43 protein-coding genes are annotated in these 44,306 nt (G+C 48.4%); 25 read left to right on the top strand and 18 right to left on the bottom strand.

The window, feature by feature from the left end; all coding sequences use genetic code 11:
- The 3 genes from parC to ACJAYR_RS13320 form a co-directional block, all read left to right on the top strand.
- Positions 1 to 1,933 (top strand): DNA topoisomerase IV subunit A (gene parC / locus ACJAYR_RS13330; RefSeq protein WP_415237057.1); only part of this gene is annotated, 1,933 nt, incomplete at its 5' end.
- Positions 1,934 to 1,942: 9 nt separating this feature from the next.
- Entirely contained in the window at positions 1,943 to 3,556 is a 1,614-nt protein-coding gene (locus tag ACJAYR_RS13325; RefSeq protein ID WP_415237056.1) for an AMP-binding protein, read from the top strand.
- A 42-nt stretch (positions 3,557 to 3,598) separates the two neighbouring features.
- Positions 3,599 to 4,213, top strand: coding sequence for a biotin transporter BioY (locus tag ACJAYR_RS13320; protein ID WP_415237055.1), 615 nt, complete (start codon positions 3,599 to 3,601; stop codon positions 4,211 to 4,213).
- 26 nt (positions 4,214 to 4,239) lie between these two features.
- On the opposite strand, the gene ACJAYR_RS13315 is transcribed toward ACJAYR_RS13320, so the two are convergent.
- The 5 genes from ACJAYR_RS13315 to ACJAYR_RS13295 form a co-directional block, all read right to left on the bottom strand.
- Positions 4,240 to 6,342 carry a TRAP transporter large permease gene (locus tag ACJAYR_RS13315; protein WP_415237054.1) on the bottom strand — a complete coding sequence of 701 codons (2,103 nt, stop codon included), beginning with the start codon at positions 6,340 to 6,342 and terminating at the stop codon, positions 4,240 to 4,242.
- A 21-nt stretch (positions 6,343 to 6,363) separates the two neighbouring features.
- The gene (locus tag ACJAYR_RS13310; RefSeq protein ID WP_415237053.1) at positions 6,364 to 7,284 is read right to left on the bottom strand and encodes a TRAP transporter small permease subunit; all 921 of its coding nucleotides are present in this window, start codon (positions 7,282 to 7,284) and stop codon (positions 6,364 to 6,366) included.
- A 272-nt stretch (positions 7,285 to 7,556) separates the two neighbouring features.
- Positions 7,557 to 8,639: a TRAP transporter substrate-binding protein gene (locus ACJAYR_RS13305; protein ID WP_415237052.1), complete on the bottom strand. Its 1,083-nt coding sequence runs from the start codon at positions 8,637 to 8,639 to the stop codon at positions 7,557 to 7,559.
- Between the two features lie 248 nt (positions 8,640 to 8,887).
- A complete protein-coding gene (locus tag ACJAYR_RS13300; protein WP_415237051.1) occupies positions 8,888 to 9,607 on the bottom strand; it encodes an arginyltransferase in 720 nt (239 codons plus the stop codon).
- A gap of 88 nt (positions 9,608 to 9,695) precedes the next feature.
- On the bottom strand, positions 9,696 to 11,546 hold the full coding sequence (locus ACJAYR_RS13295) for an SLC13 family permease (RefSeq protein ID WP_415237050.1): 1,851 nt from the start codon (positions 11,544 to 11,546) through the stop codon (positions 9,696 to 9,698).
- 235 nt (positions 11,547 to 11,781) lie between these two features.
- On the opposite strand from ACJAYR_RS13295, the gene ACJAYR_RS13290 reads away from it, so the two are divergent.
- Entirely contained in the window at positions 11,782 to 12,978 is a 1,197-nt protein-coding gene (locus ACJAYR_RS13290; RefSeq protein ID WP_415237049.1) for an NAD(P)/FAD-dependent oxidoreductase, read from the top strand.
- 8 nt (positions 12,979 to 12,986) lie between these two features.
- Here the strand turns inward: ACJAYR_RS13290 and ACJAYR_RS13285 are convergent, their stop codons facing one another.
- Positions 12,987 to 13,481 carry an RDD family protein gene (locus tag ACJAYR_RS13285; protein ID WP_415237048.1) on the bottom strand — a complete coding sequence of 165 codons (495 nt, stop codon included), beginning with the start codon at positions 13,479 to 13,481 and terminating at the stop codon, positions 12,987 to 12,989.
- Between the two features lie 134 nt (positions 13,482 to 13,615).
- Here ACJAYR_RS13285 and ACJAYR_RS13280 point away from each other — a divergent pair, with 134 nt between their 5' ends.
- Positions 13,616 to 14,392 (top strand): class I SAM-dependent methyltransferase, encoded by a 777-nt coding sequence (locus tag ACJAYR_RS13280; protein WP_415237047.1) that lies wholly within the window; start codon positions 13,616 to 13,618, stop codon positions 14,390 to 14,392.
- 10 nt (positions 14,393 to 14,402) lie between these two features.
- Here ACJAYR_RS13280 and ACJAYR_RS13275 read toward each other — a convergent pair whose 3' ends face one another.
- Both ACJAYR_RS13275 and motA read right to left on the bottom strand, forming a co-directional pair.
- Positions 14,403 to 15,293 (bottom strand): flagellar motor protein MotB, encoded by an 891-nt coding sequence (locus tag ACJAYR_RS13275; RefSeq protein ID WP_415237046.1) that lies wholly within the window; start codon positions 15,291 to 15,293, stop codon positions 14,403 to 14,405.
- Positions 15,294 to 15,323: 30 nt separating this feature from the next.
- Positions 15,324 to 16,181 (bottom strand): flagellar motor stator protein MotA, encoded by an 858-nt coding sequence (gene motA, locus ACJAYR_RS13270; protein ID WP_415237045.1) that lies wholly within the window; start codon positions 16,179 to 16,181, stop codon positions 15,324 to 15,326.
- A gap of 311 nt (positions 16,182 to 16,492) precedes the next feature.
- On the opposite strand from motA, the gene ACJAYR_RS13265 reads away from it, so the two are divergent.
- Positions 16,493 to 16,966, top strand: coding sequence for a flavin reductase family protein (locus tag ACJAYR_RS13265; RefSeq protein ID WP_415237044.1), 474 nt, complete (start codon positions 16,493 to 16,495; stop codon positions 16,964 to 16,966).
- A 10-nt stretch (positions 16,967 to 16,976) separates the two neighbouring features.
- Here ACJAYR_RS13265 and ACJAYR_RS13260 read toward each other — a convergent pair whose 3' ends face one another.
- Positions 16,977 to 19,370, bottom strand: a complete 2,394-nt coding sequence (locus tag ACJAYR_RS13260; RefSeq protein WP_415237043.1) for a penicillin acylase family protein — start codon at positions 19,368 to 19,370, stop codon at positions 16,977 to 16,979.
- A 155-nt stretch (positions 19,371 to 19,525) separates the two neighbouring features.
- On the opposite strand from ACJAYR_RS13260, the gene ACJAYR_RS13255 reads away from it, so the two are divergent.
- Positions 19,526 to 20,404, top strand: a complete 879-nt coding sequence (locus tag ACJAYR_RS13255) for an NAD(P)-dependent oxidoreductase (protein ID WP_415237042.1) — start codon at positions 19,526 to 19,528, stop codon at positions 20,402 to 20,404.
- On the opposite strand, the gene ACJAYR_RS13250 is transcribed toward ACJAYR_RS13255, so the two are convergent.
- Entirely contained in the window at positions 20,401 to 20,937 is a 537-nt protein-coding gene (locus tag ACJAYR_RS13250; protein ID WP_415237041.1) for a CAP domain-containing protein, read from the bottom strand. The genes ACJAYR_RS13255 and ACJAYR_RS13250 overlap by 4 nt on opposite strands.
- 87 nt (positions 20,938 to 21,024) lie before the next feature.
- Here ACJAYR_RS13250 and ACJAYR_RS13245 point away from each other — a divergent pair, with 87 nt between their 5' ends.
- Both ACJAYR_RS13245 and ACJAYR_RS13240 read left to right on the top strand, forming a co-directional pair.
- On the top strand, positions 21,025 to 22,176 hold the full coding sequence (locus ACJAYR_RS13245; RefSeq protein ID WP_415237040.1) for a trans-sulfuration enzyme family protein: 1,152 nt from the start codon (positions 21,025 to 21,027) through the stop codon (positions 22,174 to 22,176).
- Positions 22,173 to 22,919 (top strand): SDR family oxidoreductase, encoded by a 747-nt coding sequence (locus tag ACJAYR_RS13240; protein ID WP_415237039.1) that lies wholly within the window; start codon positions 22,173 to 22,175, stop codon positions 22,917 to 22,919. The genes ACJAYR_RS13245 and ACJAYR_RS13240 overlap by 4 nt, the downstream gene beginning before the upstream one ends.
- Before the next feature lie 10 nt (positions 22,920 to 22,929).
- On the opposite strand, the gene hemB is transcribed toward ACJAYR_RS13240, so the two are convergent.
- Positions 22,930 to 23,931 (bottom strand): porphobilinogen synthase, encoded by a 1,002-nt coding sequence (gene hemB, locus ACJAYR_RS13235; RefSeq protein WP_415237038.1) that lies wholly within the window; start codon positions 23,929 to 23,931, stop codon positions 22,930 to 22,932.
- A 196-nt stretch (positions 23,932 to 24,127) separates the two neighbouring features.
- On the opposite strand from hemB, the gene ACJAYR_RS13230 reads away from it, so the two are divergent.
- Both ACJAYR_RS13230 and ACJAYR_RS13225 read left to right on the top strand, forming a co-directional pair.
- Positions 24,128 to 25,279 carry an acyl-CoA dehydrogenase family protein gene (locus ACJAYR_RS13230; RefSeq protein WP_415237037.1) on the top strand — a complete coding sequence of 384 codons (1,152 nt, stop codon included), beginning with the start codon at positions 24,128 to 24,130 and terminating at the stop codon, positions 25,277 to 25,279.
- A gap of 1 nt (position 25,280) precedes the next feature.
- The gene (locus ACJAYR_RS13225; protein ID WP_415237036.1) at positions 25,281 to 26,345 is read left to right on the top strand and encodes an enoyl-CoA hydratase/isomerase family protein; all 1,065 of its coding nucleotides are present in this window, start codon (positions 25,281 to 25,283) and stop codon (positions 26,343 to 26,345) included.
- A 22-nt stretch (positions 26,346 to 26,367) separates the two neighbouring features.
- On the opposite strand, the gene ACJAYR_RS13220 is transcribed toward ACJAYR_RS13225, so the two are convergent.
- Positions 26,368 to 26,664 (bottom strand): DUF1330 domain-containing protein, encoded by a 297-nt coding sequence (locus ACJAYR_RS13220; protein ID WP_415237035.1) that lies wholly within the window; start codon positions 26,662 to 26,664, stop codon positions 26,368 to 26,370.
- 70 nt (positions 26,665 to 26,734) lie between these two features.
- Here ACJAYR_RS13220 and ACJAYR_RS13215 point away from each other — a divergent pair, with 70 nt between their 5' ends.
- Positions 26,735 to 27,529, top strand: a complete 795-nt coding sequence (locus ACJAYR_RS13215; protein WP_415237034.1) for an enoyl-CoA hydratase/isomerase family protein — start codon at positions 26,735 to 26,737, stop codon at positions 27,527 to 27,529.
- A gap of 42 nt (positions 27,530 to 27,571) precedes the next feature.
- Here ACJAYR_RS13215 and ACJAYR_RS13210 read toward each other — a convergent pair whose 3' ends face one another.
- From ACJAYR_RS13210 to ACJAYR_RS13200, 3 genes are all read right to left on the bottom strand, one after another.
- Positions 27,572 to 28,174 (bottom strand): DUF2238 domain-containing protein, encoded by a 603-nt coding sequence (locus ACJAYR_RS13210; RefSeq protein WP_415237033.1) that lies wholly within the window; start codon positions 28,172 to 28,174, stop codon positions 27,572 to 27,574.
- A gap of 26 nt (positions 28,175 to 28,200) precedes the next feature.
- Entirely contained in the window at positions 28,201 to 28,974 is a 774-nt protein-coding gene (locus ACJAYR_RS13205) for an SDR family oxidoreductase (RefSeq protein WP_415237032.1), read from the bottom strand.
- Between the two features lie 169 nt (positions 28,975 to 29,143).
- Positions 29,144 to 30,343, bottom strand: coding sequence for an acyl-CoA dehydrogenase (locus ACJAYR_RS13200; protein ID WP_415237031.1), 1,200 nt, complete (start codon positions 30,341 to 30,343; stop codon positions 29,144 to 29,146).
- 150 nt (positions 30,344 to 30,493) lie between these two features.
- Between ACJAYR_RS13200 and ACJAYR_RS13195 the strand changes: the two genes are divergently transcribed.
- Positions 30,494 to 30,742, top strand: coding sequence for a DUF6898 family protein (locus ACJAYR_RS13195; RefSeq protein ID WP_181017901.1), 249 nt, complete (start codon positions 30,494 to 30,496; stop codon positions 30,740 to 30,742).
- A 12-nt stretch (positions 30,743 to 30,754) separates the two neighbouring features.
- Here the strand turns inward: ACJAYR_RS13195 and ACJAYR_RS13190 are convergent, their stop codons facing one another.
- Positions 30,755 to 31,222: an aminoacyl-tRNA deacylase gene (locus ACJAYR_RS13190; RefSeq protein WP_169544863.1), complete on the bottom strand. Its 468-nt coding sequence runs from the start codon at positions 31,220 to 31,222 to the stop codon at positions 30,755 to 30,757.
- Positions 31,223 to 31,596: 374 nt separating this feature from the next.
- On the opposite strand from ACJAYR_RS13190, the gene glyA reads away from it, so the two are divergent.
- The 11 genes from glyA (at position 31,597) to ACJAYR_RS13135 (ending at position 40,663) form a co-directional block, all read left to right on the top strand.
- Positions 31,597 to 32,925: a serine hydroxymethyltransferase gene (gene glyA, locus ACJAYR_RS13185; RefSeq protein ID WP_415237030.1), complete on the top strand. Its 1,329-nt coding sequence runs from the start codon at positions 31,597 to 31,599 to the stop codon at positions 32,923 to 32,925.
- A 59-nt stretch (positions 32,926 to 32,984) separates the two neighbouring features.
- Positions 32,985 to 33,446, top strand: coding sequence for a transcriptional regulator NrdR (gene nrdR / locus ACJAYR_RS13180; protein ID WP_169544865.1), 462 nt, complete (start codon positions 32,985 to 32,987; stop codon positions 33,444 to 33,446).
- Positions 33,433 to 34,548 (top strand): bifunctional diaminohydroxyphosphoribosylaminopyrimidine deaminase/5-amino-6-(5-phosphoribosylamino)uracil reductase RibD, encoded by a 1,116-nt coding sequence (gene ribD, locus ACJAYR_RS13175; RefSeq protein ID WP_415237029.1) that lies wholly within the window; start codon positions 33,433 to 33,435, stop codon positions 34,546 to 34,548. The genes nrdR and ribD overlap by 14 nt, the downstream gene beginning before the upstream one ends.
- A gap of 6 nt (positions 34,549 to 34,554) precedes the next feature.
- On the top strand, positions 34,555 to 35,154 hold the full coding sequence (locus ACJAYR_RS13170) for a riboflavin synthase (protein WP_415237028.1): 600 nt from the start codon (positions 34,555 to 34,557) through the stop codon (positions 35,152 to 35,154).
- Positions 35,147 to 36,259, top strand: coding sequence for a 3,4-dihydroxy-2-butanone-4-phosphate synthase (gene ribB / locus ACJAYR_RS13165; protein ID WP_415237027.1), 1,113 nt, complete (start codon positions 35,147 to 35,149; stop codon positions 36,257 to 36,259). The genes ACJAYR_RS13170 and ribB overlap by 8 nt, the downstream gene beginning before the upstream one ends.
- Positions 36,260 to 36,264: 5 nt before the next feature.
- Positions 36,265 to 36,729: a 6,7-dimethyl-8-ribityllumazine synthase gene (locus ACJAYR_RS13160; RefSeq protein ID WP_169544869.1), complete on the top strand. Its 465-nt coding sequence runs from the start codon at positions 36,265 to 36,267 to the stop codon at positions 36,727 to 36,729.
- Complete coding sequence (nusB, locus tag ACJAYR_RS13155; protein ID WP_169544870.1) at positions 36,726 to 37,205, top strand: transcription antitermination factor NusB; 480 nt, start codon at positions 36,726 to 36,728, stop codon at positions 37,203 to 37,205. Before ACJAYR_RS13160 ends, nusB begins: the two co-directional genes overlap by 4 nt.
- The gene (gene thiL, locus ACJAYR_RS13150; RefSeq protein ID WP_415237026.1) at positions 37,206 to 38,198 is read left to right on the top strand and encodes a thiamine-phosphate kinase; all 993 of its coding nucleotides are present in this window, start codon (positions 37,206 to 37,208) and stop codon (positions 38,196 to 38,198) included.
- 114 nt (positions 38,199 to 38,312) lie between these two features.
- On the top strand, positions 38,313 to 38,873 hold the full coding sequence (locus ACJAYR_RS13145) for a DUF4865 family protein (protein WP_415237025.1): 561 nt from the start codon (positions 38,313 to 38,315) through the stop codon (positions 38,871 to 38,873).
- Between the two features lie 125 nt (positions 38,874 to 38,998).
- Entirely contained in the window at positions 38,999 to 39,421 is a 423-nt protein-coding gene (locus tag ACJAYR_RS13140) for a flagellar basal body-associated FliL family protein (RefSeq protein ID WP_415237024.1), read from the top strand.
- Between the two features lie 45 nt (positions 39,422 to 39,466).
- Positions 39,467 to 40,663 carry an MFS transporter gene (locus ACJAYR_RS13135; RefSeq protein WP_415237023.1) on the top strand — a complete coding sequence of 399 codons (1,197 nt, stop codon included), beginning with the start codon at positions 39,467 to 39,469 and terminating at the stop codon, positions 40,661 to 40,663.
- 56 nt (positions 40,664 to 40,719) lie between these two features.
- Here the strand turns inward: ACJAYR_RS13135 and ppa are convergent, their stop codons facing one another.
- Positions 40,720 to 41,253, bottom strand: a complete 534-nt coding sequence (gene ppa, locus ACJAYR_RS13130) for an inorganic diphosphatase (protein ID WP_169544875.1) — start codon at positions 41,251 to 41,253, stop codon at positions 40,720 to 40,722.
- Between the two features lie 489 nt (positions 41,254 to 41,742).
- Here ppa and ACJAYR_RS13125 point away from each other — a divergent pair, with 489 nt between their 5' ends.
- Complete coding sequence (locus ACJAYR_RS13125) at positions 41,743 to 43,848, top strand: sodium-translocating pyrophosphatase (RefSeq protein ID WP_415237022.1); 2,106 nt, start codon at positions 41,743 to 41,745, stop codon at positions 43,846 to 43,848.
- Positions 43,849 to 43,921: 73 nt separating this feature from the next.
- On the opposite strand, the gene ACJAYR_RS13120 is transcribed toward ACJAYR_RS13125, so the two are convergent.
- Positions 43,922 to 44,306: outer membrane protein assembly factor BamE (locus ACJAYR_RS13120; protein ID WP_415237021.1), on the bottom strand; the 385-nt coding region annotated here is incomplete at its 5' end.

Genomic DNA, 44,306 nt, shown 5'->3' with positions numbered 1-44,306 from the left:
TTTTGCCCAACGATACACGCTCGTAGATGGGCAGGGAAACTTCGGGAATATTGATGGCGATAATGCCGCTGCCATGCGTTACACCGAAGCCCGGATGACGGTTTTTGCTGAATTGCTTCTCAGGGATCTGGATCAGGATACAGTCGATTTTCGGGATACGTATGACGGGGAAGAAAAAGAACCCGTTGTGCTGCCCGCGGCTTTTCCAAATCTGCTGGCAAATGGATCGTCGGGTATTGCTGTGGGAATGGCGACGTCTATTCCCCCTCATAATGCAACGGAACTTTGTAACGCCTTGCTGCATCTTGTGAAATATCCTGGTGCCGGTATTGATAAGCTAATGGAATTTATCCCGGGACCGGATTTTCCAACAGGCGGCGAACTGGTTGAAAAAACTGAAAGCATTCGCGAAGCGTATGAAACAGGGCGCGGTGGTTTTCGTCAACGCGCTACTTGGGAGAAAGAGGATACTGGCCGGGGGACATACCAGATTGTTGTCACGGAAATTCCCTATCAGGTTCAAAAAGGGAAACTGATTGAGCGTATTGCGGAACTCATTCAAGCAAAAAAATTGCCGTTCTTAGCGGATGTGAGAGACGAGTCTGCGGAAGATATTCGTTTGGTTCTGGAGCCAAAAAGTAAGAATATTGACCCGGAAATGCTGATGCAGGGCCTGTTCCGTTTGACGGATCTGGAAAATCGATTTTCTTTGAACATGAACGTTCTGGATGCCACGCAAACACCGCGGGTCATGAGCCTGCGGGATGTTTTGCAGTCTTTTCTGGATCATCGATTTGTCGTTTTGGTACGCCGTTCGAAATACCGCCTTGGTAAAATTGAAAACCGGTTGGAAGTGCTGAACGGCTATTTGATTGTTTTCCTTAATCTGGATGAAGTTATTCGTATTATCCGAGAAGATGATCATCCAAAGCAGTCATTGATGGAAACCTTCAAGCTGACTGAGGTTCAGGCAGAAGCTATTCTGAATATGCGACTTCGGTCTTTACGGCGACTTGAAGAGATGGAGCTTCGCACCGAGCATGAGAAGCTGACAGCAGAAAAAGCGACACTTATTGCGTTGCTGGACAGCGAAGATCTGCAAAAAGAAGCGATCTCAGCTGAGCTAAAAGACCTGAAAAAGACGTTGAAAGAGCATCCTGATGTTGCGCTGCGCCGGACGCGGGTCGGTGAAGCCATCGATCTGCCTGATATTCCGCTTGAAGCGATGATCGAGAAAGAACCTATTACGGTTATTTGTTCGGAAAAAGGCTGGGTTCGGGCATTAAAGGGACATGTTGCCCAAACGGGGGATGAAAAATACAAGGACGGTGACAAGGAGCGTTTCTGGATTACTGCGGAAACCACGGATCGGTTAGTCCTGTTTGGAACGAATGGCCGTTTCTATACGATTGGCTGCGATAAATTACCAAGAGGACGCGGGCATGGTGAGCCGGTTCGGTTAATGGTTGATCTTGGGAATGATCAGGATATCGTCGCCCTGTTTGTTCATAAACCAGGACGGAAATTATTGGTGGCATCAACCGATGGCCGTGGTTTCGTTGTTGATGAAAATAGCATTATTGCGCAGACTCGAAATGGTAAGCAGACCTTGAATGTCTCGGGGGATGTTGAGGCAGCGTTTTGCATCGAAGCAATAGGGGATTCTGTTGCTGTGGTTGGTGATAACCGCAAACTGAACTGTTTCGCCCTGGACGAAATTTCCGAGATGACGCGGGGCCGGGGAGTAACATTGCAACGCTATAAAGATGGCGGTTTGTCTGACATCAGAACCTTTGTTCGCGAAGAAGGTTTGAGCTGGAAATCCGGTGAACGAACACGGACAGAGCATGACCTGACCGGCTGGTTTACAAGACGGGGAAATGCCGGTCGACTTGCGCCTAGAGGGTTTAGTCGTAACAACAAATTCAGTTAAGCCGGAGACATGATGCAAACGGTCTATGAGGCGTTTTGTCGATCAGTTGAACTTTACCCACAGAACGCTTTTTTGTGTGTGCCACCGCTGAAGGGGCGCGACTACAGTCCTGAGGGGGCTGAGATCAGCTATGCCGAAGCGGCTGTGGCGGTTGACGAAATCCGGGCGACATATACCCGGTCAGGATATACCGTTGGGCACCGGGTTGCTTTCCTTTTGGAAAACCGTCCTGACTATATTCTTCATTTGTTGGCCCTGAATTCACTTGGCGTTTCCTGCGTACCGATCAATCCGGATTATCGCCATGCCGAGATGCTGTATCAAATGGATCATTCCGATGCGGATCTTGTCATCTGTATCGATACGCGTTTTGCAGACCTTGAAAAAGTGGCTGCAGAACGGGGGAATCTTCCAGTGATTGGCATTGGAGCTTTTTCCGACGGGGTTCCGGAACCTCAGCGGGAAGCGGTCGGTGGGCAACCGGGACTGCAAACGGAAGCGAGCCTTCTTTACACCTCTGGTACGACGGGCCGGCCTAAGGGTTGCATCCTGACCAATGACTATCATCTGACGGCAGGGAAATGGTATTCTGAACTCGGTGGTTTGGTTGATATTCGTCCCGGTAAAGAACGATTATTTAATCCTCTGCCTCTTTTTCATATGAATTCGGCTGTTGTCTCGTTGGGTTGTATGATCTTGACGGGGGGATGTTTGATTATTCCCGATCGTTTCCACCCTCGAAGTTGGTGGCGGGAAGTCTGCGATACGCGCGCGACTATTATCCATTATTTAGGCGTTGTACCGCCGATGCTGCTTAACCAGCCGGTATCAGAATGGGAAACCGCCCATTCGGTCCGGTTTGGTATTGGGGCGGGTGTCGAACCGGAATTGCATGCAGTTTTCGAAAACCGGTATGGCTTCGCGCTTCTTGAAATTTGGGGAATGACTGAAACGGGGCGGATTTTTGCGGTCAACAGCGAGCCCAGAAAAATTGATACACGCGCCTTCGGACGCCCGCTCCCTGGCTTCGAGGCTAAAATTATAGATGATACCGGAGCTGAATGCCCTCGGGGTGTTGCGGGTGAGCTTGTCGTCAGAAATTCGGAAGAAACACCGAGAAAGGGCTTTTTCTCCGGCTACTTAAAAAACGAACAGGCGACAGAAGAAGCTTGGACCGATGGCTGGTTCCATACAGGCGATACGGTCGTTCAGGATGAAACCGATATGCTTTATTTTGTTGACCGGAAAAAGAATATTATTCGGCGGTCAGGCGAAAATATAGCCGCAGCGGAGGTTGAAGCCGTCCTGCAATCTCATGAAGCGGTGGCGCAGGTCGCGGTCATCGCCGTTAAAGATGAAGTTCGCGAGGAAGAGGTTCTTGCTTGTATCGTTCTGATGGAGGATGCTGAAGCATCAGAGACACTGGCGAAAGAGCTTTTTGATTTCTCGGCTGAACGGTTGGCGTACTATAAACCGCCAGGATGGATCCTGTTTTTGGAGCAGCTGCCGACAACCGGCACGCAGAAAATTCAAAAAACTCAGATCTTTGGTCCAGACGAAGACCCAAGGACTATGGATGGCATAATGGATTTTAGAGTGTTCAAAAAGAAAATGGGGCATTAGCATCAAGTCTCTATTCTATTGACCGCGCGGAAGGGGCTGATAATGAGTTCACCTGAAACGAATGGCCTGTTAATCGATGCACTTTGGCCCCGAACCTTTGAAACTGGTCAATTTGAAAAAACACTGCGATTGACGAGTATTGTCTCTGTTGGTGTAGGATTGTTATTTGTTGGGGGGTGGACCGTGGTTCCCACCTTCACAATACCGACCTCGTTACAGGCAGTCGCCTCTGTTTTGGTCGGGGGCGCCTTCGGCTGGCGTCTTGGTAGCTTCGCATATCTGATTTACGTTGTTTTTGGTTTCTTTGGCCTTCCTTTTTTTATTAGTGAAGGATCATTCCTTGCACTAGATGGGCGGACATACGGGTACGCCTTCGGTATCTGGGTGACAATTTTGCTTTCCAGTTATTTTGCGTCGCGTGGATGGTACCGGCATCTGGGCTTGGGGATCCTAGCGGCAAATATTTCTGTATTGGCTACGCTTTTGATCGGAATGGTTTTTTTGAGTTTCCGCAGCGGCATAGACGAAGCTTTTCGACTGGGCTTCCTGCCTTATGTTTTTAACAATGTCGTTAAAGGAATAATTGTTGCGGTGATCCTTTGGGCATGCTGGAAATGGGTCGACTATCTAAACTCCAAGAAAAAAGCCGCTGAATAAATCAGCGGCTTTTTTTGTTTTTTCCGTCAATTTGCCGGTAAGGCATCAGGCAGGAATGTAATGATTTCCGGGAAATTCCAAAGTAACAACAGGCCAATCACCTGAATAATTACAAACGGAATAACACCTCTATAGATGTCCATAGTCGAGACATTTGGCGGTGCAACACCTCGCAGGTAGAACAATGCAAAGCCAAAGGGCGGCGTAATGAAGGAGGTCTGCAGGTTTACCGCAATCAGGATCGTAATCCAGGTTGGGGGCATCAACGCAGGATCTGCTGCATAAATCACCGGCCCAACGATCGGAATAACAATGAAGATGATTTCAATGAAATCCAGCACAAATCCGAGAAGGAAAAGCACGATCATCACCACAATCAAAAGTGTGCGGGGATCTTCAAAAGACTGCAAAAACTCTTGGATATAGTGCTCGCCACCAAAAGATCGGATTGTCAAACTCAGGAAGAGGGAGGCAATCAGGATCACAAAAACCATCGATGTGACCTTGGTCGTTTCATTAATGATGCCCGACATGATTTTGTCGCGCACCAAAATCCAGCATGAATATAGCAGGCCAAAAACGGCAACATGATAGGAAATCAATGAAACAGCAATCGCAACCTTGTTGTCGAAGTCAATATTTTCCATACTCATCCGCAGGTCGAAGTTACCACGGGTGAGAAGCAGAATAATAATCGCAAGCGAGGCCCAGATCACGGGTTTGGTTGATTGGTTCTTGTCTTTCAGTTTCCGGTTTGCTGCAAGCATGATTGCGCCAGCTGCACCCAATGACGCCGCCGCTGTCGGGTTTGTCACGCCTCCCAAAATAGAACCAAGCACTGCGACGATCAAAATAACGGGAGGGGAAACCACACGAAGGGTTTCAATTTCCATTAGTCTGACAGACGCGTGTTTCAGGCCATAGATAAGAAGAAGGCCGGGTAGGAAATAGTATGTAAATTTGGTTCCGCCTGTCGCGTCGCCACCGACTAAGAACCAGTCTGCGAAGAATAACAGGACAACCCCGACCAATCCGGACACGATCGGTGCCAGCGAGTAACTTGGACGCAGTGCCCAGGCCAAAGTCAGTAAGAAACTAACGATAACCAGAATGGCAAGGTTGCCGCTTGACATAGGTGCATGAACCACGACATTTTCGACAACTTCAGAACCCGTCAGTCCGGCATTTACAAGTATAATCCAGAACACCACCATGGCAATCAAGGGTCCAAAGACAGCGCCGAGCAAAAACCAAGGATTATTTTTATAATAAGATAACAGGCGATAGGGATCCGGCTCTCCCAACTGAACAGGGGGGGCTTTGTCTTTGTTAAGCAAAGCAAAACCCATTGCATAAGTTGCATAGAGCAGGGCAAGGAATACACCAGGAATAAACGCGGCTTTAAAGAGGGTTCCCGTGGAAAGAACAGCCGGCTCGCCCAACATTTCCAGAACGGTTACGCCTAGCTCATTGGCTCTGTTTTCTTGACCAATGGCATACATGTCGCCAACGATTGATCCCAAAAGGACGATCACGATCGATGGCGGGATAATCTGACCGAGGGTACCAGATGTCGCGATGACACCCGTCGCCAACGATTTTGAATATCCATTTTTGAGCATGGTCGGCAAGGCAATCAAGCCCATTGTTACCACAGTCGCACCAACAACGCCTGTTGACGCTGCAAGCAGGGTACCCACCAAAACAACCGCAATCGCAAGTCCGCCCGGAATGGTACCGAATAACTTTGCCATTGTGCTGAGAAGGTCTTCAGCAATGTTTGAGCGTTCCAGGGCGATGCCCATTAGAACAAAGAGAGGGACTGCCAACAGAGTTTCAACATTACCGCCAAAGGCACGGGAGAAAACCCCCTGTGCCCAGGTCGACTCGGTTGAAAGCATCGCTTTTTGCCAACCCCCTTCAAAGACAGGGACCTGCTCCATAACACCGTCGATTTCTTGTAAGGTGTAAAGCAGTCCGGCTTCGTTCAGGATTGCAATCACAGCAAAACTGACAAAAGCAGAGCCAGAAATAGCATAGGCTACTGGATATCCCGATAGAATACCCCCGAAAAGGGATATTCCCACAATCATCAGCGAAATTTCAACGCCGGTGAAACCAAATAACATGGGTCAAAGCTCCGAGATAAATTAAAGTGGATGGGCAGGCTGGTCGCGCTTGCCCGTGTTGGCTTCATCGCTGAGGGATTCAATGCCAATGCCACCGATTGGGTCTCCATCAAACGAAACATGCGTTGGAATGTCTTTGTCCTTTTCAAGAAGCGCAAGGATATTCCGAAGCAAAAATGAAACCGCACAAATAAACATCAACCCAGCAAAAATCAGGACGAGCAGTTTAAAGCCCCAAACCCAAGAAAATTCGGCTGTCCCTGATGTCTCAAGCCGGACGGAGCGCCACCGAGTGGAGGTTGTCCAGATGTTCATTGGTTTTTGTGCGAAGATAGCGTTCATGGCAATTGGCCAGGAAAACCACCAAAGTAAAAGCGTTGACGGAATGAAAAAGAAGAGGGTTCCGAAAAAATCGATCCAATGTTTGGTTCTTTTTTTACAGGACGCATAAACCAGATCGACGCGAACGTGACCGCCTTCAATAAAGGTATAGGCCGAAGCCATTGCGATCAGGATCGCATTGTAGAATTTCAATTGACCAGACAGCCACTGCAATTCTTCGCTGACAATTGTCATCCCTAAAGGCGCCAGAATAATTTCGTTCCCACGGAAAATCTGCCCAACTGCGATAATTATGACCTGTTGGATCATCATTAGCAGAGCAAACCAGGCGGCTGCTTTACCGATTTTCGCGTTGAAATTTTCCAGTGTGTTGACGGTTCCGTATAGAAAACGACGTTTATATATACCGATACCGATTAGAAGGATGACGATCGCGATGACGACGAAAAAGAATTCAATCGACATACCGACTTGCGTCAGCACATTCATTTTCTTTTTCAGAGTATCCAGCGTTAGCCAATTATAAATATGCCAAGGGAGAATAAGTAGGTTTACGAATCCCATGGCAAAATTCAAAAAGAAACTTCCAAGCGCTTCCATGTTGGTTCTTCCCGTTCAGTCCCGCGGATCAATTCTGTGCAGTGATATATATCAGGCAACGTAGGTTAGCAAAAGTTATTGCGTATCTGCCTCGTCCCGTTTTATGCGGGTTTTTCGAGAATTCTCTTCTGGAATTCTTGATAGCCTCAAAGATATCAGTGATTTTAAAAGAGGCTGGGTACATGCACGTATGATTATGCGAACAGTCCGTATAAAAAATGCAGAACCGGACCAAAAGGTCCGGTTCTTTGACTACTCAATACGATTAGGAATTATCCTAGAACTCGTGAGCGTTGAGCGCCGTACACGCCAGAAGAGAGACGGTCCCAAGCAGCAGATGCTTTCATGGATTTCTCAACTGATTCACGGATTTTCTTGAAGAGTGGATCTTCCATGTTGCTGTCGAGAACTTCCAGAGAAGCCTTACCGAATGCATCCCAAACGTCATCTGGGAATTCCAGAGTCTTAACGCCAGCTGCCTGCAAGCGAGTCAGTGCTTCAGAGTTGTTGGCAAGATACTGATGGAGGTTCCAAAGGTTTGCTTCGCCAGCAGCAACTTCGATCATTTTCTGATGCGCTTTGCTCAGGCCGTTAAAGCGGTCTTTGTTGATACCAACAGCAAGACCAGCACCTGGCTCATGGAAGCCGGAAGTGTAATAGAATTTAGTGATTTCCTGGAAACCTGCTTTTTCGTCTGCCCATGGGCCGATCCATTCAGTTCCGTCAATCGCGCCAGACGCCAATGCTTGATACACTTCTGAACCAGGCAATGTCTGAACAGACGCACCAAGTTTACCGAGTGCTTTACCACCAAGGCCAGGCATACGGAATTTCAGTCCGTTAAAGTCAGCAGCTGACTTGATTTCTTTACGGAACCAACCACCCGCCTGGGGGCCAGTGTTACCGCACAAGAATGAATGCAAACCAAATTCTTCACCCAGTTCAAGGTGGAATTTGTGGCCATCCTGATGGTAGTACCAGTTATGCAGTTCATTTGGTGTCATACCAAATGGAACAGCGGTGAAATATGCAAAAGCAGGATGCTGACCAACATAGTAATAATCGGCGGCGTGATACATATCAGCCTGACCGGATGTTACTGAGTCAAAAACAGCGGAAAGACCGGAAACCAGCTCACCATTTGCTTTTACGTCGATTTCAAGTGTGCCGTCTGACATGGCATTGACAGAGTCAGCGAAGTGAACAGCAGCGTCAAAAACGCCTGCGAGGCCACGGCCCCAAGCTGTAACCATTGTGAGTTTTTCACGGCCTTTTGCGATTGCAGGAGCAGCCATTGCTGCTGTGCCTACAGTACCCGCAACACCCACACTTTTTATGAACTTACGACGATCCATTTACTAGTCTCCCTATTGACGTCATTTCTCCCAAACATGCGAGTTCTCCCTTCGCATGATTGGGGCCGAAGATAGCGGCAGTTTTCGATCAGGTCTAGCGATAAAGAAAATGAGATGTGAAAAATTTGACTGAATACGAACAATTTTTAATCATTTCGCACAAAATAAATGCTGTTTTTGAACAAAAATCAGTCGTTTAAGGGAAAAATTGATTTGTTTGACCGGCGATGGCCAAAATCCAAAAAAAATCAGGAAAACAGAACCTGCCAACCTTCTTTTGTTAAAATTTCAACGGGGCGGAATTTCTTTTTATAGGCCATTTTGGGGCTTTCCGCGATCCAGTATCCTAAATAGACATAGGGCATCGCCAGATAGCGCGCCTGTAAAATATGCCAAAGGATAATAAAGCTTCCGGGGCTGTTTTTTTCTTCTTCCGGATCATAGAAACTATACACAAGTGATAGGCCATCATCCATCAGATCCGTCAGACAAACCGCATATAAGGTACCGTCTTCCCGCCGAAATTCTGTGAGCTGTGACTGAACCGGGCTGTCTTCGACCATTGCCTGATAGTCGCAGAACGCCATATCAGCCATGCCACCTTCCGCATGGCGCGCCAGCAAATATTTTTTAAAGAGAGTAAAATGTTCGTCTGTTGCGATTGCGGGCCGTTCAATAGCTTTCAGCAGGCGGTTTTTAGACCACACCCTGCGTTGTGATTTGCTGGCTGAAAACGCTTTGGTTTGGACACGTATCGGAATACAGGCATTGCATCCCTCGCAGGCGGGACGGTATGCCAGATCCTGACTACGCCGAAATCCGGCAAGGCTTAAGGCATTGTGTAAATGATCTGGATCTTCTCCTGCAAGCAGCGTTACGATTTTCCGCTCCATCTTGTCTTCCAGATAGGGGCAGGGGGCGGGTGGTGTCGAAAAGAAGAACCGTGATGGAATTTCGACTCGTTTCATCGTGTGCCTGTAACCAAAATAATCATATTTATGAGGGTAACGCGTTTCGTCAGTATAGCAAATACTACACTAAAATTTCCTAACAAACTTATAGCAAGCCGTAATAAAGAGGCGCGAAAATGGAAAAAACCAGCCATAAAAGGATGACGAGGGGGGCACCGGCTTTAAAATAGTCCATGAACTTGTAGTGGCCGGGTCCCATCACCAACAGATTCGTTTGATATCCCATAGGGGTGGCAAAGGAACAATTGGCAGCAAAAATAACAGCGAAAACAAAAATCATTGGATCAACGCCTAATTCGGTTCCAATGCTGATTGCGACGGGCGTGAACAGAACGGCCGTGGCATTGTTGCTGAGAACATTGGTGAACAGGGCGACCAATAAGAAGAAGATGGATAATACAACCGCAGGCCCTGCACCATCCAGAAGACTAAGCGCTTGATGCGCAAGGTAGGACGCGCCCCCGGTAGCCTGCATGGCTGCGCCCAGACCCAATGCGGCCCATATCAATAGGAATATTCGGCGATCGATTGAGCGGCTGGCCTGATGAATATTCAAGCAACCAGAGACAACCATCGCCGTTGCACCCGCTACCGCAGCGACGACAATCGGAACAAAACCAGTGGCTGCACTCAAAATAACGGCTCCAAAAATCAACCGCGCCCTTAAAGAAAGGGCAAGCGCAGGAAGCTCGCGGGTTGACCATTCCAGCAACAAAACATCAGGGTTATTGCGAAGCTCCATAATTTCCTGGCGTTTGCCCAGAAGAAGCAACACATCTCCGGCCTCAAGCCGAATGTCGGTCATTCTGCTTGTGCGGATCATTCGAGAACGTCGCTGAATGCCCAACACCACGCAGCCGGTCTGATAGTGAAAGCTGATTTGGTGAAGTGCACGACCAATCATACGGGATGCAGGCGCAACAACAACTTCTGCCAGCGTCTGGTCCCGGGTATTCTGCTTGTCGTTAGGCTCACTGTCTGATTGATCGTCATTTTCAAGGAAGTCGTGGAGGATCTCAGGATTATCTGCGAAAGCATCTGTCAAAGACTTGCGGGTTCCCGCAAAGACAACAGAATCGCAAGGCCGTAAAACAAGATCATCAAACGGTGGCAATAGTAGCTTTTCTTCTCGTTGAATGAAGCGGATGGTAATATTGCGTAAACTCGGGAATTGCCCGGCAACGGCCCGTTCACCAACGAGGGGGCTGTCTGGCGAAATCTCGATCTGTACAATGAATTGTTTTCCAGAAATTGGCGCAGATCCATCCGTAACAGCGTCCCTGTTAGGCAGCAATCTTGGCACAACAAGCATGGCATAAAGCAAGCCTGCGACGGCCAGCACAATTCCGGGAACGGAAAAATCAAAAAATCCGATGGGCGCGTGTCCGGCCTGCGTCGCTGACGCAGAGACAAGCAGATTGGTGGAAGAGCCAATCAATGTTGTCATCCCGCCCAGAATAGATGCGTAACTCAGCGGGATCATCAATGTCGACGTGGATCGGTGCATGCGTTCTGCAAGCGCAGTCATTAGCGGGATGAAAATGACAACAACAGGTGTGTTGTTCATAAACGCGCTGATGACCATAACAATCGTAAGGACAAGTGCAATCGCCATAATTGGATGATGGCGGCGAAGGGTCACCAGTTGGCGGATTGGTTTCTCCAGCGCGCCTGTTCGCACGATCCCCTGACCAACAACCAGAAGAGACAGGACAGTGATAAGGGCAGGGTCTGCCAGTCCGGCCAGTATATCGCGGGCGGACAGTAAATCGTTGCCTTGTTTATCGACAAGGGGATAAAAGTAGAAAAGCAGTAATAGGCCGGCGATAACAGCAACAGCTGAAATTTCCAGTTCAATTCTGTCGCTGGCAAACGCATACATGGCAACCGCGATAAACCCGAATACCAGCCACATATGAAGTTGAGTTTCAATCATGTTTGTTTAAAAACCACACTGTTGTTACTGAGCCCGTTTTCAGAAAAGTTCCAAGGGATGCTTATTCTTTTATCACCAACTTCTTCTCATCATCAGGATTGTCCGCAATCTTGCAAGGGGGAGTTCATATGAACACAGTTATATTTTATCAGCGGATCCCGTCTTGAATACACCAATGAACTATTATCAGGCTACAAGAAATTCCTTCGAGGCCTTACCTGTTTTACAGGAGGAGGTGCAGGCTGATATTTGCGTGGTCGGCGCTGGATTTACCGGTCTTGGTGTTGCGTTAGAGCTGTTAAGCAAGGGCTACAGCGTCATCGTGCTGGAAGCGCAAACAGTTGGGTTTGGTGCTTCGGGTCGTAGTGGCGGACAGATTGCATCCGGATTTTCCCCTGGTATGGTGGCCGTTGATAAAATGCTCGGGGCATCTGTAGCAAAAAGCCTGTGGGCATTTTCCGAAAATTCAAAAGAGATTCTGAATTCACGAATCCAGACATATGGGATTGAATGCGATTTGCGAGAGGGTGAGCTTTATGTCGCGCCCAAGCTATCCCATTCAGAATGGCTGCAACAGGAAAAAAAATATTGTGAAGATCACTTTGGATACGAAGGGTATTCTTGGATCAATAAGGATGAATTGCGCGGTTTAATGGCAAGTACGCGATACATCGCTGGACTTCACGACAGGGAAGGCGGTCATCTTCATCCTTTAAATTACACGCTGGGACTGGCTAAAGCGGTCTTGGCCGCTGGGGGAACTATCTTTGAGAACTCTGCGGCACTTTCTGTCGATAAAGGAAAACAAGTCAGGGTTTCCACGAAAGAAGGAACTGTTCAAGCGTCCGCACTGGTGTTGGCAGGAAACGCATATCTTGACGCTTTTGATCTGGGGCAGCGAAAAAATATCCTTTGTGTTGGTAGCGGTATTCTGGCGACGGAACCGCTTGGTGAAGAGCGGGCCAAAAAGCTGATATCAACGACGGCTTGTATTTGTGACACTTATTTTGACCTCGATTATTTCAAGATAACGCCGGATACGCGGTTGGTATTTGGTGGTCAGGATATGGCTCTTTTTCCATTTTCAGAGGGCCGGGATCGAATAAAAAGGAATATGCTTCGGACATTTCCAAGTCTGGGGGGCGTAAAAATCGACTATTGCTGGACAGGAAAAATCGCCGCGACCAGAAAACTGCTGCCAGAAATCAAACGGCTTGAGCCAAATGTCTATGTCGTTCACGGTTATTCCGGTCAGGGCGTTGTGTTGTCTGCGGTTGCAAGCCAGATCGTTGCAGAGGCCATTGATGGCGATCTCGCACGTCTTGACGTCTTCGAAAACATTCATCACGCAGCGATACCGCAGAATAAAATGTTAATAAAACCAATAATTTACACGAAATTATTATGGGAAAAAATCAACGACGCTCTGTGAAGCCGTTGTCATGACGGCTTGTTGTGGACAGAGCTATGGGTCAGGTAGTCGTGCAATAATTTCCCTTCTGAATTAAAAAGAGAAACCAGCAGGATCAATGCCGACGTGATGGCCATTGTGAAATAGAATAATGCTGAATGGATAAACGCGGTGAAGTAATCCAGGCTTCTGCCATCGGCCAGACTGACCTCAAGATTGAATAAGCGCATGCCAAGGGTTGCGTTCCAGGAACTCCCGATCGTCATCGTATGATAGGCAAGCGGAATAGCGGCCAGCAACATTGCAAGAAGTGGGGAGAGCATACCCAGCGTGACAATGCCAAGGATTGCAGCAACGGTACTCGCGGCGATACCAATAAAAAAGATGACGACAACATCAACGATGTACGCCAAAATCCTGTTTATTCTTACGCCAGAATAATCAAACGATTTTTGTGAACCTTTTGTAGCATGAGAGTCTGAGTTCATGCTTAGATCGATAATTGGTCCCGTATTTTTTGACAATGCAATCCCCTAACGCATTTTGTGGCAAGACGGAATAATTCCTTGTATCGTTACCCTTGAAATGAGGGTCGCGGTCATCTATTTCAAGTTATTTCCTTGCCAGATACGTGTTAACTGATTGAAAAATATATCGAATGTTCTTAAAAAAAATTCATTCATTACCCCCTGTTCTGGCCGCCGCTTTTATCCAGCTTGTTGTTTTCGGCACCCTTTCCGTCCTGCTTCCGCAGCTACAGGTCCATTTGACTTTTTCGGTGCCTCTCTTTTGGCAACTCGTTCTGCAGGGTGGATTTGCGGCGGCCATCAGTTTTGCATTGGGGCAGTCCTATTGGTGGGTAATTATTCAATTCTTTGGTCCACCGTTGCTCATCATTGGGTTGATCGTGAATGTGCCGATCTGGGTTTATCCCGTTGTACTGGTTTTGCTGCTGGCGACCTTCTGGAATGTTGCTGTTAATCGAGTTCCCCTTTACCTCACGAATGATCTGACAGCACAGAAAATTGAAACACTCCTTCCCAAAAGGGATGGGTTGCAGGTTATCGATCTGGGCAGTGGCCTCGGAGGAACCATGCGTCAGATCGGAAAAAACCAACCGGGGCACTTTTTCTTTGGTGCGGAAAGCGCACCAGCGCCTTTTATTGTGTCGGTGATCCTGAACAAGGTTTCGGGGGCAAAAAATGTTCGGTTTCTCTTTGGCAGTTTCTGGAAGCTGGATCTAGAACAGTTTGACGTGGTTTACTGCTTTTTGTCGCCTGTTCCCATGAGCGCCCTGTTTGAGAAGGCGAAATCTGAAATGAAGCCGGGAAGCCTGTTTATCAGTAATAGCTTTCAGGTACCCGGACATAAACCAGATCGGACGGTGACCGTAAAGGATGGCCGAAAAACGAAGTTACTAATCTGGAAGATATAACGAAGCCCGGTTATTTCAGGTTTGCCGGTAGAACAGGCGTTTCCCTCAGCAGAATTATACTAATTCGCCGGTTTGTCGGGTTCGACGGATCGTCTTCAATCATCGGTTCGGTATCCGCTTTTCCGGATACCCGTTTTATGCGATCAGGGTCCAATCCGGTTTCCAGAAGGGCCCGCCTGCTGGAATTCGCCCGGTCAGAGGAGAGTTCCCAGTTTGTATAATCGTCACCCGAAAAGCCAGAGCTATCTGTATGACCGCTGATCGATAGCCCGTTGGGTAGGTTTTCGATGGCCTTCGCTATTTTTCCCAGCAGACGCTTCACTCGGGGAACAATTGTTGTTCCCCCTGCGGGGAACATACTTTCGTCAAACTGATCAACGATTTGAATTCGCAACCCTTCAGGTGTCATATCGATGACAATATTATCGGCCAATCCTGCAAGATTTGGATCATCCGCAATGGCCTGCTTAATTTGATCCCGGGCATCTTCAAAGCTTTGTTCTTCCAATGCTGCGAGACGCGCTAGAAATTCTGCTTCATCAACTTCGCTTTGGCCATCGCCGTCAGCATCGTCTTTTTTGCCTTGTTCAGGCGGGGAAATACTGGAAATAACGGAAGGCACACCTGTGTTGGAAACCATGGCACCTTCTGTTTGCATGCTGGTACCCCCAAGTACGCCGCCTGAGCCAGATTCGCTGCTGCTTGCAACGGTTGGTGCAAAATAGTCAGAAATCCCCTGTTTTTGAACAGAGTCGGTTACATTCAACAACCACAGCAACAAAAAAAACGCCATCATTGCCGTTACAAAGTCAGCATAAGCCACCTTCCACGCACCACCATGGTGCCCGTGTCCAGCTTTTTTAATTTTCTTGACGATTATCGGTGCGACTTCATCGGCCATTCTTTTTATCCCGCTCCTTGAGGTGTCAACTTACACGCTCGGTGCGTTGTTACAGGCTTCTTCAACCTCTGAGAAGGTTGGCCGTTCGTGGCTATACAGTGTTTTCCGGGCAAACTCGACAGAAACCGCTGGGGCATAGCCTTGTAAATGAGCCAGCAGACCTGTTTTCATACAGTCGTAATATTTGGCATCCGCATCAAAATATTGTTGAATATTTGTTCCCATTGGCGAGAAAAGGCCATACGCGACCAAAATACCAAAGAATGTACCCACAAGGGCCGCAGCAATCAAACCACCCAGAACTTCTGGCGGCTCGGAGATGGAGCCCATTGTCACAATCACACCAAGCACCGCAGCAACGATACCAAAGGCGGGGAGAGCTTCACCCATCTGAGTGATCGCAGAGGAATAAGCATGATGTTCTGCATGGTGGGTTTCAAGATCCACATCCATCAGGTTTTCTACCTCATGTGGATTTTCCGTTCCCATGGTCATCAGGCGAAGATAGTCGCACATGAAGTCCATGGCGTGATGGTTCTTTGTAAAACTGGTGAAGTTCTGGAAGAGGGCGCTGTCATGCGGATTTTCAATATGAGGCTCCAAAGCGATCATGCCTTTGGTTTTCGCTAATTTGAAGATTGCATACATGAGTGTCAGAAGTTCTTCGTAGGTTTTCTTGTCATAAGGCGCGCTCTTCATAAGTTTGCCCAAATTGCCAAGCGTCCCGAAAATAACCCATTTGGGGTTACCTTGCAGGAAGGCACCAGCTGCAGCACCCAGGATGATCCAGAACTCCAGCGGTTGCCAAAGGACGCCAAAATCACCGTGCACACTGTACCCGCCGGCGACACAACCAAACGTAATAACGATCCCTAAAATCCAAAACATGCGAGAAGCAGCCTTTATCTCAATCAAAATTTCTATCTTCGGAATATTGCTCTGATATTGGTTAATAAAGGGTGAGTAATTTATCGAAGTTTTTAACTAATTTTCTCATAAGGGCGTTCTGGCGGGTTTTTAGGGCGCGATCAGCCCACCCTTAAAATGGTTTTCAATCAGCCCTTTACTGGGAAGGTATGGGGTGTTTTAAAGCAACTGTTAAAAAAAAGAGTGATTTTAAAGTGCAGCTGTGGAATGGTTTCTCCCGTTGATTCAAATCAACCATTTGCTATTAGACTGTTAAGATAAATCGTAAAATTATGACTTTTGATGCACTAGAATTTCGTTCCGCTTTAGGGTGCTTTGCCACTGGAATTACTGTGGTTACATCCATGAAAGATGGACGAAGCCCACTGGGTATTACTGTGAATTCGTTCAGTTCGGTGTCCCTTGACCCGCCGCTTGTGCTGTTCAGCCTTGGCCATCAGGGAAATCACTGTCAGGAATTCAAGGATTCTGGGGTCTTTGCGATTAACATTCTGAGCAGCGAACAAAAATATCTATGTGATCGCTTCGCGTCGCCCTTGGATGATCGTTTCAACGGCATCGAACATAAAATTGGAGAGAACGGAAGTCCGGTTTTCGAAGAGAGCCTTGCCGTGTTTGAATGTCAAACCCACGAAACTGTTGAGGCCGGCGATCATCTGATCTTTATTTGCCGGGTAACCAATGTGACATCCCACCCGGAAAAATCAGCGCTGCTGTTTAATAAAGGAGCCTTTCCGGTTCTTTAAGGGCACGGGTTCAAGGTTTCAAGATAAGCGTGCCAATGGCATTCTTCGTGTAGTCAGCGGGGTCCGTTGACATTTTGCGGTATTTTACTGCCGCCCATTCGTCCGCCATATCACTATAATATTTTGAGACGATATTCCCAGACTGGCCGGTAGACTGGATATACATAGAATTGTTGAGGTTGGATAAATCGTAGATGGCCCGTAAGGATGCTGCATGGGTATTCGCAAAGGGCTGACTTTCGTCAGAATATTTATTGCGTCCTACATTGATCGTATAGGTCCCACCTGCCGAAGGAACTGAGATGTCGAAGATATTCTTCAGCAGGCTAACTTTGGAAAAAGGAAGGTGGTCACTATGGGCAAAATGTGCGGTTCCCCATTCCCAATGATCCAGATTATCGCCATACCGTTTCTGTAAGTCTTCTAAGGTTAACGCTAGTGAGGTTTGCAGGATTTCGTTACAGGTTTCTGTCTTTTCAGTGTTTCGGTTATCGCACCATCTGGACTGGCCGTTAACATTCAGCAACACATTCCGGATGAAGGTCGGACGATGACGCCAATAGCGCGGGAACAGATCCTGAAGCTCATCTGCATAAATTGCTTTGTTCAGTTCTCTGATCCACCCGTTGAAAATAAGAGGAGCATTTTGATCGATGGTCATGCGCCCATCCCAGATGCTGAGCGCAGTAAGAGCCTTGCGGGATAGATCGTTTGCGGGTTTTGTTGTCAACAGAATATCCATGATTTCGAGAGCCATTAAAGACCTCACGTCGGTATGCATATCTGAAAAGGTTTGAAATGTATGTTTCTCTTCTTGCTCCAGTCGTTCTTGAATGCGTTTGGCTCTATAGGGTTTTGCCCAGTCACTTGTTATAAAATGGGGATAGTCTTCGGGAACAATTTTCTCATTTGCTGAATACAGAAATCCTTTGGTCGGATTATAACTTTGCGGCAAATCTTCAAACGGTATAAATCCCTCCCAGTCATATGTTTTCAGCCAACCCGGTACAGGCAGACGTCCCATCGCAAGATTATCTTTATTGCGAACAGGTATATTTGCAGGCGCATAATATCCAATATTCCCGTCAATATCGGCGTAAACCATATTCTGCTGCGGGCTTGTAAATAATTGAATGGCTTTTTTAAATTCTTCCCAATTTTGGGCGGTCATCATTCTACTTGATGCCATCATGGACCCATCTGTTTCCATCAGGCTGGTCCAGCCTAATGCCAGAACATGGTTTTCAGGGATGTCTTTTTTGACAGCCTTGTATATGTCTGAAAGAACAGGCCCGTGTCGGGTGATGCGGACAGTAAGTGTTACGTCAGGCTGATCCTTGATCCGAATTATTTCCTGCCTTGTTTTAAACTCCTGCCAACCATCAGGGGTTTTGTATTGATGCGGATTATCCAGATTTATTTTTTCAACATATAAATCCTGCGTATCAGGTCCCGTGTTGGTGAAGCCCCAGGCAATCCTGTCATTTCGGCCTAGAATAATTCCAGGAACGCCTGGTAGCGTTGCGCCGATTGCATTGAGACCTGGAGCTTCTAAATGGGCGAAATACCAGAGGGACGGCGCAGACAAGCCCAAATGAGGGTCATTTGCCAGTAAGGGGCGGCCACTTTGGGTTTTGTCACCGGAGACAACCCAGTTATTTGAACCGGCACCGGTCGGCAGGATGGCGGGGGCTGCGGTCAAGAGCTTTTGAAGTTCCAGATTGGCCAGTTGATATTCATTTTCGAAATCCGGCAGCGGCACTATTTTTTCACCGGGGTAGGGCGGAAAGAATTCGTTGACCTCTGATAATGACATAATGTTGGAGAGTTGAAGGCGAGCGACTTCATTGGACCAGTTTTTACCAAGATCCCAGGCCATCATTTTTGTCCACACGACTGAATCAATCGGGGTCCATTTTTCAGGTTTCACGCCAAGGATCAGAAACTCTGGAGGGAGGGCGCCGGTCTGTTGATCAAGAAACGCATTCACACCCTTGGTATAACTCTTGATAAGCTTTTTCGTCTGACCGTCAAATTTGGCATAAGAAGCTTTTGCCGCTTGATAAAACCCAACGGTGCGAAGGAATTTGTCAGTCTCAAGTGTCGCATTTCCCAACACTTCTGATAATCTGCCCGCCCCGGTTCGACGGTTCATTTCCATTTGCCAAAGTCGGTCCTGCGCGTGAACAAAACCCAATCCAAACATAACATCTTGGAAATTCTGCCCTTTAATATGGGGCACGCCGGATGCGTCCCGAAGAATAGAGACGGGTTGGGTTATTCCTGCGATCTGTATCTCGCCCTCTGTTTTCGGAAGAGAGGTGCGTAAATAAAGATATCCACCGGCGACCAACAAGATGAACAAAAGTGCCAGAGCAATCAGTCCAGTTGTGAAAAATTTCATTTTCTTCTCCCCTATTGCTGCACATTGTTGCTCTGATTAAGATGAAAAACAAGGTGAGGCTGGACCGAAACTCAACAGTTTGTGCTTTGAACGAACGGTGCATGCATTTAAAAGAATGAGGCGCGCAGTCTAACAGGACGCAGGAGGTTCTATAAATGAGTAAAAAAGCTGCCTTTATTGGCTTAGGTGTTATGGGCTATCCCATGGCAGGATATTTGCAAAAAGCCGGTTATGACGTGACTGTTTACAACCGTACAGCGTCGAAAGCGGAAAAGTGGTCTGCGGAATATGGTGGAAATTTTGCAGTAACACCCCGCGAGGCTGCTGTGGATGCAGACATCGTTATGGCTTGTGTTGGCAACGATGATGACTTGCGCAGCGTTGTTCTGGGAGAAGATGGTGCATTTGCAGGTATGGCAAGCGGCACTTTGTTCGTTGATCATACAACGGCCTCTGCGGAGGTTGCGACCGAACTGGCTCAAATCGGCAAGGAAGCGGGTGTCGGATTTGTTGATGCCCCTGTATCCGGTGGACAAGCCGGTGCAGAAAATGGCGTATTGACGGTGATGTGCGGCGGGGAACAATCAGATTTCGACCGTGCCGCAGTTGCTATCGACGCGTATTCTCAAGCCTGTATGCGGATGGGAGAAGTTGGCGCCGGGCAGCTTGCCAAGATGGTCAATCAGATTTGTATCGCGGGTGTCGTGCAGGGTCTGTCTGAAGGGATCCATTTTGCCCAAAAAGCAGGTCTGGATGCTGAAAAGGTTATTGAAGTCATTTCCAAGGGAGCCGCACAAAGCTGGCAGATGGAAAACCGCTATAAGTCAATGATCAAAGGGGATTTTGACTTCGGATTTGCCGTGGACTGGATGCGCAAAGACCTAGGTATTTGCCTTAGCACCGCGAACCAGATCGGGGCAAGCCTTCCAAATACAGCCGTCGTTGACCAATATTACGGGGACGTCCAGCAGATGGGAGGCGGGCGAATGGATACCTCCAGCCTTATCACACGTCTCCGTAAGCTGAGTGATTAATTTTTTGCAGGCTGCTCGATCTTTGGATCAGGATTGATAGGCGATACCGCTTCAGGAGAAGCCGGATGACGCGCTGGTTCTTCAGCGTTTGGCAAAGAGGAAGGTTGCGGACCTTTCTCTTTGTCTTCTGGTGGTACCGATTGGATAAATGACGCCGACCAGAAAGCAAGTCCAGCAGTATTGCGCGCGATTGGCGATATCGCCAGAGCAACCCCGACATGAGAATATTTGGGATCAAGCAAAGTCGCCCGGTGGGGTTCGCTTTCGCTCCAAAGTGTCAGGACTTCTGAAGCCTCTGGTTTACCAAGGGCCACGTTCTCAGCGGCTGTTAAATACTGGACACCCTCAGCCGTAAGCCGGTCTGTGAAGCTGCTGTCATTCTCTCCAACATGCGACAGGGTATTATTTTGCTGCATGAAAAAGGCATGTTTGGCCGCGGCAGTATCTAAACTTGCATCTTGCGTAAGGGACGGGATATTCTCCGTTTCCCGAAATATATTGATTAACTTGACGAGTTCCGTATCCAAATCCATCAATTTTCCCTTATGCCGTTTTCTGGGTGAGTGAAAAAGTAACGATGGGATAACGTTTGCTGAATTTATTTGTGAATGAGGTTTCCCGTGAATAATAACAAAACAACCCTGACTGTAGAAACAATTTTGGCGCAAGGTCTGGGTTGGATGGATGACGCGAATAACGGTTTGATCCCCGGTATCTTTCCAGGAACAACATTTGAACGGGAAGCAGATAACAGCTATCCCAATGGCCGGGTGTATACACGTGACCAAAACCCAAATTATGATCAGCCAGAAGCTGTTCTTGCCGCGTTGGAAGCCGGCGAGGATGCGCTTTTGTTTTCATCCGGGATGTCGGCAGCTGTCAGTGTATTTCAAGCCTTGAAACCCGGCGACCATATTGTGGCACCAGAGGTCATGTATTGGGCGTTACGTAACTGGTTGCTGACACTGGGCCGCGATTGGGGACTGAAGGTAACGTTTGTGCCCAATGGTGACATCGGTGCGTTAAAGCAGGCGGTTATTCCTGGTGAAACGGTTCTGCTGTGGATGGAGACACCTGCAAATCCGACATGGGTTGTTGATGATATTGCTGCCTGGGCTGAGGTCGCGCAATCGGTTGGGGCTCTGTTAGCGGTCGACAATACAGTTGCCACGCCGCTTTTGTGCCGTCCGATCGACTTTGGTGCGGATATCGTTATGCATTCTGCGACCAAATATTTAAATGGTCATTCAGATGTCCTGGCCGGAGCCCTGATTACTAAAAATCAGGACGGTTTCTGGGATCGTGTGAAAAAAGTAAGAAATGCAGGAGGGGCCGTCCTCGGACCGTTTGAGGCATGGCTTTTGATGCGCGGTATGCGGACCATGTCTGTTCGTGTTCGTCAGGCGTGCAACAACGCAATGGCGATTGCCCGGGCGCTGGAAAATCACCCGAATGTTGAAGAAGTTCTTTATCCGGGACTGGAAAGCCATGCGGGACATGCTATTTCCAAAAAACAGATGTCAGGTGGTTTCGGTGGCATGATGAGTGTGCGCGTCAAGGGCGGGGAAAGCGCTGCTGTCAAAGTGGCTGCCAATCTTCAGCTTTTCAAGCGCGCTACCTCGTTGGGTGGCGTGGAAAGCCTTGTAGAACATCGAGCCAGTATCGAGGGCGACGGCACACCATGCCCGGCCGATCTTTTAAGACTTTCCATTGGCATTGAGAATTCTGACGATTTGATTGCCGATTTAAAACAGGGACTGGAGGCGGAATGAAAGGCTCTATTATCATAACAGGGGCCAGTCGCGGCATTGGGGCCAGTCTCGCTGTAAAGGCCGCGGCCGCTGGATATGAAGTCTGTGTCAACTTTCATAGCAACCAAGGTGCCGCTGATGAAGTTGTTCAGAAGATAACAGAGGCTGGTGGACGGGCAATCGCTGTACAGGGTGATGTGGCTGTGGAACAGGATATTCTTTCCCTGTTCAAAACTGTTGATCGTGAACTCGCGCCGTTGACGGCTCTTGTCAATAATGCCGGCATTCTGGAAACACATGCCAGCGTTACAGATATGACCTTTGATCGACTGCAACGGGTTATGATGACCAATGTGGCCGGTTCATTTTTATGTGCAAAAGAGGCGGTTAATCGCATGGCGTTGTCCAAAGGCGGACAGGGCGGCGGTATTGTGAATATATCCTCGGTAGCAGCGCGTCTTGGGTCGCCTCATGAATATGTTGACTATGCCGCGTCTAAAGGTGCCATCGATGCATTCACAATCGGTCTTGCAAAAGAAGTGGCGGAAGATGGAATTCGGGTTAATGCTGTCAGGCCCGGTGTGATTTATACGGATATTCATAAATTGGGCGGAGAGCCTGATCGCGTGGATCGCGTTAAAGAAAATGTGCCAATGAAACGCGGCGGGTTGCCTGAAGAGGTCGCAAAAGCGGCGTTATGGCTGTTGTCAGAAGACGCCAGTTATTCGACCGGCATTCTTCTGGATATCAGCGGGGGGCGTTAATTGAAGTGCGTTACCCCTGTAACTTTTTAGCGGCCTCAATTGAAAAGTAGCTCAGAATACCATCACAGCCGGCCCGTTTAAAACAAAGCAGGGCTTCAAGAATGACTTTGTCTGGATCCAGCCACCCGTTCTGGATGGCACCCGCGATCATCGCATATTCGCCAGAAACCTGATAGGCAAAGGTCGGTACCCCAAATTCATCTTTTACCCGACGGCAGATATCAAGATATGGCATTCCTGGTTTTACCATAACCATGTCGGCGCCTTCCTGAATATCAAGGGCGACCTCACGGATTGCTTCATCTGTATTGGCGGGATCCATCTGGTAGGTACGTTTATCCCCTGTCCCAAGATTGCCCGTTGAACCGACGGCCTCGCGGAACGGACCATAGAAGCCCGAGGCATATTTGGCAGAATAGGCCATGATCGGTGTATCCGTGTAGCCGCTTGTTTCCAAAGCCCGGCGGATCGCAGCGATACGGCCATCCATCATATCGGAAGGCGCAATGATGTCGCAGCCTGCTTCCACCTGATTAAGGGTTTGTTTGATCAGGGCGTCGATCGTTATGTCGTTCATGACATATCCGTTTTCAACAAGACCGTCCTGACCATGGGTCGTAAAAGGGTCAAGCGCCACATCACACAGAACGCCCATTTCTGGGACCGCATCTTTGATCGCTTTAATTGACCGGCAAATAATGTTGTCAGAATTAAAGGCTTCCTCACCGTCTTCAGATTTTAACGATGGATCAACCGCCGGAAACAACGCGATGACGGGAATACCAAGACTGTAGGCTTCCTTTGCAGCTTTTGCTAGTAAGTCTGTCGAAAGGCGCTGGACACCCGGCATCGAAGGAATATCAACCGCAAGGTTTTTGCCTTCGTGAACGAATACAGGCCAAATCAGATCGTTTGGCGTGATGCTGTTTTCTGCAACTAATCTGCGAGACCAGTCAAATTTCCTATTCCGGCGCATCCGTATTGCAGGGAATGAGGTCATGGGCGTCTTCATTTTTGGTCTTCTCCATCCAAATATTGACGGGATAATACCGTCCGGAATAAATCTGAGCAAATTTAATTCTGACTGCATATTGTCGCAGGGGCGTTGTGCAAGAATATCTCTTTCACCTAACGAGCGTTTGGCATAAGTTTGACACAAACGGCAGAAGACCGTATCAAAAGGCACGGGATTTATAGGAAGCAGTCACATGGACTTTAATCTGACAGAAGACCAGACCCTGATAAAGGATATGGCACGGGCATTTGCAACTGACGTTTTTGCGCCAAACGCAGAAAAATGGGATGAAGAAAAGATTTTTCCCGTTGATGAGTTGCGTCAGGCAGCAGAGTTGGGATTCGCCGGTATTTACGTTGATGAGGAATATGGCGGATCCAATCTGTCGCGGCTCGATGCTGCCATTATTTTTGAGGAATTGGCGTCTGGCTGTACGTCAACCGCGGCATATATTTCGATCCATAATATGGCGAGCTGGATGATCGATAGTTTCGGATCTGATGCGGTTCGGGCAAAATTTTTGCCTAAACTGACAACAATGGAGCATTTTGCCAGTTATTGTCTAACGGAGCCGGGCGCAGGGTCAGATGCCGCATCCCTTAAAACCAAGGCCGTTCGAGACGGCGATGACTATGTTATCAATGGTGGAAAGGCCTTTATTTCCGGGGGCGGACGGGCTGATGTGTATGTAACGATGGTGCGAACAGGGGACGATAGCGCTGGCGGTGTTAGCTGTCTGGTTATTCCCAAAGACGCGCCGGGGATCAGTTTTGGGGCTCAAGAACGGAAAATGGGTTGGAATTCGCAACCGACTGCACAGGTCTTGTTTGATGATTGCCGTGTCCCGGTCGAAAATCTGGTGGGTGCAGAAGGAGAAGGCTTCAAGATTGCCATGAAGGGCCTGGATGGGGGACGGCTTAACATCGGCGCCTGTTCCATTGGTGCGGCGCGGGCCTGCCTTGAAGCAGCACAGGATTATACCGCCGATCGAAAACAGTTTGGCAAACCTGTTGGCCAATTTCAGTCCGTCCAGTTCAATCTGGCCGACATGGCAACGGAATTGGAAGCCTCTCGCCTGATGATCCGTCAGGCAGCCAGCAAGTTGGATGCAAAAGACCCAGAGGCCACGTTGTTTTGTGCAATGGCGAAACGGTTGGCGACGGATACAGGATTTGATGTTTGTAACAAAGCCTTGCAGTTGCATGGTGGCTATGGATATTTGAGGGATTTTCCGATCGAGCGGTATGTGCGTGATACACGTGTTCATCAGATTCTCGAAGGTACAAATGAAATCATGCGGGTTGTTGTTTCCCGCAAATTACAAGATGGTCAGGGACGCGCTTAACATGTCAATGTCAGTGGATCAGGAAATTTATTTTGAACAGAAGGGGCAGCTTGGCGTCATCCTTCTAAATCGGCCCAAAGCGCTGAACGCGCTGACGCACGAGATGGCGATTGCGTTGCACACGAAACTTGATGACTGGGCTGCGGATAACACGGTTCAGGCTGTCTTGATTAAAGGCGCAGGCGAGAAAGCCTTTTGCGCGGGCGGTGATATCGTCAAACTTTATAATGAAGGAAAGGCCGGTGGGGATTACCCTTATCGGTTCTATGAAGACGAATATAAATGTAATGCGGCGATCAAACATTTCCCAAAACCATATATCGCCTTTATGGATGGTATCGTTATGGGCGGTGGCGTCGGTGTTTCGGTTCATGGCAGTCATTGTATCGCAACGGAACGGACCCTGTTTGCTATGCCAGAATCCGGAATTGGTCTTTTCCCGGATGTTGGTGGGACGTATTTTTTGCCCCGTTGTCCGGGCGAAATCGGGATGTATTTGGGGCTGACGGGCGCTCGTCTTAAGGCCGCAGACACAGTTTATGCCGGTGTGGCCAGCACGTATGTCCAGTCTGTAAATCTGGACGGGCTAGAGCAGTCTTTGGCCAGTATGCAGTTCTCCAAAGATCCGCACGGCGATATCGATCAGTTGATCGCGGTATATGCCGAGCAAACGGAAACGCCACCATTGGAAGAATACCGAGCGAAAATTGATAAACATTTCAGTGCTGATAGCGTGGAAGGAATTTTGGCCAGTCTTGATGAAGCGGGGGACGAGTGGGCCGTGAAAACGGCAGCTGGCCTGCGGTCCAAATCACCAACCAGCATGAAAGTCACTTGCCGTCAAATCAGGTCAGGGGCGTCAAAAACATTCGATGACTGCATGAAGCTGGAATGGAGAATGGTCAACCGGATCATCAAGGGGCATGACTTTTATGAAGGCACACGGGCTGTTGTTATCGATAAAGATCAGAAGCCGGTCTGGTCACCCGCTACACTTGAGGACGTGAAAGACGAAGATATTGATTCGTATTTTACACCCCTGGCGGCAGGTGACCTGGATATTTAAGAAAAGAAATTAATCAATGAGGTCAGGCAGGCTGATATCCATCGAGGATGATGAATTGGCCTGTCGCCGCATTTTCTCGTTCCGCTTTGGCTCTGGTATACTCAGGACTATCATAAAATTTCTGAGCTGTTTCATAGTCCGGAAATTTTACAATTACCACCCGGTGGGTTTCTGGCTCGCCCTCCAACGTGTCCATCGCACCGCCACGTGTAAGATACTCTCCGCCATATTTGTTGATCGCAATAGGCGCTAGTTTTTTATATTCTTCGTATTGAACCGGATCTTTCACGTTCACACGGGCGACCATGTAAGCAGGCATATTTCGTTCCTTCTTTTTACAGTTATTTCCTGATACCTTAGATTGAAAAAGAACAATAAGGGGGCCGCCTGTGTCATACAAGTATGTAACACTAGAAAAAAATAATCGGATTGCCATTGTGCGTTTTGACAGGGGGCATGAAATGAATGCCCTGTCGGTGGATCTCATGAAAGAGCTGCTGGAGGTCGCCCGTTCTTTTGAAGGGGACACTGAAACCAATGCGATCATCCTTACCGGAAACGGAAAGAATTTTACCGCGGGTTTTGATTTAAAAGATGCAGCGCTTAAAGAGCGCATGGATGCGGGCATGATGGATAAGCGGGAGATGCTGCGGGTTGGTCCTCGTATGTGTCAGGCGTGGGAAGATTTGGAGCCCATGACCATTGCAGCCATCGACGGATATTGCATCGGCGGCGGTGTTGCCCTGTCTGTTGCCCTCGATATGCGTATTGCTTCAAAAGGGGCGCAATTTTATGTGCCGGAAATTAAAAATGGCATGAACATGAGCTGGCAATCTGTTCCGCGAATGGTGAATTTGATGGGGCCTGCCCGGACAAAACAGATTTCGATCATTGCCGATATTGTACCCGCAACCGAAGCGTTATCCTGGGGCCTAATTGAAGAGATTTCCCAGACGGAAAGTGCTTTTGATCTTGCTTTGGAATACGCACGAAAAATTGCGGACCGTCCGCCGCTGCCCGTTCGGATGATTAAGCAGGGAGCGAATGTTGCTGCTAAAGCTTTAAATCATGCAACCAGTTATATGGATATTGATCAATACGCTTTGGCGACTGAATCTGATGACTATGCAGAAGGGATCCGCGCTTTCATAGACAAGCGACCTCCTGAATTCAAAGGCCGCTGAGGCAATGTATCCGTCTTCCCCGCGCAATCAGGCAGGCGTTGGTTAGGCCTTCTCTTGAAGGTCTGACAATTGCCGATCATGCAGGCGCGGTAACAGGATCAAAGCCAGAATACTCCCAAGAAGGGCGAGCGCCATGTCAGACTGCGTGTCCCAGACATAGCCTTGTGTGCCAAGGAACGCTTCCGCGGCCTCGCCGCTCAGGAGTGCGGCCCACCATTCAATCAGTTCATAAAACGCACTGAACGCTAGGCAGATGCTTATAATAAATAGTGTTCGCCATTCTGGCGTTTTGACAACAGACAGTCGGATGAGGATTTCGCGCGCAATGATTGCGGGCACAAAACCCTGTGCAAGATGCCCGACTTTGTCATAGTTATTTCGGTCGGATTCCATCAAGTCGCGGATCACATCGAATAGGGGCACTTCAGCATATGTGTAATGTCCGCCAACCATCAGGATAACTGCATGAACGAGGATGAGAAAATACAGCAAAGGAGTGAGCGGGAACCGCTTGCGGGTTGCTGCTAAAAGTCCCAAACCGATTATGGCGGGCAGGACTTCCAGAAACCATGTAAAATAGTCTTTCGGATTTATTCCCGACCAGATCAAAACAGCCACAAAGACCGCCAGCCATAATATCTGCATGAATATTTCCCTCAATCAGACATTCATTATGAAGAAACGCCTAGAAACCGGTCCCGTAATTTTCGCATGCCGCCGATCCAGCGATCATAGTCAGCCGTTTTCCGGCGCATATATTCCAGTACCTGAGGGTGAGGCAAAATGAGAAACTCTTCTTTTTCCATGCTTTGAACAACACATTCTGCAAGTTCTTCGGGCTCCATTGTGCCATCCACTGCGGCCACTTGATCCTCTCGCCCTGCAGTCATGCCGGTGCGTACCTGCTGTGGGCAGAGAACAGAAACCCGTATCCCTTTGTCGCCATAGCGAATGGCTAGAGTTTCCGCGAATGCTACAGCGGCATGTTTGGTGGTTGCATAGGTTGCGCTGTCAATCTGGCTCAGAAGGCCAGCTGCGGAGGCTGTATTGATCAGGTACCCGGATCCACGTTCAACCATTTTGTCGACAACGGCGCGGGCCGCGAAGACATGTGCCATGACATGAATGCGCCAGTTCAAGTCCCAGATTTCGTCTGATGTTTCTTCCCAGCCGTACCGTGCTATTCCTGCATTGGAGACAAAAATATCAATGGGCCCATAGGCCTCTTCTGCTTTTGCCACAAGGTTTTGGATGTCAGCTTCATTGGAAACATCACATTTTACAGCCAGTCCGTTCACACTTTTTGCAACGGCCTGAAGGGTGTCTTCTGTTAAATCAGCAACCGTTATGCCGGCGGCCCCGTCTGCGTGAAACCGTTCTGCAAGGGCCTTTCCAATGCCGCTTGCTCCCCCTGTAATGACGATATTCTTTCCAGCTGCTTTCATAATTTCCTCACCTGTCCGGTCTGTACCGCCGGTTTATTCTTTGTTGATCGCGGTTATTCTTTGTTCTTGTTTCTTGCACGGTTATGTTATCGGGAATTTGTGCGCTGACAACAAAAAATGGCCCGAGCAATTCTGCCCGGGCCATTATCATAGGGTCTTAAAGGTGGGTTCAGGCACCTGTGAAGGACTGAATACCTGTTTGAGCGCGTCCAAGAATGAGGGCATGCACGTCGTGTGTTCCCTCATAGGTATTAACCGCTTCAAGGTTCATAACATGCCGAATTACATGATATTCGTCGCTGATACCATTTCCGCCATGCATGTCGCGGGCAGTACGGGCAATATCCAGAGCCTTGCCACATGAGTTGCGTTTGATCAGGGAAATCATTTCAGGCGCAGCACGGTTTTCGTCACGCAATTGACCCACCCGCAAACATCCTTGCAAACCCAGAGTGATTTCGGTTTGCATATCAGCCAGTTTTTTCTGAATAAGCTGGTTTGCCGCAAGCGGGCGACCAAACTGTTTGCGCTCCATGGTATATTGAAGAGCTGCCTGCCAACAGAATTCCGCTGCACCAAGGGCGCCCCAGGCAATGCCGAAGCGCGCGCTGTTCAGGCATCCAAACGGTCCAGAAAGGCCTTGCACATTTGGCATCAGGTTTTCTTCCGGAACAAAGACATTGTCCATTACGATTTCACCCGTAATCGACGCCCGAAGGGAGAATTTACCTTCGATTTTTGGTGCGGATAGGCCTTCCATTCCTTTTTCAAGAATGAAACCCCGGATTACATCATCATCGGTCTTGGCCCAGACAACAAAAACATCTGCTACTGGTGAATTCGTGATCCACATTTTCGCCCCTGATAAACGATAGCCACCGTCTACAGATTTGGCGCGGGTCACCATGCTTCCCGGATCGGATCCATGATCAGGTTCAGTAAGGCCGAAACAGCCAATCCATTCACCGGTTGCCAGTTTTGGCAAATATTTCTGACGCTGTTCTTCAGTTCCATATGTGTAGATAGGATGCATGACAAGGCTGGACTGAACGCTCATCATTGAGCGATAGCCGCTGTCAACCCGTTCCACTTCGCGGGCAACCAGTCCATAGGAAACGTATGAAAGGCCGGCACAGCCATAGCCTTCAATTGTACTTCCCAAAAGACCAAGCTCACCCATTTCGCGGAAGATGCTTGTATCCATTTTTTCGTGTCGGTTGGCTTCAAGAACGCGTGGCATCAGCTTTTCCTGACAATAGTCATGGGCTGTTTGGCTAACGAGGCGTTCTTCCTCGGTCAATTGTTCATTGATGAGAAATGGATCTACTGCATTGAAGGTAGGGCGATGTTTGGCAGGTGCGCTGCTCATGGATTGTCTCCGATACTGACAAGTTTTTATAATTATTTTAAGCTTAAAACTTTATATGGATAGTCCTTATCTACAGAATATTTTACATAAACTCAATAAGCTGTGTGATACAATTCCATATAGCGCTATTTTTACCTTACGGAAATTGCAATGACGAGCAGTGATGATCAAGGGGAATATATCATTGAATTTGTTCCCATCGGCAACTCAGTGAAGGTGTCCGCGATGGATCCAGTTTCTTTGACTGAGGTATCGATCGTTGGCCCGGTCACCGCCAGTAAATTGGAGTTACAGCAAACAGCGGTGAAAAAACTGCTGTATGTCATGCGAAAAGCGTCCGGAGCAGATCAAGAAAAAACCTCCCCGTCGTCTGACGGTCGGGGAGGAATAATCGTTTAGGAGCGGGTTCGACTATGATCTGCTGATCTCGCCCGTTTCAGCTCCGCGCATCAAGATTTCGAAGTCCCAGTCTGTTACATGCACAAGATTTTCATGATCTCCGGCTTCAAAATAGATATCCGTTTCCCCTTCAAGTGCGGTATCCATCAGAACAGGCATGCCATAGGCATTTCCAATTGGCGGAACGGCGCCCACTTCACAGTCGTTAAACAAGGGGGCGAACTCTTCCTCTGAAGAAAGCGAAAATTCCCGGTTGGTCATTTCTTCAACTTTCGACAAGGAGAGACGGGTTTTGCTGGGGATTACAGCAAGGGCAAATCCGTCGCCATCTTTCAGGACAACAGCTTTTGCAACGCAGTCTTTTTTGATGTGAGCATTTTGCGCAGCACCTGCCAATGTGGCCGAGGGTCTGTGATGCACTAAATCATATTCAATGCCTGCGCGAAGCATATAGGTTTCAAGTGAGGAGGCCATTCCCATGGTCAATTCCTTTCGTGACATTGTGAAAGAGGATTAGAACGCCACCAAGTAATGGGTTGGCGATTCTGTGGGAATTATTACATTATTCTAATATAGACTAAATGTTGCTTGTTTCTCAAGTAAAAAGCGGGACCCCGCGGTCTTATTCCAAAGGGTTCAAGGCGATCTACAGCTTTATTGCATTTTCGGGTCAGTTCTCTCTAGGAAGGACAAATAGGATGTGCTATCCAACCCGCGCTGAATTCGGCTAATATCGGCTGGTGTAAGTCGCCGGTAAAAGTCACAGTTGTACTGGTTTTAGGAAATCCTTCAGCCGAAGAAGTCCTGTCCAGTATATCCTAATGGCGTTACTGAAATCCGGGTGAAACTGCAAAATGTCCCGGGTCGTTGAATATGGAGTGGCACAGGTGAGCAAACAGAATTCTGACCAGATTGATTTTTTCAACGCAGATTTGGAAAAAAATGACCCGGACGTGTTTGGTGCGATTGAAAAAGAACTTGGTCGTCAGCGGGATCAGATCGAATTAATCGCATCCGAAAACATTGTCAGCTCTGCCGTGATGGCAGCGCAGGGCTCTGTTCTGACAAACAAATATGCGGAAGGGTATCCGGGCCGTCGTTATTATGGCGGTTGTGAGTATGTTGATATTGTTGAGAATCTTGCGATTGAACGGGCGAAAAAGCTTTTCAACGTTGATTTTGTAAATGTCCAGCCTAATTCCGGCTCGCAGGCCAATCAGGGCGCGTTCATGTCTCTGATCAAGCCGGGGGCGACCATCCTTGGAATGTCGTTGGCGGCTGGCGGTCATCTGACCCATGGCGCGGCTCCAAACCAGTCAGGTAAATGGTTCAACGCTATTCAGTATAACGTCCGTCCTGATGATCACCGTGTTGATTTTGACGAAGTGCTGGCTCTTGCAAAAGAACATAAGCCTGAACTGATTGTCGCCGGTGGATCTGCCTATCCTCGTCAATTGGATTTTGCGAAATTCCGTGAGATTGCAGACGAAGTCGGTGCATATCTGATGGTGGATATGGCGCATTTTGCTGGTCTGGTTGCCGCTGGAGAACATCCAAGCCCGTTCCCACATGCCCATATTGCGACAACAACGACCCATAAAACATTGCGCGGACCACGTGGTGGTATGATCCTGACCAATGATGCAGCGATCGCCAAAAAGGTGAATTCTGCGATTTTCCCTGGAATTCAGGGCGGGCCTTTGATGCATGTGATTGCCGGTAAAGCTGTTGCATTTGGTGAAGCGCTTCAGCCGTCGTTCAAAACTTATGCTAAATCAGTTGTGGCAAATGCGGATATTCTCGCAAAAACGCTGATTAGTCACGGATTGGACATCGTGTCTGGTGGTACAGATACACATGTTGTTCTTGTTGATTTGCGGCCCAAAAAACTGACCGGTAATATTGCCGAGCATTCCTTGGAAAATGCGAATATGACTTGTAACAAGAACGGTATTCCTTTCGATCCAGAAAAACCAACGGTTACGTCTGGCGTCCGTCTTGGCTCACCAGCCGCGACAACGCGTGGCTTTGGTGTCGAAGAATTTGCGAAAGTTGGTGACCTGATCGCCGAAGTTCTTGACGGATTAGTCTCAAATCCTGAGGATAACAGTGCAGTGGAGGCTAAAGTCCGGGCAGAAGTGAAACAGCTGTGCGATAATTACCCGCTTTATTCATCCCTGTAAGGTATTTGGTCAGGATGCGTGTTAGCGCAGGCATCCTGATATAATTGGGGGAGCCGTGAATGCGTTGTCCGTTTTGTAACAGTGAAGAAACCCAGGTTAAGGACAGTCGTCCGACTGAAGACAATACTGCAATTAGGCGCCGACGAGCCTGTATGGCCTGTGGTGCCAGATTTACGACGTTCGAGCGCGTTCAGTTGCGGGAATTGACGGTCGTAAAGAAAAACGGTCAGCGAAGCCCCTTTGAACGTGAAAAACTTGAACGCTCGGTGACAATCGCAACTCGCAAGCGCCCGGTAGAGCCCGATAACATTGATCGCATGATCAACGGAATTGTCAGGCAGCTTGAAAGTAGCGGTGATCAGGAAGTTACGTCCGATAAGATTGGCGAACTTGTGATGGAAGGTCTGGCAAATCTGGATAGTGTCGCCTATGTTCGATTTGCATCGGTGTACCGGGAATTCCGGGAAGCCAAAGATTTCGAAGAGTTTATTGGCGAACTGCAGAGTAGTGTCACAGACTGACCTTAAAACAGATCAACGGTTTATGCGTGTGGCCCTCCGTCTTGCCAGGCGTGGCTTGGGCCGTGTTGCGCCAAATCCGGCTGTCGGCTGCCTTATTGTCAGTCAAGGCCGTGTTGTAGGCCGCGGATGGACCCAGCCCGGAGGCCGTCCCCATGCTGAAACCGTTGCGCTAGAGCAGGCGGGGCCGCTGGCAAAAGGGGCAACCGCCTATGTGACACTGGAGCCCTGTTCCCATCACGGCAAAACGCCCCCATGCTGCGACGCCCTAATCAAGGCTGGAATTGCGCGCGTGGTTTCTGCGTTGCAGGATCCCGACGAACGGGTGAACGGACGCGGGCTTGAAATTTTACGCGAGGCGGGCGTAGAGGTTGTTGAAAAAATTTGCGAGAGTGAGGCGCTGGATGCCAATATCGGTTTTGTTGAAAGTAAGACCATCGACAAACCGTTAGTTACTTTGAAGGTGGCGACCAGCCTCGATGGAAAAATCGCAACAACGACCGGAAGCAGTCAATGGATTACCGGGCCGCAGGCGCGCCGGTACGGGCATATGTTACGGGCCAAAAACGATGCGATCATGGTGGGGATTGGAACCGTCCTCGCTGATGACCCGGAACTTTCCTGCCGCATACCCGGCCTGACGGAATATTCGCCAACCCGGATTGTAGCTGATACCCGGTTGAGAATACCGTTGACCAGTCAGTTGTTTAAAACTGTTCGCGACATCCCATTGTGGATTGTTACGGTTGCTGGAAACGATCCAGAGCGCATTGATGCGATCCGGAATTTGGGCGCTGATGTCATTGAGGTTGAGGCCACGGAGTCAGGTCTTCCCGACTTAAAACACACATTGTCCATTTTATCGGACAAAGGAATTACACGATTGCTTGTCGAAGGAGGTTCCCATCTTCAGGCATCATTGATAAAAGAAGAGTTGGCAGACCGCTTGATGTGGTTCAGGGCTGCTAAAGTCATTGGTGGAGACGGTATCTCTGCTTTTCAATCCATCGGACTGAAAGATGTGTCGGACGCACCAATATTGGAATTAGAGGGTACTCATCGTTTAGGTGAGGATCAACTGGAACGTTATTTTCTTCGGAACTAGGTAAGCATGTTTACGGGAATTATTACAGATGTCGGGGAAATAGCCTCGATTGAAAAAAGCGGCGATACAAAAATTAAGATCAAAACCGCGTTTGATACGTCAGACATTGACATCGGCGCCTCTATCGCGTGTTCCGGTCCCTGCCTTACTGTTGTCGATAAAGGGGAAGACTGGTTCGCTGTTGAGGCTTCTGACGAAACCCTATCCTGCACCAATCTGAACGAATGGGAAGTGGGAACGATGGTCAATCTGGAGCGAGCGCTGAAACTTGGCGACGAGTTGGGTGGCCACGTGGTGACGGGGCATGTCGACGCCGTAATTGTTCTTAAGAATCTGGAAGAAATTAATGATTCAACGAAGTTGACTTTGTCCCTGCCAGACGATTATGCCGGCTTTGTCGCTGCGAAAGGCTCCATTACCCTCAATGGTATTTCGCTAACGGTAAACGAAGTTGGATTGGACTTTTTCAGCGTAAACATTATTTCGCATACCAAGGCGCATACGACTTTTCGGACTTTGAAAATTGGTCAGCGGATTAATTTCGAAATTGACGTGTTGGCGCGCTATGTAGCGCGTATGACAGAGGTAAATAATAAAAATGACTAAAAGCAAGAACCTCTCTCCCATTGAGGAGATCATTAACGATGCCAAAAATGGCAAAATGTTCATTCTCGTTGATGCTGAAGATCGGGAAAACGAAGGCGACCTGGTTATACCAGCCCAGATGGCGACGCCAGATGCGATTAACTTTATGGCTAAACATGGCCGTGGTTTGATCTGCCTTTCCATGGAAGAAGAACGGGTTCAGGAATTGGAACTGCCGTTGATGGCGCAATCCAATGCGTCCCGACTGCATACTAATTTTACTGTATCGATTGAGGCGCGCGAAGGCGTGACCACAGGAATTTCGGCGGCTGACCGTGCAACGACAATTGCGGTTGCTATCGATCATACCAAAGGGCCGCAGGATATCGTAAGTCCAGGGCATGTTTTCCCGCTTGTCGCACGTGAAGGCGGTGTTCTGCGCCGCACGGGTCATACAGAAGCCGCGGTAGATATTGCAAGACTTGCCGGCATGATCCCTGCAGGTGTTATCTGTGAAATCATGAAAGATGACGGCACGATGGCGCGGCTGCCCGATCTACTGGAATTCGCCGAAAAACACGACCTGAAAGTCGGAACGATTGAAGATCTGATCGAATATCGTCGTCGCCATGACAGCCTGATCACGCGGGAAATCGAGGCGGATGTCTCCAGTAAGTATGGGGACGACTGGAAAATGATCGTGTTTTCGAATAAGCCGGAATATGCGGAACATGTGGCGTTGATCAAAGGGGATATCTCCACCTCTGAACCCATTATGGTGCGTATGCATGCGCTGAACCTTTTGGGGGATGTTCTGGGTGATCTGGACGAAAACCCGGATATGCTGCATAATGCGATGCACCAGATTGAAGAAGAAGGCCGGGGTGTTGTTGTCCTGATCCGCGAGCCACGGCCGATGGCTCTTTCTGATCGTTTGCGCCGAAAATTGGGTGAACCTGTCAAAACGCCCCATGAATTACGTGATTACGGCATTGGTGCGCAGATATTGCTTGATCTTGGTGTCAAGAATATGGTTCTTCTCTCCAACACTGAACGGAATATTGTTGGACTGGATGGTTATGGTCTCTCGGTATCCGAAACACGGCCTATAAAGGTCAAGGAATAAGCCCTATGCGAGACAATTTACATATACTGATTATCGAGGCTGATTTTTACCGGGATATTTCCGATGCGCTGCTTGATGGTGCAAAAGAAGAATTGGACCGTGTCGATGCGACTTATGAAGTTATTCAGGTGCCTGGTTGTCTCGAAATTCCGGCGGCTATTCGGTTTGCAATCAAGGCCATGGAATTCATGGGCGGGCGTCGCCGATTTGATGCCTATGTTGCGCTTGGCTGTGTTATTCGCGGTGAAACATCGCACTATGACACCGTTTCAGAAGAAAGCGCCCGTGCATTGATGGACCTGTCTACTGAATATTGTCTGGCGTTGGGCAACGGAATTATCACCTGCGAAAATGAAGAGCAGGCATGGGCCCGGGCCAATAAAGATCAGAAGAACAAAGGAGGCGGGGCTGCACAGGCCGCGCTTCAGATGCTGACTGTAAAAGAACAATTTGGACTATTTCCGCGATGAGCTCAAAATCTGAAAAACGGGGGGACAAACATAGTCGCCGCCGTCTTGCCCGGTTAAATGCTGTTCAGGCATTTTATCAGATGGGTGTTGAGGAAAAGGCGGCAACCGAAGTGGTTGACGAGTTTCTTGAACATCGCGTGGGTGCAAAAATTGACGACATGCAGTTCAAGGATTCCGATAAGGCCTTGTTCCGGGATCTGGTTATCGGGGCGACTGAACGTCTTGAAGAAATTGATCAGCAGATCAATGCTGTTTTGGATAAAGATAGAACCCTCGATCGGTTGGAGTTGGTCTTGCAGGCGACTTTGCGTGTTGCTGTGTATGAGCTCTTGGCCCGTCTGGATGCGGATGCCAAGGTGATTATTTCAGAATATGTCGGGATGGCCCGGACGTTCTTCAATAACAACGAACCTTCATTTGTGAACGGTGTCCTGGACAGAATTGCCAGAATTCTTCGGCCCGGCGAATTTGAATAAATGCCGGGGCCCGATACCAAAACGGGCGAATTTGGCATAATCGAAACCATTTTTTCGCCGCTGACCCGCAACACACCAGGGGCTCTTGGTTTGGGGGACGATGCGGCCTTACTCTCCGTTAGAGACGGCCATGAACTGGTCCTCACCAAGGACGCAATGGTCGCTGGGGTTCATTTTTTTGAGAATGACCTTCCCGCAGACATCGCGCGCAAGCTTCTTCGTACAAATTTATCGGATCTGGCCGCGATGGGGGCTCAGCCTGTAGGCTATCTGTTGGCCACGGCTTGGACCAAGGGTTGCGATGAGGCCTTTATCAAGAGCTTTGCAGCTGGTCTTGAAGAAGACCAAGCTCTCTTTGGTGTTGGTTTGCTTGGCGGTGACACTGTCAGAACATCCGGGCCGTTGACGCTTAGCCTGACGGCCCTTGGTGAAGTTCCCAGAGGGCAGGCCCTCAGGCGAAATGGTGCCAGGGTCGGCGATCAGCTGTATGTCAGCGGAACGATCGGGGATGGCGCGCTTGGATTGCAGGCAAGGCTGGGGAAATTACCTTTCTTGGATGACCAGGACAGACAATTTCTTGAGAGACGATACAGGCTTCCTGATCCAAAAATTACGCTGGGGGCTGTGCTTCGGGATCATGCCTCTGCCTGCCTCGATATATCAGATGGGTTGTTGGCCGATGCAGGGCATATTTGTAAGCAGTCCGGTGTCGGGATGACAATTCATCAGGCACGCATTCCACTGTCTGATGCCGCCCAAAAAGTCCTTGAAACTCATCCCGATCAGTGGACGGCCATCCTGTCCGGAGGGGATGATTACGAGCTCTGTTTTACGATTCCATCTGCTTCCGTGCAGGCGTTCGAAGAAATTAACCATAAATTGGGTCTTCATGTCACGTTAATTGGAATGATTACAGAAGGAGAAGCCCCGGTTTTACTGGATTCTGACGGTCAAAGAATTGAGCATAACTGCGCTGGTTGGACCCATTTTTAGGTTAATTTTTTCGCCTCTTCGTTTTATGCATGATAGCTATGCATTTCTGTGCGTTGTCATCTTCCCGCCGTTTTGAAAAACTCTCGGCGGTTAAAATTGTTTCGGGAGAACTCTATGCTGGCTATGCAGTATACGGTCCGGTTGCCAAGTGAGTATGATGCTCAGATGGTTAATGACCGTGTCTCAATGCGCGGTCCCATGTTTGACGGATGCCCAGGGCTTGCACACAAATTCTACCTGTATGACAGGGAAGAACATGTATATGCGCCATTTTATATTTGGGAAAACAGTCAGGCAGCTCAAAATTTCTTAATGAACACCCTGTTTGAGGACGTGGTCGAAGATTTCGGCCGACCTAGGGTCCGAAGCTGGCAAATCTTGAATTTTGGCTATGGTCGGTCAACGATAGCACCCAAAAAGATGCTTTCTGAAGTTGATAAAGTTTGCGAAAAACAGAACCTGACAACGCTTAAAACGCATGAGCAGGCCAATCATCTTAAAATGCTTAAGAATGATGATCTATTTGCTCATATGGTGCTTTTGGATCCTGATCGCTGGGAAATTTCTCGGGTCAGTCTTTGGAGCCGAAGGGATGAAACCTACAAGACCCGCGCGGATTGCGTCTCTGAGTATGAGGTCTTGGAAGAAAACAGATCCATGTCGGGTGCTGCATAAAGAAATTCGGCTTGCATGCTGGTTGTAAACTTTTCTGAAAGGCTTCGCTGAGATAATCAAACTTCTGTAACGACTTTTTTCTGTCAGCAACGGATTTGATCATGATCGCGGCTTTTAAAGATTCTATGTCAGGCTTACTCCTGGCAACCTGTGTGCTCCTTGCTTTGGCGTTGGTGCCGGATGCTCGTGCATCTTCGTCTGCTGAACCTGAAGAAGGGGTGGTTGAAGAGGGGCCATTTTATCTGGAGCTTAAGCCCTTAAGTGTTCCGATCCGGCGTAAAAATGGCGACATACGGTATTATATGTTCATGACGGTCAGTCTTGAATTTGATGAAAAAGAGAAAAAAGATGGGACCCGGAAGCTTATTCCCCGTGTTCGGGATGCTTTCTTGAAGGACCTGAGTGGTCGCACTGTTTTATACAAAGATAAAACACGCGGTGTTGACTATGACCGACTAAAAAAACGTTTGCTGACACAAGCAAATCAGGTACTTGGTAAAAAAGCGCCCTCTGATATTCTTGTGGTCAAGGTGTTCAAAGGTAACTAAAGGGTCGATTATCATTAGCCCTTCTCATGTATATAGGAGGGCGCGTTGAGAGACACCCGCACAAAAGTTAGTATTTTTCTGATGGCCGGCGCCCAAGCCATGCTGAATAGTACAACCTCTATCATGATCAGTTCAGCATCCCTTGTTGCTCTTCTTCTATTAGGGACAGACAAGTCTCTGGCGACGGTTCCTGTTACGGCGGTAGTGACAGGAACAGCACTTGCTACTATTCCAGCATCCTATTTCATGAAGCATGTGGGCCGTAAGGCCGGGTTTTTATTCGGGATTTTGCTGGGCATGCTTGGTGCATCCATTGCGGCTTATTCCATCTATGTTGGAAGTTTTATCGGCTTCACTTTGGGCGTTATGCTCGTTGGAACCTGTTCGGCTTTTGGCAACTATTACCGGTTTGCTGCCATTGACGTTGCTGGCCCAGAATTTCGGAGCAAGGCTGTCTCTTATGTGATGGCCGGCGGACTGGTCGCTGGCTTCATCGGGCCGCAAATTGCAAGCCATACACGGGACCTTTACGCGCCTTATCTGTATTTGGGCCCATATCTGGCAATCATCTTGCTGGGAGTTTTTGCCCTTGTTTTTGTAAGCTTTGTCAAAATCCCGCACATCAGAAACCAGGTGTTTGATGAAAAGCCTCGCCCGCTCCTCGAAATCATGAAGCAACCGACGTTCATTCTGGCAGCTTTAAGTGCGATGATCGGGTATGCGGGAATGAGCTTCATCATGACGGCAACACCTCTTGCCATGATCGGGTGTGGGCTCACCCCGTCAGACTCCTTCAACGTCATTAGTTGGCATGTGGTTGCCATGTTTGGCCCCAGTTTCTTTACCGGATCCCTGATTACCAGATACGGCGATTTTAAAGTTATTTTCGTTGGAGCGATATTGGGCCTTGTCTGTATTGGTGTTGCCTTGTCCGGATTGGCCATCGCCAACTTCTGGATCGCCCTGGTTCTTTTGGGGGTTTCCTGGAACTTTATGTTTATTGGCGGGACAACGTTGCTGACGAAAACATACCGGCCGAGTGAAACAGCTAAAGTTCAGGGTTTTAATGATTTTCTTGTTTTTGGGACGGTTGCGACGGCTTCGCTGTCTGCTGGCATCCTTCAGCAAACGCTTGGCTGGGATGTCGTGACCATGAGCATGATCCCGTTCTTTGGTCTGGTTGCGATTATTGCCTTGGTTAATCTTAGCCGGCAGGTTCGCGCCGTCGCGCCCGCAGAATAAAAAAAGCCGCTCCCTTTTTTTCGGGGAGCGGCTTTTTTAACATCTTCGTTCAGAGATTACCCTGTGAAGGCGTCTTTCACCAAAGAATTCTGGATCATTGCGGCAGCTTCGTCAGCATCGCCCCAGCGAACAATCTTTACCCATTTGTCTTTTTCAAGATCTTTGTAATGCTCAAAGAAGTGAGCAATCTGATCAAGCAGAACATCCCGAAGGTCAGTGTAGTTCGCGACATTTGAATAATAAGGGTGAAGCTTATCAACCGGAACACCGATAATTTTTTCGTCCTGTCCGGCCTCATCTTCCATAATCAGAACGCCAACAGGGCGTGCCCGCAGGACAGCCCCTGGAATAACCGGGATAGGGCCAGCTACCAGCATGTCGGTCGGGTCGCCGTCATCGGCCAGTGTGTGAGGGATAAAGCCATAGTTGCAAGGGTAGTACATGGCGGTGTGCAAGAAGCGGTCGACAAACATCGCTCCTGAGTCTTTATCGACTTCGTATTTTACCGGAACGCCACCAATAGGGATCTCGATAACAACGTTCACATCCCACGGGACATTCTTGCCAGCAGAGATTTTGGAAATATCCATTCTTTTAAGCTCCTAATATTCGTTGGCGCCCGGATAGCACGTTCTGAGGAGGAGCGCCATAATCGATTGGAAAAAAATGGGTTTTTTTTGAAGATTCAGGGTATTTAGCAAATATAACGAAAGTGAAAATAACAAAAAGATAAAGTAGTAAAATATCAAATAATAACTTCTATTGTTTTTCAGTCATGTTTTTCTTGAGTAAACTTCCTGAATTAAATAGAAAATATAGTAATTAACGAGATTAGGAATGGGATTTTGCCGAAATACTTTAAATAATTCTCAAATAAAAAGTTGGACTATTTAAGCAAAGAAATCGGTAATATTAAAAAATTGGTAATATTAAACTTAATATTGCCCGTTCAATATTTATCTGTCATTGTTAAAAGGCAAGTTGATTGCCCAGTAACTGATTTTTATGAAAAGAACTTAAGTTCGTTAATCAAAAACAGTTAGTGAGCCCGTAGCTCACTAAAGAATAGGGTGGAGTCAATGTCTGAATTTGTGTGGATTCCTATTATTTGTGGTGTCATAGCGTTAGTTTATGGTCTGTATGCAGGACGTTCCGTTTTATCAGCAGATGCTGGGACGGAACGGATGCAGGAAATATCCGCTGCTGTTCAAGAGGGGGCAACAGCATATCTAAACCGCCAATATTTAACGATCGGCTTAGTTGGGATCGTGATTTTTGGCATTTTGACATTTTTACTTGGCTTGAAAGTCGGGATTGGCTTTTTAATCGGTGCCATATTATCAGGCGCGGCGGGTTTTATTGGCATGAACGTCTCGGTGCGGGCGAATGTGCGAACGGCTGCTGCTGCTGCAATCGGATTGAAAGAAGGCCTTGCTGTATCGTTTAAGGCAGGGGCTGTGACCGGCTTACTGGTTGTCGGTTTGGCATTGCTGGCTGTTGCTGGATATTATGCGGCTTTGCTGTCGATGAATGTTCAGGGCCGCGAAATGATTGATAGTCTGGTTGGACTTGGTTTTGGCGCATCGCTGATTTCCATTTTTGCCAGATTAGGGGGTGGCATTTTTACAAAGGGCGCAGATGTTGGCGCTGATCTGGTGGGTAAGGTTGAAGCCGGTATCCCTGAAGATGATCCGCGTAATCCAGCAGTTATCGCCGACAATGTGGGAGATAACGTCGGCGATTGTGCAGGCATGGCCGCCGACCTTTTTGAAACCTATGCGGTTACGGTTGTCGCGACGATGGTGTTATCGTCAATCTATTTTGCCAATTCGCCTGAATTGATGACTTATCCGCTTATGATCGGTGGCGTGTGTATCATAACATCCGTGATCGGTACTTTTTTCGTCAAATTGGGAAGTAGCAATAATATTATGGGCGCCCTCTATAAAGGGTTCGCTGTCACTGCCGTACTTTCGGCCATTGCCCTTTGGCCCATTACGGCAATGACCATCGGCACAGGAACAGAGTTCAGTATCGGAGACAAAACCTTTACTGGCGCCAGTTTGTTTTATTGCGGCTTGATCGGGTTAATTGTAACGGGGTTAATAATCTGGATTACGGAATATTATACATCCACCGAATATCGCCCGGTACGTAGTATCGCGAAGGCTTCGGAAACGGGGCATGGTACGAACGTTATTCAGGGACTTGCCGTTTCCATGGAAGCGACTGCTGTTCCAGCGATCATTATTTGTGCAGGCATTATTGTCGCCTATAATTTTGCGGCGCTTTATGGCATTGCGATTGCCGTGACCACTATGCTGGCCCTGGCCGGGATGGTGGTGGCCCTTGATGCTTATGGACCCGTCACAGACAATGCTGGCGGGATTGCAGAAATGGCTGATATGGATGAGGATGTCCGTAAAACCACGGATGCACTTGATGCTGTTGGTAACACGACCAAAGCGGTGACCAAAGGATATGCAATCGGTTCTGCCGGGTTGGGTGCTCTGGTCCTCTTTGCGGCTTATACCGAAGATCTGGCCTATTTTATTTCGAATGCCGGGCCAGACAAATATTCCTTCTATCAAGGGGTCACGCTGGATTTCGGTCTACAAAATCCATTTATCGTTGTTGGACTCATACTGGGCGGGCTGCTTCCCTATCTATTCGGGGCGATGGGCATGATGTCTGTTGGCCGAGCCGCGGGGGCTGTCGTGCGTGAAGTTCGCCGGCAATTCAAAGAGATCCCGGGGATTATGGAAGGAACGGCCAAGCCGGATTATGGGCGTGCTGTTGATATGCTGACCAAGGCGGCGATCAAGGAAATGATTATTCCGTCCTTGCTGCCTTTGCTGGCGCCCATCGTCGTTTTTGGCATTGTTATGCTGATCGCCGATAAATCAGCGGCGTTTGCGACTGTCGGTGCGATGTTGCTGGGCGTTATCATTACAGGCTTGTTTGTGGCGGTTTCCATGACGGCCGGCGGGGGTGCCTGGGATAATGCGAAGAAATATATTGAAGATGGTCATCATGGTGGCAAGGGAACAGATGCACATGCCGCCGCGGTTACCGGAGATACCGTTGGTGATCCTTATAAAGATACAGCGGGTCCGGCGGTAAACCCAATGATCAAAATCACTAATATCATAGCATTGCTTTTATTGGCGGTTCTCGCTCAGTAATCAGCATGTTTTTGAAAAGAAAAGCCCCCGGATGTTTCGGGGGCTTTTTTATTGCGGCATGACGACACCGACGTTAATTGGCGCCCGGGTTGAAGCGACCGAAGTTTCCAAATATCTGTTCAAAGAAGCCCAGCTCGTTCCCGCCGGTTGGCGTTGTACGCTCGACAATATCAATTTCTTTGCCAGACTCTTTGTCGTAATTCTTGATTACCTCTACCACATCATTTTCATCAAATTTTATGACGATGACATTCTGTTCAATGACGTTTTTATCCAGAAAGGCATAATGCTCAGTTTTCTTGGAGATGTAGTACCACGCTTCACCATTTTCAGCGAATGTGGAAATGCTGGAGGGAGAGCCAAGATTCTCAATAACGCCGTCTTTGTCCGTGATGCCGGGCTCAAGTTTGGCAATTTGATCAGGGTCTACGCGGTAACCGGAGCTTTCCTTGGTATAT

The organism is Sneathiella sp. (assembly GCF_047631475.1).
GTDB lineage: Bacteria > Pseudomonadota > Alphaproteobacteria > Sneathiellales > Sneathiellaceae > Sneathiella.
This window is presented reverse-complemented; position numbering and strand designations above follow the sequence as displayed.

Bases quoted from the DNA above. Each gene is read 5' to 3' on its own strand.
- ACJAYR_RS13325 (WP_415237056.1), top strand. From the start codon at position 1,943: ATGATGCAAACGGTCTATGAGGCGTTTTGTCGATCAGTTGAACTTTAC.
- ACJAYR_RS13320 (WP_415237055.1), top strand. From the start codon at position 3,599: ATGAGTTCACCTGAAACGAATGGCCTGTTAATCGATGCACTTTGGCCC.
- ACJAYR_RS13315 (WP_415237054.1), bottom strand. From the start codon at position 6,342: ATGTTATTTGGTTTCACCGGCGTTGAAATTTCGCTGATGATTGTGGGA.
- ACJAYR_RS13310 (WP_415237053.1), bottom strand. From the start codon at position 7,284: ATGGAAGCGCTTGGAAGTTTCTTTTTGAATTTTGCCATGGGATTCGTA.
- ACJAYR_RS13305 (WP_415237052.1), bottom strand. From the start codon at position 8,639: ATGGATCGTCGTAAGTTCATAAAAAGTGTGGGTGTTGCGGGTACTGTA.
- ACJAYR_RS13300 (WP_415237051.1), bottom strand. From the start codon at position 9,607: ATGAAACGAGTCGAAATTCCATCACGGTTCTTCTTTTCGACACCACCC.
- ACJAYR_RS13295 (WP_415237050.1), bottom strand. From the start codon at position 11,546: ATGATTGAAACTCAACTTCATATGTGGCTGGTATTCGGGTTTATCGCG.
- ACJAYR_RS13280 (WP_415237047.1), top strand. From the start codon at position 13,616: ATGTTCTTAAAAAAAATTCATTCATTACCCCCTGTTCTGGCCGCCGCT.
- ACJAYR_RS13275 (WP_415237046.1), bottom strand. From the start codon at position 15,293: ATGGCCGATGAAGTCGCACCGATAATCGTCAAGAAAATTAAAAAAGCT.
- motA (WP_415237045.1), bottom strand. From the start codon at position 16,181: ATGTTTTGGATTTTAGGGATCGTTATTACGTTTGGTTGTGTCGCCGGC.
- ACJAYR_RS13265 (WP_415237044.1), top strand. From the start codon at position 16,493: ATGACTTTTGATGCACTAGAATTTCGTTCCGCTTTAGGGTGCTTTGCC.
- ACJAYR_RS13260 (WP_415237043.1), bottom strand. From the start codon at position 19,370: ATGAAATTTTTCACAACTGGACTGATTGCTCTGGCACTTTTGTTCATC.
- ACJAYR_RS13255 (WP_415237042.1), top strand. From the start codon at position 19,526: ATGAGTAAAAAAGCTGCCTTTATTGGCTTAGGTGTTATGGGCTATCCC.
- ACJAYR_RS13250 (WP_415237041.1), bottom strand. From the start codon at position 20,937: ATGGATTTGGATACGGAACTCGTCAAGTTAATCAATATATTTCGGGAA.
- ACJAYR_RS13240 (WP_415237039.1), top strand. From the start codon at position 22,173: ATGAAAGGCTCTATTATCATAACAGGGGCCAGTCGCGGCATTGGGGCC.
- hemB (WP_415237038.1), bottom strand. From the start codon at position 23,931: ATGAAGACGCCCATGACCTCATTCCCTGCAATACGGATGCGCCGGAAT.
- ACJAYR_RS13230 (WP_415237037.1), top strand. From the start codon at position 24,128: ATGGACTTTAATCTGACAGAAGACCAGACCCTGATAAAGGATATGGCA.
- ACJAYR_RS13225 (WP_415237036.1), top strand. From the start codon at position 25,281: ATGTCAATGTCAGTGGATCAGGAAATTTATTTTGAACAGAAGGGGCAG.
- ACJAYR_RS13220 (WP_415237035.1), bottom strand. From the start codon at position 26,664: ATGCCTGCTTACATGGTCGCCCGTGTGAACGTGAAAGATCCGGTTCAA.
- ACJAYR_RS13210 (WP_415237033.1), bottom strand. From the start codon at position 28,174: ATGCAGATATTATGGCTGGCGGTCTTTGTGGCTGTTTTGATCTGGTCG.
- ACJAYR_RS13205 (WP_415237032.1), bottom strand. From the start codon at position 28,974: ATGAAAGCAGCTGGAAAGAATATCGTCATTACAGGGGGAGCAAGCGGC.
- ACJAYR_RS13200 (WP_415237031.1), bottom strand. From the start codon at position 30,343: ATGAGCAGCGCACCTGCCAAACATCGCCCTACCTTCAATGCAGTAGAT.
- ACJAYR_RS13195 (WP_181017901.1), top strand. From the start codon at position 30,494: ATGACGAGCAGTGATGATCAAGGGGAATATATCATTGAATTTGTTCCC.
- ACJAYR_RS13190 (WP_169544863.1), bottom strand. From the start codon at position 31,222: ATGGGAATGGCCTCCTCACTTGAAACCTATATGCTTCGCGCAGGCATT.
- glyA (WP_415237030.1), top strand. From the start codon at position 31,597: ATGTCCCGGGTCGTTGAATATGGAGTGGCACAGGTGAGCAAACAGAAT.
- nrdR (WP_169544865.1), top strand. From the start codon at position 32,985: ATGCGTTGTCCGTTTTGTAACAGTGAAGAAACCCAGGTTAAGGACAGT.
- ACJAYR_RS13170 (WP_415237028.1), top strand. From the start codon at position 34,555: ATGTTTACGGGAATTATTACAGATGTCGGGGAAATAGCCTCGATTGAA.
- ribB (WP_415237027.1), top strand. From the start codon at position 35,147: ATGACTAAAAGCAAGAACCTCTCTCCCATTGAGGAGATCATTAACGAT.
- ACJAYR_RS13160 (WP_169544869.1), top strand. From the start codon at position 36,265: ATGCGAGACAATTTACATATACTGATTATCGAGGCTGATTTTTACCGG.
- nusB (WP_169544870.1), top strand. From the start codon at position 36,726: ATGAGCTCAAAATCTGAAAAACGGGGGGACAAACATAGTCGCCGCCGT.
- thiL (WP_415237026.1), top strand. From the start codon at position 37,206: ATGCCGGGGCCCGATACCAAAACGGGCGAATTTGGCATAATCGAAACC.
- ACJAYR_RS13145 (WP_415237025.1), top strand. From the start codon at position 38,313: ATGCTGGCTATGCAGTATACGGTCCGGTTGCCAAGTGAGTATGATGCT.
- ACJAYR_RS13140 (WP_415237024.1), top strand. From the start codon at position 38,999: ATGTCAGGCTTACTCCTGGCAACCTGTGTGCTCCTTGCTTTGGCGTTG.
- ppa (WP_169544875.1), bottom strand. From the start codon at position 41,253: ATGGATATTTCCAAAATCTCTGCTGGCAAGAATGTCCCGTGGGATGTG.
- ACJAYR_RS13125 (WP_415237022.1), top strand. From the start codon at position 41,743: ATGTCTGAATTTGTGTGGATTCCTATTATTTGTGGTGTCATAGCGTTA.